Source organism: Chryseobacterium sp. WLY505 (assembly GCF_030846215.1).
Taxonomy (GTDB): domain Bacteria; phylum Bacteroidota; class Bacteroidia; order Flavobacteriales; family Weeksellaceae; genus Chryseobacterium.
Window position 1 is genome coordinate 1 of sequence record NZ_JAVCWI010000017.1, and the last position, 57,671, is coordinate 57,671.

The window sequence follows — 57,671 nt, forward strand, 5'->3', positions numbered from 1 at the left end:
CTGTAGTTTTATCTGCAACAGATCAGAATTTAGTTACCAATGCCCCGCTGGGAAGCGCATTAACCCTAAACCTGGACTACACTATTCCAGCTGCAAAATCTTCATCTTCTGATATTTTAGGGAAGCCAGCCGGAACTTATACGCAAACAGTAACTTATACAGCGACTGCTTTATAATAAAATTTTTAGTTTGTAAAGGCTTATTTTGCTACGTTTTCAGTAGTTTTGAGAATCTTTATTATTAAACTATTTACACCATGCACAAGTTTATTCACCTTTTCATTTTCTTTATCCTTACAGGATCTTCTTCACTTCTGGCACAAAGCATCTCTATGTCGCCTACACGCTTGTTTTTCACAGGTAATCCAGGAGAAAAAGTAACAAAAACAGTCACGCTTCAAAACAGCTCGGATAAGGATTATGTTTTTAACCTCAACTATAAAGATTGGGTTAGAGAGGAAGACGGAAACAAGGTTTATCTTGAAGCAGGCAGTTCAAAAACTTCCAATGCCTCCTGGGTATCCACCTTAGAAAACGCCGTAACAGTTCCTGCCAAAAGTACAAAGGAAATTGTGGTAACCATGCAGATTCCGGCAAACGCATCACAGTCTGCCGTGACGAACAGTATGTTGTTTTTCACACAGCTTCCTCAGCAGGCAGATAAGGCACGTGTTCAGAATGGTATTGGTATTATCACCTTATTTGAGGTGGGACTTCATATCTTTTACACTCCACCGGGAAACCATGTGAAAAGTCTGGATATCACCAATATTTCAGAAGTGAAAAATGAGAATGCTGCAAATAGAAAGGTTGCTGTAAGCATTCATAATGATGGAAACACCATCAATGATGCCACCGTTGAGTTTGAACTCACCAATACAGACAGTGGTAAGGAAATAAAATTACCTCCCATTTCCATCTCTATGCTTCCGGATACCAATCAGGTTGTTCAGTTTTCTTTACCAGAGAACATTTCAGGGAACTTTCTTGGCGTGGTTATCGTCAAAATGGCAGAATCCAATGATTTACGTGTAGGAGAAAAAAACTTTAAATTTTAAAATTAAGCTTTGAAACCACAGAATGGAATATCAATCTCAGTACTAAGAAGAACAATCTTATTTTTCGTATTTGTTCTTCTGCACTTTTCGTGGGCCTTTGCACAGGAAAAGAAGGATATACAAATCCATTTTGAAAATGACAGTGTAACTGTTGAGAAGGGTTCTACTTTTACTAATTTCCTGGTCATTGAGAATAAAAGTTCTGAAGAGATAATAATTCAGAATATCATCCCTCAGGAAAACTATCCGGGATTGCTTTTCTATCCCAAAAATGACTTTACCTTAGGCGCGGGTCAGTCTAAAAATCTTCCTGTGAAACTGATCGCCAACCTGGATTTTATGAAACTGAGATCCAATAAGATCCAATTCCAGGTTTCGTATGCCACTCCAACGGTCACCAGAACTGAAAGCACCTCGTTCGTCGTTGCTAAGGGTGAAAACAAAAACATCGCAATTTATACGGCCACCTACGAAAATTTCATTAACCCGGCTTTGCCCCAATCTTCAATCCTGCTGACTGTAGAAAACCAGGGGTACAGTAAACGAACCGTTAAGATTGATTTGCAGTCAATTCCTGATGGTCTGGAAATTTTGCCAAAACAACAAACCGTATCTCTGGAAGGTTTAGAAAAACAAACGCTTGAAATTAAAATTGCCGTTCGAAAACAGAATACACTTTATCCGGAATTTAATATTAATGCAATCGTCACAGATCTGCTTGATAATAAAATTGTGGGAAGCAATACGCTCTATTTAGTCATTTTATCGCACAACAGACAAATTGCCCGTGGAAACGAAGCGGTGAGTGGAAGTAATTTTGCGGAAATGAGCTATAATGAAAACAGTTCAGGTTTCAATTTTCTTCAATTGAGGGGAAACACAGCATTCCGGGTGACTGAGAATTTAAAATCACGCTTCAATATCGGTGCAGATTACTATTTTGAAGACGGCCTTTATAACGTGTATGATACCTGGCTGGAGCTGGAAAGAAAAAATACGGTATTGCGCTTGGGAAATGTTAACAGCAGTGATTACGATTACCCGGTTTTCGGAAGAGGTGGGAAAATTTCTACCAGATTTGGTAACAATAATCAGGTTGAAGTTCTTGCGCTGGAAAATAATTATAATCTGTACGGTACCTATTTCCAGCAAACAGAAGGGGCTACCATGGCAGGTGGAAAATATGCTTTTGGAAATGCTAAATCTTTCAATGGAAAAGTATCCTATATATTTGACCATGATCCGCGATTTAACGTAGATACTCAGGTAGCGAACGCTGTCACATCATTGTTAATTAACGAAAAACACATCATCCGCACGGAGTTGGGTCTGAGCAACGAAAAAGGCCTTTCGAATAAAGACGAAAACACAGGAGCTTCAATGGGAGCCAATTATGAAGGAAAAATAGGCAAATGGGATATACAATCTTTCAATTCCTTTGCCACCAAAAGTTATGCAGGGATCAAACGGGGATCTTTTTTCTCAAATCAGCGCATCGGCCGCCAATTTTCTGGTGCTCAGCGTGCATTTATACAATACCAGAATTCACAGGTAGAACCCGAGTTCCTGAGTTTCCAGAGTGAACCCATCCAACCTGGGAATACCTCTAATTTGCGTTATTATTTCAACAGTACAGAAGCTTTGGGACTAGGATATCAGTTTTCTTTAAAGAAGTGGAATTTCCTACTTTCTCCAAAAGTTGAAAAACAAAAAACAGCGAATTTTTATACATCACAGGAACTTTTTTCTTACCGTTTGGAAGCCAACATCAGTACCACATTAGGTGCCCACGGATTGAACCTGACGGCTGAATATTCTTATTCAAAAGAGAATGATAATCCAGACTGGTTCAACAGTTTGAAAACAACTTTATCTTACAGATATAAGTCATTCTCCCTCAACGGAACAGCCCAATGGAATGCCATCAGTGTCTTTGATTTAAATTCTTATTATGATGTAAACCGTAAATTTGCCAACTATAATGTGTATGCCTCCTATAATTTTCAGATGTTTAATCATAATCTGACCGGATCTTTTTCAGCGGGGGCTTTCTATTCGGAACTTTATAAAAATTTAAACAGCAATATCACCGGTAATCTGGAATATAAGATTTCACCTTCCTGGTCTACCACAGGGTATTTTAATCTTTCCGGTTATAAATCAACAGCTGAATATGCAACCAGTGGAAGTTATTACCAGTTCAGAGCAGGAATTAAAAAATATTTTACCACGGCAACAGCGCTCGGAAATTATAAAGTGGCTTTCCAGTTCTTTGAAGATAAAAATTTTAATGGACTTCTGGAATCCGGCGAATCGGTACTTGCTAATGAAATTGTAAAACTGGACAATTATGTAGCGATAACAGATAAGAATGGAAAAGTAGTTTTTCAGAATGTGCCCGAAGGGACTTATACACTGAAAATGAACGAAAGTGCAGGTGCCCGGTTGATGATGGATCCTGTCATCATGGTACATGCCAATATTAACCGTAAAGTAGGCTTGGTAAAAAATATCAGGGTAAGTGGGAAATTGACAGAGATCAGGCAAGCATACGATGTTTTGGAAACGGATGTAACAGGAATTGTAGTGTATGCAAAAAGTGAAGAGGGTATGATCTATACTGCCGTGGTTAATCAAAAAAATGAATTTGAATTTTTCCTGAAAGATGGAAAATACACCCTTTATATTGAAAATGACAAATACAGCTATGTGCAACCTACCCAAACTATTCAGGTGACAAAAGAAGGGTATTCAAAAATTGTGGTTTTTGAATACAAAAAGAAAGACACTACCATTAAGGTGAAAAAGTTTTAAATTTAAAAGTATGAAAAAGATGAGGCCTTTTCTAATAGGAGTTTTTACCGTGTTGTGCGGTTCTGCAGCTACGAAAGCTCAGGATGTGTATCTGTCCGTTCCTGAAAGTAATATTTTTAACAGGAGCGAATTTACTTCAGTACCTACAAGGGTAATGACGAACGCCAACAGAACCAACTGGGATTATGCCTTTTTGGGATTGCTCCCAACAGCTCCTACATTTACCTCTGTTTCCGGGCCCAATTTTACGCACTCTTCTTCCTCACTTACTTTACCCGGTTCCGCGCTTCTGTGGCAGTTGGAAAGTATGGGCGGGCAGATGCCGTCTACCGGATTTTCAGGTTATCTTCCAGGTTTTCAGTCGTTCAGTACAAGCGCTGTAAAATGGTTTGAACCGCCATCCATCAGTCTCGGTGGAGGATTCAACCGGGGGAATATCAATTTTATATTTAAAATTCCTGCCTCTCAATTTAGTGCCAATGCCTTCCGGGCAGGAAATTACTCCATGGATATAACTCAGAATTATAATGACTTCACACCACGTAACTTTAAAACAGTTTTAGTTATTCCTTCGGCTATAAAATGGGTGGCAAACTCTTTAACAAAATACATAGAAATATCGTCTTTGAACGACTACCGCAGTACAAGCACGCGGGTGTGGGATTTGGGAAGTACAGAAATAGCCAATACGGTTGATTTTAATTTTTGGGCGAAAGCTGCCACAAATGTTCAGTTTACCTCATCTAAAGGTGTTCCGGGAACCAGAAATATAGCAAGCATTAAATTGGGCAGTAACGGATCTTCACTCACAACCAAAGCCTTATCTTCCGATTTTCAGAATTTTTCTCCTGCTAATTTCAGTGTTGCAGCAGGAAACAGAAACAGCTTTATTCCTCAGCTTTATGTGTCTGCGGAAGATTTTAAAAACTTTTTTTTTGAAGCCGGAACCTATACATTTGAATTGAACTTCAATGCCAGCAGTACAGATAACTCCATTAACAGCTTGCAAAATACGGCTGTTCAGTTGAAGGTGCTTCCTCTGTCGGAGATCACCATTCCCAGTTCCGGACGCAACGTCAACTTCAATTTTAATACCGCTGCCCACTACACCGATGGTCAGTCACAAATGATTCCGAACCAAATCACGTTATCCAATAACGAAAATTTTGAGCTCTATGTAAAATCGGACGAAAATTATTTTAAGAAAGGCGGTCTGCAGACCAGCATCAATTCAAATATTTTACAAATTGGTATGGATGGGAGCTCTGTCAATGTTCCCTTATCCAAAACTCCTCAAAAAATACTCTTTAACGGAACACCGGTTCTGGACCGTGCACTGAACGTAAGATACACTATATCTCCTGCGGGTGCCCAAAGTTTGGTAGGGCAGGAAAATACCACTTACTCTGTCAATGTTTATTATAGCTTTACGGCCATTTAACCATACTTTCTGAAATGACTCCTCGTCATGGACAATATTCAGTGGCCGGAGAAACACAATATTAACAAAGTAACTGCATCCAAAAAAATAGGGTGATTGGCTGCGAAGACGACCAATTTTACTTTTATATGCTGAGGAAAAATTCCTGCATCGGCATATAATCATATAATAGGGTGTATACCTTCCAGACATTCGTTTTTTGAGTGTATGTTGTGACAGCATTTTATGGCTGTGGTCTCCCCATACAATTGGCGGAAAATACAAACTGTCCAAAAAAAATTCTGAAGTATCTCTATCGGTACATTCTCTTCCTTTGATGATTTTTCCTTCATCAATCCCTTATATTTTCAGTGCCTGTAGACGTATTTTGGTAGTATGGCTATCAATGATTGCTACTTCACGCTGCCATTTTTATCTTGCATTATTCAGCTGTTTGTGATGAGTAATCTATTGATACAGTTCTATATTTCACCCTTTCTATATTTTCGATAATACCTGTAAACAGTCTGCCAGAGACAAAAATTCCCTGAAGTCTGACACAGCCGTTTTTGTGAGATAAAACAGAACCTGTATTATTTCAGGTAAATCCCATTTGTTTTTTTTTAAACTAATATGATATTTTTTTTAACTTGCTACCTTCTGGAAGAAAGGTCTGAACGATATGTTTTTAGTTGTATTTAAACAATATAACCCTTTCTGCCTTCTTTCAAAAAAATCAAACAGCTTCTAAAACCGTGATACTTAATTTATGAATGATTTTATCAACGAACTCCAATTAAAAATCGAAAGACTGGAAAACGAAATCAATTTCAAGAACGGATTGATCTCAATATTGTCTCATGACTCAAAAGAATTGTTTGGAACCTTTCTGTGGATTACAGAAGAACTTGAGCAAAAGACTTTAAGTGAGGAAGATTTTTTTAAGTTGTTACCACAGATAAAACGGGATGCCCAAAAGAATCTTCAAACTATTCAGGATAGTAGTACGTGGCTAAAAACACAATACGGGGAATTTAAGATTAAACCTGAGAAAATCATGGTGATGGATCTATTTCACTATTTGGAAGAAAAATATGCTGCTCAGTTAAAAGAAAAAAATATCAATTTTCATTTCAAAGGTGATGAAAATGTATTTCTTACAAGTGATCGCCTGTTGCTCGAATATGTTTTAGACAAAATTTTCAACAATGCGGTAAAATATTCCTTTCCGGGGCAAGATGTTTATTTACAGGAAATTACAGAAGGTGACCAGGTGGTACTTTCTATAATTGATTCCGGAACGGGAATCAATGAAAAGTATTTACCTGAGATCTACACTTATGGTAATCCCATATTTCTGGGAACTGCAGGCGAGAAAGGAGTGGGATTAAGTTTGAAAATTGTAAAAAATTTTATATCCTTGCTTAAGGGAAACATCCAAATCATTTCCACTGAAAATAAAGGTACGACAGTTTCTCTTTTTTTACGTAAATTTATAGAATGATGGGTTTAAAAGTAAACATTCGCATTGTTGTAGCAGACGATCATGGTATCGTCCGGATGGGTTTGATACAGACGATTAAACGACTCAGACCTGATGCCATAATTTCAGAAGTAGAGGATTATAAATCGCTGTACAAATTAATACTGAAAGAAGAATTTGATCTGGCCATTATGGACGTTAACATGCCTAATGGTACAGTTCAGGAAGCAATAGATTACATAAAAATTCATCAACCTGCGTTAAAAGTGCTCATATTTTCTTCACAGGATGAAGAGTTGTATGGAATGCGTTATCTGAAAATGGGTGCTGGCGGCTATCTAAGCAAGCTAAGCTCTACGGAAGTAATTGAGACTGCTTTAACGGCAATGCTCAGTAAGGGCCGATATGTAAGTGAGAATATAAAAGAAGCGATTTTTTTAGAATCATTAAATGGTACACCCAAAAGTTCTCCCTTTGAAGCGCTGTCAGATCGTGAATTGCAAATTGCCAATAAGCTTGCAGAAGGTCTTCCCCTCAAAGAAATTTCTAATCAGCTGAATCTTCATTCATCAACGATCAGTACATATAAAATCAGGTTGTTTGAGAAGCTGAAAATACGATCCATACCCGAATTGGTAGAGATCCTCAGGCTGTATAATCAGTAGATATTTTATCATAAAAATGGGTCCTTTGTACAGAGCTGTAGTCAGTTATTAGTCCCTAAATATCCGGTTAATGGGAACCAAGAATAAAAAAATGGCGCCACTGATCTTAAAGTGGTGCCATTTTGTTGTTTGTAACCAAGACGAGCGTATACTCAAACACTTTTCTCGATGATTTAGTTCCTTTGAATCCAATTAAACAAGCTTTTTACAATATAATTTTAAACACCCGAAATACTAGACGTTGACATATTGTTAAAATGCCATTATTGAGTCTAATCCTCTTCGTAAACCTTTGAAAGTATCAATATTTTTGATGGCAAGTAATACTCCTTTTACATAGGGCTCCGCACTTTCTCCGGAATCATGTCTTAGTATTAATTTTTCTCCTTTGAGTCCAAAGATCGTTTCAACGGCGAGCGTGTGGCCGGGCAGGCGAACAGCATGAACCTGTATGCCGTTTATTGTTGCACCTCTTGTTTCTTTATTTCCGATAGTATCATCTATTGCTACAGATAGTTCAGGCTTTTGAACTTTAGAAAGACGATAAGCCAATTCTGCCACTGTTCCGCTTGGTGCATCAATTTTGTTAGCATCCGCATAGTCAATGATCTCATAATGGGGGATATATTGTGCTGCCATTTCAGCAAACTTTTGCAATAAAACAACAGTTAGCGCAAAGTTCCCGGCAGCAAGAACAGAAGTATTATTTTCATTGGCTATACGTTCGATTTCTTCATAATCTTTATCAGTTAGTCCTGAAGTTCCAATGATGACTTTTTTGCCTTTTTGTAAAGCAGTATGGATATTATGCTTCGCTATCTCCGGTTTGGTAAAATCTACAAGAATATCAAACTCTACATTTTCTATTGCATCTTCGATAGATTGAAACAATGGTATATTTTTATCCGATTTTAATGACAGAATTTCTGACAGATTTTTTCCGTCTTGAGATAACGAAAGTCCGCCTGTTAATATCATTTCGTCATTATTTACTATTGCTCTGCTAATTTCAGAACCCGCCCATCCGGTGGCTCCCGCAACAAAAACTTTTTTCATAATATTATTTTTATTTATTGAATGTTATTTTTACTATTAATCTATCTCAAAGATAGCCTGAATTTCAACACATGGGTTTCCAGATAATGAATATGTTTACTGTGGCTCTCCCTTTGAGAAATTCTTATTTTTTCTGCTGAATGAAACAGTAAATGTGTACTATAAATTTATCTCATTATAGAAAGATAAGACGTGCATCTATTGTATGATACAAATTTACAATTGGTATTTTTATTAAATTTGCCAGAATTATTATATAAAACGCCAAAATGAAATGTGGGTTATTCGAAAGAAGAAAAGGGGAGTTTGATGATGAAATTACTATCGATGCTTATGTGTGGTATGAGAAAGACTGGACACATGATGACTATGATCATACTCATCAAAGATATCAGCTGACTTATGTTGAAGAAGGGTATCAGTATTTTCACATTGAAAATAAAATCTATCTGGTTCCACAAAATCACTTAATTTGGATTCCTACAGGCAAAAAACATCATACCCAGTCGGAAGCCAGTACAGTTAATCTCATGGTTATCTTATTCAAAACCGTTTTTGATAATGATTTTTATAATAAAGCGCATGTTTTTGCAGCGCCTCCGGTTTTGAGAGAAATGTTGCAATATGCTTCAAAATGGAATAAATTATTGGAAGAAGATGAAGAGCAGGGATATTTCCTGACAGCTTTATTGAATAGCCTTCCTCATTTCTGTACAGAGAAAGTAGGTTTACAGATCCCGATTCCTGCTGATCCAAGATTACTGCCTGTATGTAATTATATTAATAAGAATTATACAGATCAGGTAAGTATAGATGATTTAGCTGATATATCCTTAATGTCTGTAAGAAGCCTTCAGCGTATATTTAAGCGGGAAACAGGTATTACTATCCAAAAATATGTCCAGCTGATTCGTATTTTAAAAAGTATTGAACTTATTAATACAGGACAATACACTTTAAGTCAGATCGCTTTTATGATTGGTTATAAAAGTCTATCGGCTTTTACCAACTCTTACTTTGGGATTATGAAAGAAAAGGCAAAAATTATTGGGAAATCTTAAAATTCTGTTTTTAAGATGGATTATGAAAAAAATCTTAGACACATAGAAGAAAGGCAGATACAATTTTCTGTCTTTTTCTAACAGTTGAATCAAATAATCAATTCAAAAATAGAAAGAAACGAGTATTGCTTATCATTACATTAGGCTCTAAATGCATAAGTTATAAGAAAACTAAAGTGAAAAAAAAGGCGCCAACTAAAGAAAGTTGGCGCCTTTTGGTGACCTCGACAGGATTCAAACCTGTAACCTTCTGAGCCGTAATCAGATGCGCTATTCAGTTGCGCCACGAGGCCGTTTGTTATCTTGTTGTTTAACGGTTGCAAATATACCACTTTTTTCCGTTCTTTGAAACATGAAAAAGAAAATTTTACTTTTATTTACGGTATTTTCGCTAATTGCCTGTAAAAGAGAATCAAAAATTTCGTCCTCAGATTGGACAAATATCTCAAATCGTACCCAATACAAGGAACAGGACGGAAACCTGGAGTTGAAATCGGGGAATTTCACTTATAATTTTAAGCAGAATCAAACTCCTTTCAAGAAAATAATCCTGCTGAATGCAAGTATGGCAGGGTATATTTCAGAGCTTGGGGCAGAAAATGTAATCATAGGAGTTTCCAGTCCGGAATATATTTTTTCAGATAAAATTCAGAATCTGATCAAGGAAGGAAAGATCCAGAATGTAGGAAGCGAACAGAAATATGATGTGGAAAAGATCATCTCTATGAAACCGGATGCTATTTTTACCAATCATATTGCCAGTTTTGACAATACTTATGAGCTTTTAAAGAACAATGGCATTCAGGTAATATTTTTGGATGAATACATGGAGCAGAAACCTTTGGAAAAAACGGCTTATATTAAACTTTTCGGAGAGTTTTTAGGAAAAGAAAAAGAAGCTGAAGCCAAATATCAGGAAGTGGAGAAAAATTACAGTGATCTGAAACAGCTTGCATCAAAAGCAAAAGGAAAACCTGTGGTACTTGCTAATGAAATGTATGGAGACGTCTGGTATCTTCCAGGGGGAAATACTTCTGTGGCTCATTATATTTCGGATGCCAACGCCAATTATATCATGAAGGACAATAAAGATGAAAAAGCTTTAACAATGAGCTTTGAGGAAGTATACGCCAAAGCAGGAGGAGTACAGTATTGGGTAAATGCAGGAAGCCATACTTCGAAAAAAGAAATGCTGGGCATGAATCCTTTCTATGGAAAGCTGGATGTATTCAATAAAGGAAAAATCTATACCATTGCCGGAAAAGAAAAACTGAAAGCGAATGATTTCTTTGAAAGCGGTGTGGTGAGAGCTGATTTGATCCTTAAAGATTATATAAAAATCTTTCATCCTGAACTTTTACCCGATTATCAGCTTACTTACATGAAAGAATTGCAGTAACTCATACTATTTGCTTATTTTTGCCTTTCCTTTTTATCAAGTTATGTGGAAAAAAATTAAACAGCTTATCTTCATCATTCTTGTTTTGAATGTCGTTTTTATCATCTGGGGTAGATTCTTTAATCCACCCATCACTCTTACCCAGATAGGAGGACTTTTTGAATATGGAAAACTGCATAGGGATTATATTTCCTATGATGAAATGGGAAGCAATGTGAAAAAAGCCGTAATTGCTTCGGAAGACCAGAAGTTTTTTGTTCACGACGGTTTTGATTATACGGCTATTGAAAAAGCGATGAAGTACAATGAGAAAGGCAAAAAAATAAGGGGAGGAAGTACCATTTCCCAGCAAACAGCGAAGAATGTGTTTCTTTGGCAGGGCAGAAGCTGGGTGAGAAAAGGACTGGAAGCAGTGTATACTTTCATCATCGAAAAAGTATGGACTAAAGATATTATCCTTGAAAGATACCTGAATTCCATAGAAATGGGACAAGGTGTATTTGGCGTAGAAGCAGCTGCACAATATTATTTTGGTAAATCATCCAAAGATTTAAGTGTCTCCGATGCAGCCTGGATTGCCGCTGTATTACCTAATCCAAAAAAGTATGATCCTAAAAATCCATCTCCTTATCTGAGAAAGAAACATAATTGGATTATGAGACAGATGAGGAATGTGAGTTTGAAATAGTATCTTTGTACTAATGAAATTCTTTAATTCCAGCACAAATTTTGAGTCAGTTCTTAAAAAATACTTTTCTTTTAAGAACGAAACGCATTCTTTAGAACCTTTTGCAGAGTTTTTAGAGACGATAAAAGAGGCCGACTTTACAGATGTGCTCAATTTTTTCAGAAGCAATCCTAATTTTGCTGAAAACTTTAAATATTATATTCACAATATTTTTAGAGGAAGACCTTTCAACCTTTCCCTGACTGAAGCGAATATTCTTTCAGAAAATGCCTTCTTCCCGGAGCTTAAAAAAAGAATACTGAACAAGGTTCTGCCGCCCGTTGAAAACGAGAATACGGTATGGTACATGATTGATAATGTCAGTATGAGGCCGAAAAAGGATTTGAAATATCTGCATAACCTTCCTGAAAATGAGATCAATGAATTTTTGAATATGTTGGGAGCTTCGGATTTTATTATCCGCCCTAATGTTAAAAAGGAACTTATTTTCTCTATGAACATCCTTTCCTGGAGGGTAACGGGAATGGCGATGGAAGTGGAAGTAGTTAGAATGGCCCCTCAATACAGAAATTTGGACAATCCGTTTCTTGCCCTTCAGAATGAGCTGGAAACATTGGCTGATGATCTGGTTAAAGATCCGGAATTACAGCTGCATTCAAAAGACAGCAGATATAAGCAGATCAAAATCTACGCAGAACAATGCCAGGAGTTCGTGAATATTGCTTTTAAAAATTCTGCCAAATATGGTATCTCTGGGAAGATTAATCAATCTCTGTTAAAAATCCGTCAGCAGACTGAAAGAATATATGAAATTGCCCAGTTATTGGTTATTGATACAGATGAAGATGTTCAGATAAAATCCAAACAGTTGATTTTTAATATTCTGAATTATAAATCTCACAAAAATAATATCTCAGATCTTATCAACGACAGTACGAGGTTGATCTCACACCTTATTACCAATCACACGGCAGAAACCGGAACCCATTATATTACTTCTACCCGAAAAGAATATATGACCATGTTCTACAAAGCGAGTGGTGGTGGTATTATCGTAGGAGCCCTTTGTGTTCTTAAAATGCTCTATGGATACATTCCGGGAAGTGATTTTTCACATGCCTTTCTGTATTCAATGAATTATGCGATGGGATTTGTGATGATTTATCTGATGGGTTTTACACTTGCCACAAAACAGCCGGCTATGACTGCTGCCACGATGACAAAAGTATTATCAGAAGAAGGAAATGCCCAAAGAAATAATACAGAGTTTGCCCATTTGGTATCCAAGTTGTTCAGAAGCCAGTTCATTGCCTTTGTAGGAAATGTATTGCTTGCCTTTCCGATAGCTCTCGCTATTATTTACGGATTGGATGTGTTTTTCTCCCAAAACCTTGCTGTAGAGCGTTCAGATAAACTGCTGAAAGACCTTGATCCTTTTAAATCAAAAGCTATTCTGCATGCCAGTATTGCCGGATTCTACCTTTTTATTTCCGGAATTATTTCGGGAAATATCGGGAACAATTCTGTGTTTTATCAGATTCCTGAAAGAATTGCCAAAAACCTTTCCATCAGAAGTTTTTTTGGAAAGAAATTCGCAAAAGGACTTTCAAAATATTATGCTAAAAACTGGCCGGGAATCATTTCCAATTTCTGGTTTGGGGTTTTCCTTGGGGCAACGGCTCCGGTCGGAATGTTTTTCGGGCTGGATCTGGATATCAGACACATCACCTTTGCAGCCGGAAACTTTGCTTTAGGGTTATATGGAAAAGACTTCTCTGTAGATTCCTATACATTCTGGATGTCTTTTGTAACGGTATTCCTGATTGGTTTCTTCAACTTCCTGGTAAGTTTCAGTTTGTCGATGTTCCTGGCATTCAGGTCAAGAAAAATGAATTTCGGACAGGTAAGTGAGATCTATAAAGAGATTTTCAGCTACTTTACGAAACATCCGCTGAAATTCTTCCTACCGCTTAGCTCTGGTCTGGACAAAAAAGCAGACGATCTGATGAGCAGTACCATTTCTAATAAATCAGAAGAACATTAATATCATAAAAAATGCTACCCGAGGGTAGCATTTTTCTATTGTTATAGCAATTAAAGACAAATAGGAAGTAATGGGCATTTTGTAGGCAGTGTTGTCCAATAAGCACATTCGTTTTCATTGGCGCAGCTTACGGCACAGCAGATTTCTCCGGTACCACCTCCCTGTATTGTTTTTAAAGTTTTTCTTGTCAGTTTTTTTGATGCAATTGATTTTTTCATGGTAAAAATAGATTAATGTGCATTAAAAATACATATTAATCTGCATAAAATAAAATAATTTCAACGTTAGTGAATTATTTAAATGAATTTGCGTTCTACTCCTATAATATCTGTAGATCGTTAAATTTCTCAACACCGAATTTATCCTGGAATTTTTTGAGATAAAAACTTTTCCGCATTTTAAAATCGTGTTTCAATAAAGGAGAATCAATTTTAATAATAATACATTCATTTTCAATATTCACACTTCTGATTTCATTGAAAAGACTTTCATCAAGATATTCTTCAAGGAAATCTTTAATGTCAAAAGCAACTAGTTTATGTTCAAAACCATAAATTCTGGCAAAAGATTTTACCAGTTCAGAGGATTGATATTCACGTTTTTTCTTCTTCATAGTTGGGGTTCGGGGTTCGGGATGCGTGATTCGGGTTTCGAGTTTTTATTTGGTTTGTGATTGTTGATTATTGTTGCGACTTTTTATTCCAATTTTCTATGACCCATTTTTTATAAATATTGATCTTTCCCCCCAATGTGTTGTATTCATTTTTTAATGTCTCAAATTCTGAGGAAAAATTAGGGTATAATATAATGATTTTCTCCAGATGGTTAATTGTTTCATTACTTGCATGGCTGTAAATCAGGAAGCGAATGTAATCATTTTTATAAGTTGATCTTCCATAGCCTTCAACAATATTTGTAATGACCGAGTCCGAAGACCTTCTTAATTGACTGCCTAGTTCGAAAAGTTCGTATTTAGGAAGAAGATGAGACGCTTTATGGGTTTTTAAAAATAAATCAAAAGCTTTTTTATAAATATCCAGATTTCTATAACTCATATCATTGGTGTTTTAGGATCTTAAGTTAAGACAAAAAACAATTCGATGATAAAGAATATTAGTTTTTTCTTTGTATCGACACCTACACTTATTTGCCCGCATTTAATACCTCGTAACTCGCATCCCGAACCTCTTATTAAACTTCAAAAATGATACTTTCTTCGTTAATTTTCTTTACCACACTTTCCGTACGCTCTCTGTGAGTATCTGTGATAAAAATCTGTCCGAAACTTTCTTTATTTACCAATTCAATCAATTGAGAAACTCTGGTATCATCAAGCTTATCAAAAATATCATCGAGCAGTAGAATAGGCGTCTTTTTGGTGAGTTCTTTTACAAGACTCATCTGAGCCAGCTTTAAAGAGATCAGGAAAGATTTTTGCTGTCCCTGTGATCCGATTTTCTTGATTAATACATCATCCATTTCAAAAAGAAGATCATCCTTATGAATTCCTTTTGACGTGTAAGTAAGCATTCGGTCTCTTTCAAGGCTATCTTTTAAAAGGCTTTCAAAAGAATCTTCCAGTAAATGAGATTCATAAATTACCGATACAGTTTCTTTTCCACCGGAAATAATCTGATAGAAATTCTGAACAATTGGGTTGAGCTGTTCTACAAACTCTTTTCTTTTCTTAAATATTTTCGTTCCAAATCTGGTGATAGGGTCATCATAAATTTCCAGAGAATCTTTGTCCCAGGTTCTGTTTTTGGCAAAATATTTCAGTAAAGCATTTCGCTGCTGAATGGTTTTCTGATATTGGATGAGATCAAAAAGATATTCTGAATCTGTCTGAGAGATCATCGCATCCAGAAACTTGCGTCTGCTTTCTCCGGAATCCGAAATTAGATTAGAATCGTAAGGTGAGATCATAACACTTGGCAGGTATCCGATATGATCTGCAAGCCTGTCGTAGCTTTTATCATTCTTCTTGATCACTTTTTTAGCTTCCTTAGGCTGGGTGATTCTGATGATATCCTCGCTGTCTTCATTCTGAATTTCAGCATCAATGGTAAAAAAGTCTTCCTCTTGTTTAATATTGTTGAGATCCGTATTTCCCAGAAAGCTTTTTCCTACTGATAAATAATGCAAAGCATCCAGAATATTGGTCTTTCCCACGCCGTTATTACCCACGAAACAGTTGATCTGCGGGGAAAACTCAAATTTTTTCTCAGAATGGTTTTTGAAATTGTAGAGGGAAAGCTTCTTGATAATCATTCGTCAAAAATACTCCATTATTACTAAAAATAAAAAAGGAAGTGCCGAACAAGTTTCCACTCCGAATGAGAAATAAGCATCATCTCTTTTATTATCAGAGAAGTAGATGAGAATATAAGTTACAATGCTGGCCATAAAAAATGCCAGGGCATAATGGAAGTCGAGATAGAAGATCCCGATGATGTTGCTGATAAAAACAAGTCCATAGGCAATGTATTTAGTGTTTTCCACCCCTATAAGCATAGGGAAAGTCTTTACGGTATCACTGTTCATATCACGGATATCAAAAGGTAGAACCAGTGCAGTAATAAAGAAAAAACTGATCAGAAAAATAGGCATGCTAAATTCCGGAAGCGTAAGCCAGCAGTTGACCAATGCCCATACTAATCCTACGTAGAACACTTTCAGTAAAGGAATTTTACGAATATATACATCGAGAAAAAAACTGTTGTAAAGCAGCCCCAGGACTACAATAATAAACCATTTCAGAAGTCTTATTTCATTATGATTATGAATGATTAGAAAAGCACAGACAATTCCTGCTGTTGCATTAAGAACAAGTATTTTCAAAAAGTGCCTGGTATATTGGTATTTAGTATACAGATAACCACTGAAATAAGTGATGAAAATAAGTGCAAAAGTAGGGAAACGGAATGTGTTTTGCTCTTTCATGAAAAATACTGCAAAAAGAGTTCCCATAAGAGAGACATAAAGCTGGCTGTCTATGACGGTTTTTTTCAGTATTTTTAAGATGTTCATTTATCAAAATTAATATATATGAAAAGATTTTCCAAGATTTTTCTGCTTTTGCTTGTAATGCTAAGCTTTTCAACGGTATCCGCACAGAAATATTACGATACCCAATGGAAAAAAGTGGCTGATAACAGTGTAAAAGGAGCTTATAAATCTAATCTTCCCATTATTTTAGACATACAAAAACAAGCCATGAAAGAAAATAATGCCTTCGAGCTGATCCGTTCTCTGAAAGCGGAATTCAGTATTGTAAACCAAACCGTTGACGATGATCAGAATGATGCTGCTTCTCAGTTTTTCAAAAAAATTAAGGATGCAGAAGGTAAAATAAGCGGAGACGGAAAGCTGGTATACAAAGTCTTAATGAATGGCTTTTTCATGGATTATTACAACCAGAACTCCTGGAAAATAAACGGAAGAACCAATATCAATTCGCAGGATGTTTCACAGATTGAAACCTGGAGTAAACTTGATTTCAAAAATTATCTGACGAAAAACTTTCAGGAACTTGATAAAGAAAAACCTGAAATGAAAAAGATCTCGCTGGAAAAGTATAAAGATATCTTTTCAGAAGCAGGAGACCTTGTTTATTTTCCGACATTATCGGATTGGTATGCCGTGAAGAAAATAGCGTTTTTATCTGAAAACAATATTTTCACCAAAAATGAACTGACAGAAAACCGTACAACAATCAATGCAATTTATGATGAACTGATCGAACAGAATACAGGAAATTCCAAGCTGTATTTCATGAAAGAAAAGCTTACGGAAAATTGTAACTTCAATCATTGTAAGGATAAACTTCAGCAGCTTCAGAATCTTTTGAACTCTAATATAGAAGGAGATTATAAAGTAATGATCATGGGAGATGTCATGGATGAGCTTACTAATCAGAAGAAGCCTAAAGAAGCTCTTGCATTAGCAGCACAAGCTAAAAGTAAATACCCGAAATCTCTTTTCCTGGAGAATATTAAAAGCAAGGAAGCACAGATTGTCAATCCGTATCTGACTTTAAAATATGAAGCACAGACGCAGAATAATCTTCCGATTCACTTGGTTGCACAGTATCAGAATGTTTCAGAATTTACCCTGAATATTTATGAAGTGAAAGACGATTTTACTTCGTTAATTCGGTATGTTCAGGATTCCTATTCCGATACTTTCAGCAAACTAAAGAAGAATCTGGTAAGGAAAGAAATATTCCAGCTGCCGGATCCTAAAGATTATCAGAGTCACAAAACTTCTTTGGAAGTGAAACCGCTTCCTTCAGGAGTGTATGTGGCGGAATTTACGGTTGCAGGAGCAGACATGAAAGATACAGACTCGAGGCAGAATTTATATTTTCTGGTTTCCGGAAACCAGATTATTTATCAATCCAAAACGGACAGAAACCCTCTTTCCGATGAGTTGAAATTGGTAAATAGTGATAATGGTAAGCCTTTAGCCAATGAAGGTCTTCGATTTTATGAGTTTGTTTCCAATAAAACATTAACTAAAATTGAGGGAACAACCAATGCCAGCGGAGTATTTAAGCTTCCTGCTACAGATAGTAAAGAATATTACAGAACTTTCCTGATCCAGCAGCCTAAAACCAATGATTTCCAGATCATGCAGGTCTATGGAAACAGAGGCTATGCTGAAGATTATAATCCTAATAAACAAACCCGTTCAACAGCACAGATTTTTATCGACAGAGGAATTTACCGTCCCGGACAGACTGTTTATTTCAAGGTGGTGAATACCAGAATGAGTAAGGAGGTTGAATCTGTTCTTTCAGGATTGAAGCAAAAAATCACGCTGTTGAACACCAATAATGAAGAGGTTTATTCACAGGATTTTACCACCAATGAATTCGGTTCTTACCATGGAAGTTTCATTCTTCCAAAAGGAAAACTGAACGGTAATTTTTACCTGAGAATAGAAGGGGAAAGTGCTGGATACAAAAATTTCAGGGTAGAAGAATACAAAAGACCGAAATTTGAAGTCACCTTTGATCCCGTAAAAGAAGAGTATAAGTATGGCCAAACAATTGATTTGAAAGGAAAAGCTGTGATGTTCTCGGGAGTTCCTTTGAGCAATACTACAGTGAATTATGAAATCAAAAAGCAAAATATCAGATGGAGATATTTCAGCTGGTATCCGCAGAATGATGACAATGAAAATTCAATTTTAGGCGAAGCAAAAACCAATGAAAAAGGAGAGTTTACCATTCACCTGGAACTTAAAAAAGATGAAAAGCTGGAAGGGATACAGATTGACAATTATGCCATCAATGCATCCGTTACAGACATCAACGGAGAAACGCAGACTGCCGATACTCAATTAAAAGTGGCTTCGGTTTCTCATTACATTCAGGCAGAAAATATCAGCAATACTTTTACAGACGAAAATGTAAAAGTAAAGGTCGAAACCAAAAATTATAATGATCAGAATCTTAAAAAAAACTATCAGGTTAAGCTATCAAAATTAACTGCTCCGGACAGGATTTTCAGAGATAATTTCAAATCTGATGTTCAGAATCTTCCGAAATATTCAAAAGAAGAATTCATCAGCAAATTCCCACATGATCTTTTTGATAAAAATGATGAGATCAAAAACTGGAAAACAGAAAAAGTTGTAATTGAAAGACAGCAGCAGCCATCCGCTGACAATGCTCAGCTTTTAACCAACCTCGATTTAGGAAAACTGGAAACAGGAGATTATGAACTTGAACTTTTCAATATAGAAGGAAAAGATACGATCAAAACTTCACAGTATTTCAGTGTTTGGGATAAAACAGCTTTAAAACCTACTCAGAAAACATTCCTTACGGTTATTGCTCCGAAAGAAGAATTGTCAAGAGGGGAAAAAGTAAAAGTGTATGTTTACTCAGCAGTTCCGGATGCTTTAATCAATGTTTTTGTGCAGGACGGATCCGGAAAAACGGTTTCAGAAGTTCATCAGATGAAAAACGGAGTATTAGAATATACGGCTGAAATTCCTAAAGATAAAAGTGTCTCAGATCTGAATCTTCAGTTTCAGTTGGTGGCATTTAATGATGTGAATACAGAATCTGTTTCTTTAAAAATAAAGGATACAGAAAAGCCTTTAAAAATTGAAACCGTAACCTTCAGAGATAAGCTTGAACCTAATGCTAAAGAAAAGTGGACGGTAAAAGTTACTGGAAATGATAAGGAAAAGATCAATGCTGAGGTATTGGCGAATATGTATGATATGTCTCTGGATCAGTTTGCTGCAAACACCTATAGCTGGAGAAAACTATATACGCCATTTGTAATTGTTACTTCTTATGGAATCAGAAATTATCTGCAGCAGCAAAACTATCAGAAGAGATTAAAGTACTTCGAAGACAGATATATAACTGTTCCTCAGTTTAACTGGTTTGATGGAAATTATTATTCAATTTCAAGGGAAACTATAGTAGGATTTAGCAATCAGGAAGGAGTGAAAGCTCCGGCTTATGCACCACCTCCGTCACCAATTGCTGGGGCGAAATTTAAAACAGCAAGAGCTGCCGTTGCAAAAGAAGCTGTGGTATTGAATGATAGTGCGATTGATCTCCTTGACTCAGGAAGACAGTTGACAGAAGAAGAAAAAAAGAAATATGCAGATGGTTCTGGTAATGTAGAGGAGAAATTAGATAAAGTAGCAGTCCGTCAAAATCTCAACGAAACCGCATTCTTCTATCCGGATCTGAAAACCGATGCCGAAGGAAATGTAAGCTTCGAGTTCACTTCTCCGGAAGCACTGACAAAATGGAAACTGATGTTCCTTGCCCACACTAAAGATGCAAGGGCTGCTACCTTGGAAAAAGAAATGGTAACACAGAAAGAATTCTCTGTAACGCCAAACTATCCTAGATTCCTGAGAGAAGGTGACGAACTGAATCTACAGTCGAAACTATCCAATCTTACCGATAAAAAACTAAGTGGTTCTGCGGAATTACAGATTCTGGATGCCTTCACCAATGAAAATATATCTTCGAAATTCGGAATCACCTCAGGAGCACTAAACTTCAACTTAAATGAAAACGGAAGCAGTGCATTAACATGGAAATTGAAAGTTCCGGACAATGTTTCCTCAATTATTTTCAAAGTGATTGCGAAAGCAGGAGCTTATTCTGACGGTGAACAACAGGCTGTGGCTGTATTACCTAACAGAATGCTGGTAACAGATGCTGTTCCGGTTTTTGTAAAAGAAGGAGAAACCAAAACATTTGTACTGGATAATCTTAAAAACAATACATCTACGACAGCTTCTAATGTTTCCAATACGTTAGAACTCACAACCAATCCGATCTGGGAGATTATGTTTGCGCTTCCAAGTCTGAAAAACGATCAGAACAATTCTGCAGATGTGATCTTTAATAAATGGTTTGCAGACGTGCTGGCTTCGGAAATATTCAAAGCCAACCCGAAAATGAAAACAGTTTTTGAAGAATATCAGAACAAAGGATTATTGAATTCAAATCTTGAAAAAAATCAGGAGTTGAAACAGTTGTTGCTTGAAGAAACACCTTGGGTATTGGAAAGCAAAAATGAAGGCGAGCAGATGCAGAAATTAGCATTGTTATTTGATGTCAATACAATGAAAAATTCTATCAATCAGGATTGGGATGATTTCAAAAAACTACAGAATCCTGACGGTGGATTCTCATGGTATCCTGGCTATCCAAGTTCTTATGGAACGTCATTGTATATCCTTAAAAACTTAGGAAAAATTAATTCCTGGTTAAAAGATAATGTGAAAGATTATCAAAACGCAGATCAGAAAGTACTTGTAGCTAAATTGATCCAGTATGTGGATAATGAAGTGAATAAATATTTTGATGCGAAAAAAGGAAATGTCTGGAACAACTGGACGATGGATTATCTTGATACCAGAAACTACTGGGAAAAACAATATCCTTTGAAAGGAAAGGGAGTTACCCTGAAAACATTGGTGAAACAAAAAGCAAAAACAGCGAAAATCACCGATTTTACATTCTTTGGACTTCACCGTGCGGCATTATTGATGAACGATTATGGTCTGAAAGATGTGTCTGCAAAGTTGATGACATATCTTAAGGAAACTTCTACAGATACCAAAACACAAGGGGTTTACTGGAAACAAAACCTGAATGATTGGGGATGGTTCGGCTCAAAAGTAGTTAACCATGCCGGAGCATTGGAAGCTTTCAATACGTTGCAATCTAACGAGCAAAACTTTATTGAAGACATGAAAATCTGGCTGGTAACCCAAAAAGAAGTGAACTCATGGGGAAGTTCAAGAGGAACAGCTGAGGTGATCTTTACCATTTTGAATTCAGGAAAATCATGGACGGGAGCAGAAAGTGATAAAGCAACGATTGTTTGGGGTGGAAAAGAATTAACTCCTCAGACACAGGCAACAGGCTACGTTAAATCGACATTGAAGCCAGAAGCTATAGATAAAAACTTAGCATCTGTAACCGTTACCAAACCTGGTCCCGGAATTGTTCAAGGTGGATTGTTCTGGCAGTATTATGAGGATCTTGATAAAATAAAATCTTCAGAAAACTACATCTCTGTAACGAAAGAGCTTTATAAAAAAGTGAAAACGGTAAACGGAGAAGAACTTCAGAAAATCTCTTCTGAAACACCGTTGAAAGTAGGAGATAAGGTAACTGTAAGGATGATTCTGAATACAGACAGAGCGATGGAGTTTATTCATATTAAAGATATGCGCGCAGCAGGATTTGAGCCGGTAGACGTACTGTCTGGATACCAATGGAAAAATAATCTGGGATATTATCAGTCTACCAAAGATGCCTCTACCAATTTCTATATTCAATATATGCCGAAAGGAAAATATGTGTTTGAATATGATGTAGTCGCTAATGCGTCCGGAAAATTCTCCAACGGAATTACAACGATGCAGAATTATTACGCACCGCAGATGAATGCCCATACAAAAGGAAGTAATGTCGCAATTTCAGAGTAACTGATCAACATAGAAAACTGCAGTAAATTTTTTTACTGCAGTTTTTTTATTGCTGGATTTTTAATAAAAATAGAATTAAATCGAAAAACCAAACAATTGTTTAATTTTGGAATGGTTTTTGGAATTAAGATAGTATCAATTAAAAAAATTATTAAAAGATGAAATTTTCTAAAACTTTAATCACAGGATTAGTATTAATGGCTGGAGTAAATGCTTTCGCACAAAAGAAAGCAGAGAAGTTTGAAAAACTACAGATTGAAATGTTCCCGAAAGCAAAAGAAGGCTATAAACAAGTATATATTCAGCTTCCCGTAGCAAAAAACGAAAACGACTTAAAAGTTGAGCTTTTTGTAGGTGCTGAAAAGATGTTAGACTGTAATAACTATTTCTTAATGGGAGAAATGAAAACCCAGGATCTTCAGGGATGGGGATACAACTATTATGAAGTAGAATCTAAAGGGGAAACCGCAGGAACACTGATGGGTTGTCTGGATAAAAAACAGACTAAAAAGTTTGTGACCTTAAAACCTGAAATTGTAAGATATAACAGTAAACTTCCATTGGTATTTTACGTACCGAAAGACATTGAAGTCCGTTACAGAATTTTACGTCCCGATGCTGCGATGAAAAAAGCAGTTCAAAGATAAATCAGCTTATTATAATGATAAAGAAAACTCCTCACAGCAATGTGGGGAGTTTTCGTTTTTTTCAGGATAAAATAATTCGTCATGTCTTTGCTAAGTGAAACGCCTTTACGAACGAATTTAAAGCTATCAACAATGCTTTTGCGAACACTGCGTTGTACTTTAGGCTTCGGCTCAAGCCAATTGACGTTTCACCTTTTCCAAACGGACTAAAGTCCGTTCCTATTGAATATGATCTCTCGCAGATTTTGCTGATTGAGCAGATTATTCATTCCCCAAGCCTATCCAGAACGTTTGTCATTCCGTAGGAATCCAGCCTCCAAAATTTACAATATAAAGAGAATAAGTCCAATTGTATTCAATAGAAATGGGCTTTAGCCCATTTAATTAAAATATTTAAATTCCTTATGGCTTTAGCCTAAACTTACACTCAGTTTGACAAAGAGCAGATTATATATTATCAAAATTTTTCCACTCCGTTTGTCGCTCCACGGGAATCATCTTCCAATATTCAAACTTAGTTTTTCAAATAAAACATAGCTTTATCCTCTTTATTTTCTAAGAAATATGCGGTGGAAAATTGTATGAAAAAAGTAGAGTTAATTATTTTTTTAAACTTTTTTAAGTTTTAATTAACATTTAAACACTTCGGGCAAAACTTTATTTTGCAGGGCTTTAAACTTAAACGTATTTTAAACTTACTTTAAATTCACTACCTTGTTGAATTATCTTTAAGGATTTTAACAATTTTTGCATTATATTTGTTATAAACATAAACCATGAAAAACAATTTATTGATTTTTACGTTTAGTTTTTTTGCTTTCCCCGCTTTTGGCTGGGCACAGTCTGCACCGGATTTTAAAGAACTTCTGGATAGTGCTATGGTTCGGGATTCGAACCTCAAAATGCAGATTACCCAAAACAAACTTACTGATCTTGACGAACACAAACTGAAGGATATCTTTCTTCCAACTCTGGAACTAAGTGGTAAAGCCGGCTATCTCAACGGAACAGCAAGACTGACGTCACCAGAATTCAATCTCGCTCCCTTTATCAATATTCCTGAAGGGACTTTCAACAATAATTTCAATGTATCCGGATTTTCAGGTATTGCCAAAGCAGATGCCAAAATGCTTCTGTATTCAGGAGGAAAGGTGAAGTACATGAAAAAGGCGGTGGAAGAAAAGAAAAAGTCTGAAGATATCCTTCTGGAAAAATCAAAAGATGAGGTGATTGCCACTATTTCTAAAGCGTATGATCAATTAGCCTTAATTCATCAGTCTAAAAAAGTACTGGATGAAAGTAAAAAAAGACTGGATATCAACAGAAAAACTGCGGACAAAGCGCTTGGTTATGGTTTGATAACGCCTTATGATCATAAGAAAATTGAGCTGGCGCAGGCTACTTTGGATGCTAAAATGGTAGAATATGAAGGGAAAAAAGAACTGCTTCTTACCCAGCTTTATATTTTAACAGGGATTCAAAGAGAAAGGCTCAGAATGATAGATCCTGTCTTATCTCCCGTAGAGTTGCTGGCTGCAGAAAAAGGGATTGAACAGAGAGCAGAAATTCGTGCACTGGAACATGGAATCAGTGCGGCAGACTATAAAATAAAAGCAGAAAGAACGTGGATGATTCCTAAAGTACAGCTGATGGCTTCTGCCTATTATATCGGATTGTACGGAAACAGGATAAAGTCCTCAGAAAATATTATTCCCGCAGTTCCAATCCTTGGATATGAAGGGAAAAAGCTGGACTGGAGACCCAATAATATCAACGTATTTCCATTGATTACAGCTGGTGTAGGCTTTAAATGGGAAATTTTCGACGGTAAAGAAGGAAAACACGCAGAAGAAACTGCCAAAGTTGGGAAAGAAGTTCTACAGAACCAGAAAGAAGATGCTCTGAAAAAACTGACCTTGAATCTGGCCAATAATCAAACCAATTATGATATTGCTTCCGCGCAGATCACCTTGAAAGCCAAAGAAAAAGAGCTGGCAAAAAATGCACTCGTACAGGCAGAAAAAGAATTCAGGTACGGAATGAGCAAATCTTCACAGCTTATTGATGCCGAAAATGATCTTGAAGTTGCGGAACTCGAATATCAGAATGCCATTTTCAACCAGAGAAGAGCGGGAATAGAACTGATGAGATCTACCCAGGAGCTGGATATCACCAAATTTTATTTAATCCCTTAAAAATTTACATGATGCATAAAAATATATCTATACTCTTCGCTGCTCTGTTTTTCTTAGGGAGCTGTGACAAAAAAAATGAAAAAATCAAAGAACCTGAAGGGAAAACCAAAAAGGATGTCATCTCTTTTGCACCTAAAGTTACCGGAAGGATTCTTAAAATATATGTTTCTGAAGGTCAGACGGTGAAAAAAGGAGATACGCTGGCCCAGCTTGATGTCCCAGAAGTTTCAGCGAAAATAGCACAGGCACAAGGTGCAGTAAGCGCTGCTTCAGCTCAGGAGCAAATGGCCAAAAACGGAGCAACACCCGATCAGTTGAAACAGCTTCAGGCCAAATATAAAGGATTGAAAGAACAATATGAATTTGCCCAGAAATCTTACAAAAGAGCGAATAATATGTTCCGCGACAGTTTAATGTCCCCACAGGCGCATGACGAAATCTATGCAAAATTACAAGGCGCAAAAGCTCAGTATGATGCTGTAGTGGCGGAATTGGATGATGTAAATAGAGGAACCCGTTTCGAAAAAATAGAAATGGCGGCAGGGCAGGCTTCACAAGCCAAAGGAGCTTTGCAGGAAGCTAACGTAGCCTACTCCGAAAGATATATCATTGCTACCAACGATATGGAAATTGAAACCATCAGCTTAAATACGGGAGAATTGGCAACTGCTGGCTTTGCATTGTTTAACGGGTATATCCCGGAAAGTACGTATTTCAGATTTACCATTCCGGAAAGTGCCATTTCAAAATATAAAAAAGGGCAGGAGGTCACTATGCAGGTAGTCTATAACAAAGAAAATCTGACAGGAAATATCGTATACATTAAGCAGTTGACAAAGTATGCTGATATCACCACTGCTTATCCTGATTACCAGTTACAGGATGCGATCTATGAGATCAAAGTAAAACCCAAAGACATGAATAAGGCTAAAAGTATTTTAGTCAATGCCAATGTAATCCTGAAATAAATTGAAAAGAACTGATGAAGTTTCCTGAATTTCATTTCGTTCTCCACTTATAAAAATATACAGATGAAAGAATTTTTCCGTCTTTTAAAACGAGAGTTCAAACTTTTTATCGGCAATTCTACCTTAAGGACGGTGTTCTTTTTGGCACCGGTTTTCTATGCCACCTTGCTTGGGTTTGTCTACAAAAGCGGAAAAGTTGAAAATACTCCTGTTTTGGTTGTAGATAGAGACAATACACCTTTATCCAACCAACTGACGGAAATGCTGGATGATAATAAAAGCATCAAAATTATCAGATATCTGCAGGAACCTCTCAGTATTAAAGATGAGGTGATCAGGCATGAGGCAGCTGCTGTCGTTATTATTCCCTCAAGATTTGAAGGAGATATGCTGCAGAAAAAATATCCTGAACTGAATGTGTATATCAATACGGGGAACGTTTTAACAGCAAACTTCGCCTCGAAAGCGCTTCAGCTGACCATAGGAACATTTTCTGCGGGAGCTTCCATCAAAGCTCTTCAGAAAGCAGGAATGCCCGCTGTAAAAGCTGCAACACAATACGAACCTTTCAAAGCCAATTATATAACCCTTTTCAATACTACCGGAAACTATCTGATCTTTATGTGGCCTGCAATGCTGGCAGTAGTGTTACAGCAGGTTATTTTATTAGCAATGGCAGTGAGTTTTGCCGCTGAATTCGAAAGAGGATCTTTTGTGAAAGAATATCTTAAAATGAAAAGATGGGCTTTCCCAACCATGTTGATAAAAGTCATTCCAATCTGGGTGTTTTCTGTTCTCATTGTAGGTATTTACTACTTTATGCATATGATTTTTCATGTTCCGATGCCGGAAGGAATATTCAATTTTATATTGCTGACAGCCGTATTTGTTGGATCGGTTTCATTTTTAGGCGTATTCATCAGTATTCTGATTCCGGATGCTTTGAAAGCTACGCAAATCCTGATGGTTATTGCTTCGCCGGCTTTCATTATCAGTGGTTTTACATGGCCTTTGAATGCAATGCCCGCTTTCGTACAGTTTATCGCGAATATTATTCCGTTAACTCCCTTTTTACAGGCTTTTAAAATCTTATTGATTCAAAAAGGTTCGGTAGAACTTACCTTCCCATATCTGAAACATTTAAGCATTCTTTTAGTAATATATGCTATTATTGGCTGGATTGCTTTAAAGATCAAACTATGGTTTATTTTCAAAAAATCTGCACCACAGGAAATTACAATTGAGGACACTTCTCGGGAAGAGATAGAGTAGTTTTTGGTTAATTTGTTGTTGGTTTTTAAGTTAGATGTTGATAGGATGCTGGTTTGCTGGTTGCTTTTGGTAGTATATGGCCTGACTGATGATAAGTTTCTATGCCCGACGAATTAAAACAAGAGCAGGAAAAAAATACATAAAAAATAACCCGAAAAATAGCCAAAAAAATTTCGAACTCTAATCCCGTACCCCGTAACTCGTATCTCATAACAAGCACTTCTCAATTTTTTCAACCGACTATAAAATCAAACAAAAAAACTGATATATTTGTTTATAGTAAAATAGAAATTATATGGAAAATGTATTTGATGCAAAAGATGCTCAAAACTATATAGATAGGATCAACAGATTGGTAGAAGATACTCACGGTTTGTGGGGGAAAATGACCGTAGACCAGATGCTGGCACACTGCTGTATTACCTATGAAATGATCTATGAACCGGAAAAACACAAAAAACCGGGAGCCATTGCAAAATTTATATTAAAAACTTTCGTAAAACCTAAAGTAGTGGGAGAAAAAGCATATCCAAGAGATTCTCCTACCGCTCCGCAGTTTTTGATTACCACGAGAAAGAATTTTCACGAAGAAAAAACAAGACTGATCGGGTTTATTCAAAAGACACAGCAGTTGGGGGCAGATGCGTTCGATGGTAAAGAATCTTTTTCTTTCGGAAAACTGAATTCCCAGGAGTGGAATAATATGTTTGCCAAACATCTGAACCATCATCTTGCACAATTTGGTGTTTAAACAATCACACAATATGAAAAAACTTTTATTACTTTTTACGCTGGCCGCCAATTTTGTATTGGGCCAGATGCCGGATATTTCAAATACATGGCTGAATAACAGTAAACCTTATATAGGAACCATTGGAAACAAAGGCCAGGAACTGAAACTGAAGATCAATATTTCTGAACAGAATAAAAAGAATGATCAGGAATATTTCGTTTCAGGATATTCTCTGGTGGATACCAATTACACGAAATTTGAAGGTAAAATTACCATTTCAAAATATAAAGATTCCAAAAAACAGGGAACAGTATACGGAGAATATGAGCTGGCAGAAGAGAATAAAGGAAAACATTCCGGACTTTTTAAAGGGAAGTTTATCTATCACTTTAAATGGAACAGAAAAACAGAGAATATTGAAGAGCAGCATATTGAACTTACTGGTGATTGGAAGAGCTATGATGGAAGTATAGCACTTAAAACCGAATTAAAAAACCAATAGTCATGCTCAGAAGAATATTGGCGGTATTGGCCGGTCTTATTGCCGGATCCATTTGTATTACCGCAGTAGAAAAAATAGGGCATACGCTGTATCCGCCTCCGGCAGAAGCTGCAGCAGGAGATATGGAGGCTTTGAAAACGTATGTGGAGCAAGCCCCTTTTATGGCTCTGTTTTTTATCATTCTGGCTTACGCGCTGGCAGCGGTTGTCTCAGGATTTACCGCTTCAAAAATTTCCAATAACGGAAAAAATTCAGCTGCAGTGATTTGTGGAATTATTTTCCTGTTAATGACCATTTACATGATGGCGTCTTTACCTTCTCCAATCTGGTTCTGGATTTTAGGAATTCTCGTTTGGGGGCTGGTTTTCTTGGGACATAAACTCGCATTAAAAAAATAAATAACTATGAAATTAGGAGCTTTTTCAATTAGCTTAAGCGTAAAAGATCTTCAGAAATCCAAAGACTTTTACGAGAAACTTGGGTTCACCACTATGGCGGGAACGGAAGCACAAAATTATCTGATCATGAAAAACGGTTCTACTTTGATAGGCCTTTTTCAAGCAATGTTTGATGGAAATATGCTTACCTTCAATCCTGGATGGGATGAAAATGCACAGAACCTTGATTCTTTTGATGATGTGCGTGAAATTCAGAAGAGATTAAAAGAAAATGGAGTGGAAATCGGAAAAGAAGCTGATGAAACCACCTCCGGTCCTGAGCATATCTATCTGAAAGACCCCGATGGAAATATGATACTTATAGATCAACACAGATAATAATTAAAAACACATTGATGATGAGAACATTGAAAAGAATTATTTTACTTTTAGCCCCACTACTAATCATTTTGTTGGTTTGGGCTGCTTTTATTCCGGGTGACTGTCAATATGAAAAGTCGATTTCGATTAATGTACCGGCAGAAAGAGTATGGCAGAATACCAATACCCTCAAAGCAATGGATCAATGGAGTCCATGGAATGATCTTGATCCGGGTATGAAAAAAGAATGGACGGGAACTACCGGCCAGCACGGAGAAAAAGTTTGCTGGGACAGTAATAATAAACAGGTAGGAAAAGGCTGTCAGGAATTGGAAAAAGTGGATGAAGCAGGTAAAAGAATAGACACGGCAATCAGATTTCTTACGCCTTATGAAAGTGAGGCAAATGCTTATGTAATAGTAGTTCCTGAAGGAAATGGAAGCAAGGCAACGTGGGGATTCACCTCACAGATTCCTTATCCGTTTACTTTGATGAAGTTGTTTGTGAATATGGAGAAAGCTATTGGAACAGATTATCAGAAAGGGCTTTCAAGATTAAAAGTATTATCTGAAAAACCTCAATAAAAAACAAACTCAACTTAAAAAAACAAAACAATTATGGCAACAGTAAACGTTTACCTTACGTTCAACGGAAACTGCAGAGAAGCATTCGATTTTTATAAATCTGTTTTCGGAGGAGAATATCCTTATGTCGGCACATTTGGAGAAATGCCTCCAATGGAAGGAAAAGAAATGCCTGAAGAAGACAAAAACAAAATCATGCATGTTGCACTTCCAATTTCTAAAGAAACGATTTTGATGGGAAGCGATACAGGAGGAGAGTGGTCTTCCAACTTCAAAGCAGGAAACAACTTCTCTATTTCTGTGAACGCTGAATCTAAAGAAGAAGCAGACAAATTATTTAGTGGTCTTTCTGCGGGCGGGCAAGTAACAATGCCTATGGCAGATACTTTCTGGGGAGCCTATTTCGGAATGTTTAGTGATAAATTCGGAATCAACTGGATGGTAAATTATGATGATCCTGCTAAAATGCAGCAACACCCATAAGATTTATATCTGAATTCAAAATACTCAAAAAACCGACAGTTACCTGTCGGTTTTTTGAGTATTTATAGAATTTTTATTTCTTCTTAATGATTTTGTAGCTTCCTGACTCTGTTGTGATGAGGTAGATACCATCAGGAAACTCACTTATATCAAACTTACTTTTATCTTTTTCAGCTGCTGCAGATTTCATAATTTTTCCAGATTGGTCATATAACAAAACTTTTTCATTTTTCTTCAGGTCATCCATATAGAAGATGCCGGTAGTTGGATTCGGATAAATATTCGCTTTGCCTTTGAGGTCATTTTCTGAAGTTCCCAATGTAGAAATTTTTGTCCATGTAAATGCATCCAGGCACATATAGACATAGCCACCGGTGGATTGCAGCTGAAGCTCATCAATGGTAGTATTGCTGTTATTCTGATTATTTAAAGTAGCCAGATCAATCAGGGTGAACCCGTTGTTGATACCTGTTGTTCCCATTGTTGCATTGAATGTCGTATTAAAACCTGATGTTTTTGTGGTGGTAAACTTTGTGACTCCTGCTAATTTTCCTGTAATGATCAGTGTTCCTGATGAGGTAGACTGATTGAGAGCAGTATTACTCAGGAAGACCCAAAACTTGGATACAGTGAACATAGAACTGCTTTTAACACTAAAAGACGGAGAATTGATATTGGTTGTTCCTGTGTTGTCAATATAGACGTTATCATTAGCTGTTCCGTTCCAGCCGGTGTTTGGATAATTGCCCTGAATTCTGAAAGTTCCGGCCTGTGATACGATATTGAAGGTATATCCATTGCTGGTAAAGCTTGTGCTTCCGCCTGATGAAGTTTCAAAAGTTACAGTGGTTGTCTGTGCATTAAATGCTGCAATATTGCTTAATAAAGCAATGACTACAAAAAAGGTAATTTTTTTCATGATACAGATTTTTTTATGATTACAGAAGATCATAAGCTTCCCGTACTGTTGATATGCTCATGAGGTTTTCCTGTAAAGGATACCACAAAGTAACCGAGAAATACAAAGTGACAACAGCGTATTAAAAACCGAATTGAAAAACAGGTAGAAATACGCAATTTTGGTGGTTTTTATTATTATAATTTTGAAAAATGAATATTATGTTAATTAAAATGGAATTATTTCACAGTATGGTTAGTTTTTTTTCATAACTTGTAATGTGTAGCTGAAGTAACTTATTCTAAACCTATTATATAATTTAAAACGAGAAAAACTATGGAATTACCTAAACATGCAGTCTTATTAGATGATGCTAAAAAATGGATCAGCAATTGGCAGAATACAAAAATTATCGATGGAACATCTATCCGGGCTCACCTTATCCCGGCAAAGGATGTTCATGATATTTTTATTGACGACAAAGGATTTGCGAGATATCGGGGTTATAATGCCATTACCGATGAAGGCGAATTTAAATTTCTTCTGGTAGGAGTAGATGCAGATAACAATGATATTGTAAACTATGATAATGGAGATTACGTCTATGATATGACCACCCCTTGTCCAAGCGTATGTTCTGCTGCAAAATGGTGGAATCTGTAAACTAGAGATCATTGGATCACTGGATTGAAATATTGTCGTTAATAGGAAAAGGCATTCTGCTGATTAATCTGGCAGTATACTGTATAGGCTTTTCCGGAGGAGGAAAAGCCTATACATTCTTCATCAGCTACCTGGCCTGGATATTACTATGTGAAATTGTTTTCTATGTATTGAATTCACAGAAGATTAATAATCTGTTTTTCTCACATTATTATCTGATAGGCCAGTTTTTGTTACTGGGGTTATTCTTCCATGAAATTGTAACGGAACAATACCAGAAAAAAACAGCACGTACACTTTTAATTATCATTCCTGTAGTTCTTGTTATACAGTATATCATATACCCCGAAAAGTATTATGTTTTTAATCTTTTTGAAATTTTTGTCACATCTTATTCAATCATAATTCTGGCATTATTTCATTTATATAATATACTGGATACCCAAAAGAAATACAATTATATAAGCCTGGGACTTTTACTTTATCTGATAAGCAGTACTGTAATATTTTTGTCCGGAAACCTCTATACGGTGATGAACAGAAAACTGCATAAAGAGATATGGGTTTTCAATGTTGTTATGTTTATTGTGTATCAGATTTTTATTCTGATAGACTATCTGTCTTCCCGCAAAAAAAATGTGTAATTACTGTTATGATATTACAAAATGAATGAGAATACAATTATTTCCACTATCGTTTATACCTTTCTGGCATTTACCTTACTGGCCGTCACCCTGATTATATTTTATTATTTTTCCAATAAGAAAATAACTAGAAATATTATTCAGAAAAAAGAGCTCGAGGTCAGATACGAGAAAGATCTTACCCATGCCATTATCAGTGCTCAGGAAAAAGAAAGGCTGAGAATTGCCCAGGATCTGCATGACGATATCAGCTCAAAACTCAGTGTGGTTTCTTTAAATATCCATCTCCTGGATTTTGATAATCTGACAAGAGAAGAATACAACGATCTGAAAAATAAAATCATACATCTGGTTAATAAAACAGCAGAAAGTGCCAGACAGATCTCGCATGATCTCCTTCCTCCGATTTTAGAAAAATTTGGACTTCATGCTGCCATAGATGCATTGTGCTCAGAAATAAACCTGTCCAAAACTCTGCAGGTTACTTATTCCAACAGTTTATACTTTGCAAAAGCAGAAGAAGAAAAAAATTTGCATATCTTTAGAATACTTCAGGAGCTCATTAACAATTCCATAAAACACGGGGAAAGTACGCATATTGATATAGAATTTTTGGGAAAAGACGGAAAAAATACCTGTCTCTACAAAGATGATGGTAAGGGATTTAATCTTAATGAAAATACGTTGAAAGAGGGATTGGGCTTAAGAAATATCAGAAGCCGGGTCGAACTGATCAATGGAACACTGAAAATTGAAAGTGAAAACAATAAAGGAATCGCTGTAGAATTTACATTTTAAATCATGATAAGATGGAAAAGGACATAATTCGTGTAATAACCGTAGACGATGAAGCACTCTTTCGTCAGGGAATTTCATTGTTGATACAGAGAGAAAAAGATATTGAACTGGTAAGTGATTTCAGCAACGGGAAAGAGCTTCTGGATGAGCTTGTAACCCTTGAAGAACTGCCTGATATAATCCTGATGGATCTTAATATGCCTGAAATTAACGGAGTAGAGGCAACCAAACAAATCCACATCAAATATCCTCAGATCAGGATTATTGCATTAACGAGTTATAATACAAAAGCATTCATTGTCAATATGATACAGTCAGGAGCCTGTTCCTTTCTTAAAAAAAACTCAAGTCCTGCTGAATTGCTCACGGCAATCCGTGAAGTACACAGTAAAGGTTTCTTTTATAATAACGAAGTAATGGAAGCTTTACATCAAAACCTTACAGAACCTAAGAAAAAGATTTCCAGTATTTTTGATGCCAATCATATTTCCAAAAGAGAAAAAGAAGTATTGGAACTCATCTGCAAACAATACAACACTTCTGAGATTGCAGATCAGCTTTTTATAAGCTCCAGAACCGTTGAAGGTCACCGCAACAGCCTTCTGCTGAAAACAGGAGCCAAAAATACTGCCGGTTTAGTGGTATATGCCATAGAAAGTAAAATTGCAGATATGAATTATTTAAAAGACAGGTTCGAATAATTCATCCAGCTGTTTTCATTAAAAATTTTCTGATTAAATTAGCCTTTGTTTTGATAAGCAGAACCCAATGGTTGGTTTATGAAAAACAATAATTTATAGTTAAAAACAGAAAATACAAAAGAATGAAATTTACAATTGAAAACATCAAAGCAGAGCACCAGAAAGTAAAAAGCGGAGCCGATTTCCCTCAATATATCCAGGCTATAAAAGCATTAGGTGTCTCTCACTACAAAGCATACGTTTCAGACGGAAATACAGAATACTTTAATAATGAAAATCAATCTGTGCAGACCGGAACAAAATATGATCCTCTTGTTGTTTCCGATACTTTAAATCTTGAAAATTTTAAAATAAGACTGAAGCTTCATCAACAGGGAGGAACAGATTACATGACTTTCTGTAAAGACTGTGCCGAAAACGGAATCAATGGCTGGACAATGGATCTTCATGCAATGACCTGTACTTATTTTGACCAGAATGAAACAGATGTTCTTACCGAACAGGTTCCAGGATAATCTTTTACAGAAAAACGGATGCAGACCATTGCATCCGTACTTCTTTACAGTAACTTACAAAATATTTTTTGCTATTATTGATTTAAAATATTAATTTTGTTTAAAACGATAGATAATAGTAATTGATAAACATGAGAAAGGTTTTTACGAAGTTGGCGTTCACAGTATTAGGTTTGGGATCCATTTTGACATTTGCTCAAAAAAACGATCTGGGAGCATGGTACATGTATTTTGGAAATAATAAGATCAGCAAGAAACTGAACTGGCACAATGAAATTCAGTACCGTAATTTTGATGCGGTTGGAGACCTGGAACAGTTACTGATCCGTACGGGGATCGGATATGATCTTACAGAGAACAATAACAATGTTTTATTGGGCTACGGTTTCATTCTCAGCCAACCTTACGTAAACGGTGAAAAAAAAGAAAATATTGAGCACCGGATTTTCCAGCAGTATATTACCAAACAGAAATTCGGACGTTTCTATCTTCAGCACCGTTACCGTCTGGAAGAGCGTTTCCTTCAGGATGATTTCAGAATGAGATTCCGCTACATGCTCGGACTGAATATTCCGATTACCCAAAAAGAAATGCTGCCGAAAACCCTTTACGCATCTGTTTACAATGAAATTTTTCTGCATTTTGACAATCCGGTTTTCGACAGAAACAGAGTGTATGGGGCCTTAGGATATGTCATCAACAAAAACATGAGGATTGAAGCTGGTTATATGAATCAGATTCAGGAGAACAGAAACCGCGGACAGATTCAGATTGGTTTTTATAATAATATCCCATTCACTAAAAACTAATAAAACGGTTACTGAATGCTGTGAGGAAAACCATTATTTGAAAATAGATTATATTAAACACTATAAAATAAACACTTATGCATTCAGGAAAAAGATTCGGAGCCCGGGAGTTCATTATCTGGACCAGAAGAAGTATTTACGCTCTGGTCGTACTATCAGCCATTCCTACAGTCCTCTACTTTTTAGGCTGGAAGTTTCTTTCTGTTCCTTGGCAGCCGATTGCCATCATGGGAACAGCAGTTGCCTTTATCGTTGGATTTAAAAACAATGCCAGCTATAGCAGACTCTGGGAAGCAAGACAGATCTACGGAGCAATTATCAATGACAGCCGCAGCTTTGGGTATATTCTGAGAGATGCACTGCTTTCCAAAGATCCGGGTAAAGTAAAAGAAATGTTTCTTCGTCATTATGCATGGCTTACTGCATTGAGATTTCAGCTTCGTGAACCGCGAGCATGGGAAAACATGGGAACAGATCAGTTTGATGAATATGCTAAAAAATATGATATTCCGGAGAGACAGTCCAAACTGGATGAAGAATTAAAACAATACCTTTCCGAATCTGAACTTCAGTATATTCTAAGCAAAAAGAACAGAGCAACACAATTGATGGCCAGCCAGAGTAAAGCCTTATCGGAAGCGTATGAAAAAGGAGAAATTAATGATTTTCAATGGACACAAATCAATCAGCAGCTGATAAAGTTTACTGACGATCAGGGAAAAGCCGAAAGAATTAAAAACTTTCCCTATCCAAGAAACTTCTCTTCCATCACCACATATCTTTTGCTGCTCTTTATTGTTTTTGTGCCTTTCGGATTATTGAAAGAGTTCGACAAATTAGGGGAAGGAACAATGGTGGAAGGCTGGACATTATGGTTTAATATTCCGTTTTCTTTACTGGTTACGTGGTGCTTTCATACATTGGACAGCGTAGGGGAAGCTTCGGTAAACCCTTTTGAAGGAAGTCCCAATGATGTTCCTATCACTCAGATCAGCCGTACCATTGAAATTGATATGAGAGATATGCTGGATGAATCTGATCTTCCCCCAGCAATTACTCCAAAGAATAATATTGTGCTTTAGATTGGCCTTTTATGATTTTAGATATTGATTAATGACAGACTTCGAATATATCTAAACCTGATAGGTTTCTGAAAACCTATCAGGTTTGGGAAATTAGCTTTGGACATCAAATCCAAATAAAAATATTTAACACTTAAAAAAACTTATTTAAAAATGATTCACAGCTATGTTATAATATCCATTGCAGTACTGCTGTCTGTGATGATATTGGTAATGATCGGCCAGAAATTAAAAGTTGCTTATCCTATTTTCCTTGTTATTGCAGGGTTACTGATAAGCTTCGTGCCGGGAATGCCGCGTATTGAAATAGAACCTGACCTTGTCTTTCTTATTTTCCTTCCGCCTATTTTGTTTGAGGCCGCATGGTTTACTTCATGGCAGGATTTTCATAAATGGAGAAAACAGATTTTTTCAATGGCCTTCGGATTGGTGTTTTTAACATCCATAGTCGTTGCTTATCTTTCATCTTCCATTATTCCGGGGCTTACTGTAGCTATGGGCTTCTTGCTGGGAGGAGTGAATTCTCCGCCGGATGCAGTAGCTGCGACTTCGGTACTCAAACATATGAAAATCCCTAAAAAGATCACCAATATTCTGGAAGGCGAGAGTTTGATCAACGATGCATCCAGTTTAATTGTCTTTAAATTTGCTTTGGCAGCTGTTATTTCAGGGCAGTTTATCTGGAGAGATGCCGTTCAGGATTTCTTTACCATGGCCATCGGTGGAATTGCCGTAGGAGTAGCGGTTGGGTTTCTGTTTGGAGCTTTATTAAAGGTTATTCCAACCAATTCCAATATCGATACCATCATTACCCTTATCGTTCCTTACATTATGTATGTGGGAGCAGAACATTTTCATTTTTCCGGAGTATTGGCAGTGGTTGCCGGAGGTTTGCTGATGTCTTATAACTCACATTGTTATTTAAGTCATACCTCCAGAATTCAGTCCGGGAATGTGTGGAGTGTTTTGATATTCCTGATGAATACCATCATCTTTATCCTGATTGGTCTTGAGCTTCCGATTGTAGTGGAAGGAATGAAAGAATATACCATTTCAGAAGGCATTTTTTACAGTGTGGTGATTGGCGGAGCGATTATCGGAACAAGAATTTTGTATAGTTATGCATTAATGTATTTCCCAAGAGTCTGTTCTAAAGAATTAAGGCTAAAAGTTCCCAAACCTGATTGGAGAGAGCCTTTTATCATCAGTTTTGCAGCAATGAGAGGAGTGGTTTCACTGGCTGCCGCCTTGTCAATTCCTGCTTTTTTACCTAATGGAGAGGCATTTCCGCATAGGAATATTATTTTATTTGTCACATTCGTTATCATATTGATTACCCTGGTAGGGCAAGGCTTATTGTTGAGCCCAATCTTGAAATTATTGAATATTCAGGATGCCGGAAGTGAATTGCCGGAAGAAAAACAGGAGGTAATCCTTATGCGCAAACTGAAGGAAACAGCTTTACACAAACTCGATAATGACTTTTCGGAATTAGCCGTAACCAACAGTCTGGTACGTCATCAAAAGCACAAATTAGAAAATGAAATGATGCTGATGGCAGACAAAGCCCAATGTATGGCTTCCACAGGGGATTATGTAACCGCTATCAATGAAAATAAAGATGTCTTGCGGCAGATCATTCAGGCACAGAGAAACGAATTGCACAGAATGAAAAGAGAAAAGATATTTGATGATCACGTGATGAGAACCATTGAAATGCAGCTGGATTTTGATGAAGCCAAGATCACAGGTTTTTCACATGGGTAATTAAAAAATAAACCACAAAAGTCACAAAAGGATAAAAGTTAAAATAAACTTGCAGAAATAAAAAGTTCACAAAAGGAAAATTCTGAAATTGTAAAGGCTTATGTGTACTTCTCATGAGTAGAAATTTAAACTTAAATAATTTAGTAGATAAAAACTTTTGTGACTTTTGTGGTTAAATATTATGGATAAAATTGTGTACATTTAGACATATTAAATCCATAATATGAGTACACCCATCACAGTTCAGTACACCATCAATGCTCCGGTTGAAAAAGTCTGGAAAGCATTAACCGATAAAAATGAAATGAAATCCTGGTATTTTGATATCCAGGATTTTGTATTGGAAGAAGGGCAGGTATTTAATTTCTTTGAACCCGGAGGAGCCAACAAATACCATCATCATGGTGAGATTTTAGAAATAATCCCGAATGAGAAATTAAAGCACACATGGTCTTATCCTGATTTTTCAACACTGAAAACCATTGTAACCTGGGAACTGCTTCCGGAAGACGGTCAAACTTTAGTAAAGCTGATCCATGAAGATATTGAAAACTTTAAAGACTTAGGAGAAGGCTTTTCAAGAGAGAGTTTTGTAAAGGGCTGGAATACGATTTTGGGACAAAGCTTAAAAGAATTTCTAGAAAAATAAATCATGATCACATTACACTCTTTTACGATAGAAGATGCTCCACAACTGATTTCAAAGATAAAAGACGAAAGAATGCTTCTTCAGTTTGCCGGCCCGGCATATCGTTTTCCTCTCACGGAAGAACAGCTGGAAAAGGATTTATCAGATGAAAACCGAACTCTTTTTAAAATTACAGATGAGACAGGAAGTACAATCGGGCATGCCCAGATATTTCTGAAAGAAAAAACATTCCTGTTGGGAAGAATTTTGATCTGGGATGAAAATAACAGAGGAAAAGGTTATGGAAAGAAGGTGATGCAGGAGCTTTTGAAATATGGCTTCAGTCATTTTGATAAAGAAACAGCAGAGCTGAACGTGTACGACTGGAATACCGGAGCAATTGAATGTTACAAAAAAGTAGGTTTTGTTTTTGATCCATACGTTAAAAGCGAAGCCAGGATTGATCAGGAAACATGGGTTTCTCTGAATATGAAAATCCGTAAAAATACTTTCGAATTACAGGAATCATGACAAATTTTACCGCACTTCGGCCTGTTTTATGGACAGAAAACCTCGATGAAACCATTGCATTTTATATGAATATTCTCGGATTTACCCTGATGGGAAGAAATGATGACTGGCAATGGGCTTCTCTTCGAAAAGATGACATATACATTATGCTTTCCCAGCCTAATGAACATGAAAACAATACGTCCATCGGGTTTTCAGGATCATTTTATTTCAATGTAAATCAGGTGGATGATCTTTGGGAAGATCTTAAAACAAAAGCCAAAGTCTGCTATGAAATTGAAACTTTTGAATGGGGAATGAGAGAATTTGCAATATATGACAACAACGGATATATATTACAATTTGGTGAACCCGTAGATAATATTGGCAATACGGAATAAAATTTGCTATTTTTGGAGAAATATTTAGAAATTCAATGAAAAAAAGTATAATAGCGGGTTTCGCAGCGATTTTATTATTGGCGTCTTGTAATAAGGATAAAGAGATTCTTAATACATTAAACACTTATAATACTTCAATGGAGGCGAAGGGATACCATTTCGGAGATAAGCTTGAGCTTCCGAAAGAGGTAACGGAAAATGCAGAAAGCGTAACGATCAGCTTTGGAGATAAAGAAACAACAGATTTAACCATTGATCCTAAATTTTTCACATTAGGAGACAATGCTGTTACCTTCAATATTAAAACAAAAGGAGGTGAAGTCCTTAATCAGGATGCAACCATCAATGTATTTGCAAAAAATCCTGAAAAAAATATTCCTTATCAGATTGTAGCGGAATATCCTCACGATCCTAAAAACTTTGTACAGGGTTTTCAGATTGAAGGAAATACAATTTATGAAAGTGACGGGCAGAACGGATCTTCACAAATTCTAAAATACACGTTGGGAACAACCACTCCGCTGGCTTCTACAAAACAGGCTCAGGAAGACTTTTCTGAAGGAAGTACCATCGTAGGAGATAAAGTGTACCAGCTGACATGGCAGAGTAAAAAAGGATATGTTTATGATAAAAGTTCATTAAAGCTGCTTTCAGAATTTGCTTATCCAAATGTATTGGGTGAAGGTTGGGGATTAACGTACGACGGAAAAAGCCTGATTGCTTCTGATGGAAGTAAGCTTTTATATTTCCTTGATGTCAACGATCCTTCAAAACTGATTAAATATATCGCTGTAGCAGGAAGTTCTCAGGCATATGATCAGTTGAACGAACTGGAATACCACAACGGGTTTATCTATGCCAACGTATGGCAGAAGCCGATCATTTTAAAGATCAATCCAGCCAATGGAGAAGTCGTGGGAACTTTTGACTTTACTGAAATCGCAAAACAGAATACCAAGGGAAGTGATGATGTACTGAACGGAATTGCTTTCAAAGGAGATAATATGCTGGTAACCGGAAAGAACTGGCCGAAGATTTACGAAGTTCAGATCAAATAATCTGATTTTATTGATAAAAAAAATAGCGTTCCCTTGGGAGCGTTATTTTCGTTTTAAGGATTAAATTTTAGTACTTTTGGAAAATGATTAAAAAGTTCATGAAGCAAAATATTATGGCTGGTCTGGCAGCCATATTCTTGTTGGCTTCCTGCAATAATAATGAGAAAATGCTGGATTCTCTGGCGGATTACAATAACTCAAAAGAAGAAAAAGGCTATCATTTTGGGGATAAGCTTGATCTTCCAAAAGAAGTAACGGAAAATGCAGAAAGCATAACCATCAGTTTCGGAGATAAAGAAACAACGGATTTAACTGTTAGTCCGGAGTTTTTTACATTGGGAGATAACGATGTAGTCTTCAGGATTAAAACAAAAAATGGAGAAATATTAAATCAGGATGCTACCATTAATGTATTTACAAAAACTCCTGAGCAGAATATTTCCTATAAAATAGTTGCAGATTATCCTCACGATCCCAGAAACTTTATTGAAGGCTTTTTGGTAGAAGGAAATACAGTGTATGAAAGTGATGGCATGGAGAATGCTTCCCAGCTTATAAAATATACTTTAGGATCATCTACTCCGACAGTTGTAAAAAAGCAGCCTGCTGAAATTTTCTCCGAGGGCTGTGCGATCGTTGGAAATAAGATCTATCAATTAACCTATAAAAATAAAATAGGTTTTATTTACGATAAAAATACGTTTGAAGAACTTTCAAAATTTCCTTTGCCTAATATAATTGGAGAGGGATGGGGACTGACGTACGACGGAAAAAACCTGGTGGCTACAGACGGCTCTAAAAACCTTTATTTTCTGGATATCAATGATCCTTCTAAAGTAGTGAAAACTATAGCTGTTGGCGGGAATTCTGAAATTTATAATCAGCTCAATGAGCTTGAATATCACGATGGCTTTATATATGCCAATGTGTGGCACAACCCTGTAGTTTTAAAGATCAATCCTGCTACAGGAGATGTTGCAGGTAAATTTGATTTTACCAAATTAACCAAAGAAAACGATCAGGGAAACAGCGAACATGTGCTGAACGGAATTGCCTTTAGAGGTGAAAATATGCTGGTGACAGGGAAAAACTGGGAGAAAATTTATGAAGTTACTTTTCAATAAAATCATTGTATTCATTGAACAGAGACTTCTTTTTTTTCAGCAACAGTCTGTTTTCAATTTTGATTAACAGCAAAGAAAATTCTATTGGGTGTAATCATCTTTTGAGTAAAGTAATTTTTCAGTAAATTGACCCCATTAAAAAAGCAGAGTGAAGTTTTTAAACATACTATTTTTTTTCCTTTTCTGTACGGCTTCAGCGCAGAATATTCTTCCTTTGGATACATTGAAACTAAAGGAAGCCAAAGATATGCTTGCTGACGACTATGGAAATCTGTATATCTATAAAAACAAAGATTTCAGTTTTACCAAATACGATTCTTTAGGAAAGCAGATCGGGAAAATGATGCTTACTGTTCCTTACAAAGTTCAGTCAGTACAAAATCCTCTGAATGTACCTTTATTTTCTGAAAATGCTCAGGAAATGAAATTTGTAGACCAGAATATGAATGAGATTCAAAGATTGGATTTTAAACAGAAATTTGGCTTTATCAGAATGGCTTATGCCGAAGATCTGCAGCAACTATGGCTTCTGGATGACAGTACAAAACGTCTGATACAGTATAATTTCAGAAATGATACCACCATCAACTCATATCCTTTTGATATCAGTTTTGAAGATTTAATGGATATGCTGGTCTATGAAAACAAGGTCTATATTTTAACCAGAAAACATATCAGGATTTATAGCCTGAAATTTGAAAAACTTTTCGAAGCCCCTTTGGAAAACGGAAAACGTTTTCGAAGAGAAAACGATATGATCCTGGTAGTTGCCGGTAATTTCATTTCACAATACGTCCCTGAAAAAGGGATGACAACCATTTTCGAAGACCAGGAAGCGCAAATTGTGGATAAAAACATCCTCTCTTATTTTGCAATCAAAGGGAACAAACTCTATCTTTACAGCCTTGAAAAAGTAAAGAAAGCCAAACAGCAAAAACAGCTCGAAGCTCAGCCGGAATCTCTGCAGCCATCTACAGAAAAACCAGTAGAAAAAACGGAAGAGAAACCTGATGAGAATACAGCAGAGAAACCTTCAGACAATACTTTACAGAAATTGATTGAAGACATTTCTCAGGTTGAGACCGGGGCCATCGAACAACTTATCAACTAATCAGTAATACAAGGAAAAGAATATTATGCATATTGCAGTTACAGGAAACATCGGAGCCGGAAAAACAACTTTGACAACGATGCTTTCCAAGCATTACGGATGGGATGCACAATTTGAAGACGTAGATCATAACCCGTATCTGGAGGATTTTTATTCTGATATGAGCAAATGGAGTTTTGCATTACAGGTCTATTTCCTGGGAAGCAGATTCCGTCAGGTGAAGGAAATCAGAGAAAGTGGGAAAAACATTATTCAGGATCGTACCATCTATGAAGATGCCCATATTTTTGCAGAAAACCTGAATGATATGAATCTTCTTTCAGACAGAGATTTCAATAACTATTCATCAGTTTTTGATTTGATGAAGTCCTTTGTATCCGCTCCGGATCTTTTAATCTATTTAAAATCAGATGTTCCTAATCTGGTTAAAAAAATCTACAAAAGAGGCCGTGAATATGAAGCATCCATCAGCATTGAATATCTTTCAAAACTGAATCAGAAATATGAAAAATGGATTTCCAACTATACAGAAGGAAAACTTCTGATTGTAGAAGTGGATGATCTTGATTTCGTTGAAAAACCTGAAGATTTCGGATTTATTCTGGAAAAAATTGAAGCAGAACTACACGGATTGTTTTAACATATTTTTATCAGAACATTAAGACATACTCAGGGTAATTCTTTTTAAATTTGTTGAGATCAAGTTTAATTTTTTGAATAATTATATCATGGTAGTTAAAGTTTTACATAACGGAAACTGTTCAAAGTCAAATGCTGTACTGGAGTATCTTGACGAAAACGGAGTGCCTTTTGAGATCATTAATATTGTTGATGATCCGTTAAGTCCTCTTGAAATAAGAACGGTGCTGAAAAAACTGAACCAAAGTGTTTTTCATATCATTCGTAAGACAGATAAACTGTATATTGAAAATTATGCAGATAAAAATTATTCTGAAGAAGAGTGGATTAAAATTCTTTCTGAGAATCCCTCTCTGATACAAAGACCGATTCTTGTAAAAGGCTCAGTAGCCATGCTGGGAAGGCCTATTGAAAACGTAAAGTTCTTTATTGAAAAGTAGATCAATCAACTTAATACATAAAAAACCGTTCTTTTTAGAGCGGATTTTTTTATGTTATGGGGTTGCAGTTTTGCTGGTTCCATTGATAATCTTATATAAAGCTTCCAGTTCTTTTGGTGGGCGTCCGGAATCAAAATCTGAAGAAGTATATTCCCTTCCGTTAGAGGTAATGATAATGGATGCAATCATTGCCCGGTCAGAATGCCTGCCCTCTGTAGGAGCTTTAAGATCTGATATCTTGGATAAGTCAATAGTTTGAGCCAGTCTGGAAACCGTCTGCCATTCCGCAGGAGATATTTTAGTAGTAGTAATTTCTTCGTTAATATTGGATTCTTTTGAAGAAGGGGTGAAGACTATGTTTCTGCTGAATCCTCTCGTCCTTTCTGTTAATTGAATCCGTTCAATCTTTTGTTGCTGAACTGCAGAGGATATAGCAGTCGTGTTATTTTGACTGTTATCTTTGTGCATACAACTTGTAGAAGAGGTGACCAAAATAATACTAAATAGGATCAGTTGGATGTTCATCATATTCTGTTTTAAGTTTTAAATAATAAAAAACCGCTTCATGATGATGAAACGGCCTTTGTTTTTACAATAGAATAACGCCTTCTATTTTTGCTACTTCTTTATAAATATTCACTACCTGATTGGCATCCAAAACAAATGCATTAATGTTGCAGGCAGTGTATTTTCCATTTTTGCTTTCTCGGTTTCCCAGTGTAAATTTAATACCATCAAAAACTCTGTAAATTTCAGTAAGTTTTGCCTGGTCTGTAGGGATAATAAATTTAAATAAATAATCCTCCGGAAAATCATGATGATCCTCCAGTTTCTCCTTCAAAGACTGATAAAAATCTTCGGGGCTTGCGTGTTGATTTCCTTGTAATATATCCATCTGCAATTGTTAATATAATATAAATATAACGAAATTTTTCCTATTTTCCAAATGGTCCCAGCAGAGACTTGGAGTTCTGGTGCTCATAATCTTCGATGATGTTGAATAATCCATTGACCAGCTGTTCAGAAGCAAGTTTACTCAATCCTCCTGAATTGACAGTGTTGTTATTCCCGCCCAGAAGGCTGCCTAAAAAATTACTTCCTGATAACGCCGTATTGATGGTTTTTACAATTCCATATTCATTCAGTTTTTCATCTACTTTAGGAGCGATGGCTGCAATCAGCTGTTGGGATGTTTTTTCCTTCAGAATCTGTGTCGCCGTTGTTCCCTGCATAATTCTCGTTACATCCTGGGCATTCAGACTGTTGACCGCATCCTGCAAAATAGGTTTTGAAGTATTCACGGTATAAGCTGCTGCCTGAGCAATATAATCCCTTTCTTTAGCTACGAGTGAAGGGGCAATTTTCTCCAGCGTAGAATTAATATCTCTCAACTCTTTAGGAAGCGCTTTATCTACCATATTGTTCTGCAGAAACGCTTCTTTGTTTCCATAGATACCCATTCCTTTATCAATACCATTGAGCAGGATTCTTTTAATAATAGAAAGCCCCATGTCTGATGTAGCCAGTGATGTGCAAGATTGTACACTGGTGGTAATAACAGCACCGGTCCCGATCAGAAGAGCGGCTGCAATGATATATTTTTTCATTGATCTTTTTATTATGTATTTCTAAGATGCTTTTGTCAAAAACTGCACCAAAGGTAATTACTATTCTCTATTTAACAAAATATTAAATTGAGTGCTGAATTTGGTGAATTTTTAAGGTCAAAATATTAATTTAACATTCATGAAATAACGGTAAATTGATAATAATTTTGAATATAAAATTATAAAACGTGAATATTTATCATTTTTGATGTAACAAAAAAGGGCGATGTTTAAATATTTAAGATAATTTAACATTGTTCGATATTTTTTATATTTTTGGCTAATGTCTTTTTTTGAGATTTTAAATAACTCCACTATTTAAAGACAGAAATGAATTTGATTTATTTGAATAAAATTGAAACTATATGAAACAAAGTAATTTAAAGTATCCATGTCTCATTGCCGTGTTGTATTTCGGGATGAACGTGAATGCACAGGTTACGCAGGATTCTGCTAAAGTCCAGAAGATTGACGAAGTCGTGATGATTGGATATGGTAGCCGTAAAAAAGTGGATAATACCACAGCTATCAGTTCTATCAGCGCTGAGGAAGTAACCAGAACCAAAGTATTGAATGCATCACAGGCTATTCAGGGAAAAGCTGCTGGAGTACAGGTTATTGCTTCTGATGCGCCGGGATCAACTCCGACAGTAATGATCAGAGGACTTGGTACAGTGTTAGGTGGGAGAACTCCACTATACGTAGTTGATGGAATGTATGCCGATAACATCAACAATATCAACTCTAATGATATTCTGACCTATGATGTATTGAAAGATGCTGCAGCATTGGCAATCTATGGTAACAGGGCTGCAAATGGGGTAATCATCATTACGACAAAATCAGGTAGAGGAAAGTTAAGTGTTTCCTATGATGGATTGGTTGGATTCAGAAGTCCTTTAAAAACGATCAAAATGGCCAATGGGTCTGAATTTGCAACCTATAACAATGCAGGTAAAACAAGTACTTATCTGAATCCTAATCAGCCGTACAACACAGATTGGTTCAAAGAAATTACAAGAACCGGTATCTATAACCAGCATAACTTATCAATTTCCGGATCTTCTGAAGCTGCAAAATACTTTTTAAGTTTAAGTAATTATGATGAGCAGTCCATCCTTAAAGGAACAAATTATAACAGGACTACAGTAAGAACCAATAACGAATTCAGGATTACCAAAGGTATCAGATTAGCGCAGACTTTAAGTGCTACCTTTACCAATGATACTCCTAAATCGTATGGTGCTTTTACAAATGCATATAAACAATCGCCATTAGTCCCTGTATATTATCCGAATGGAAAATATGGTCAGCCTATCTATAACAAGACTAACGGAAATATCGATTACGAAGGAGGGCGATTTAATAATGTTGGAAACCCTGTGATGCAGCTTGCTTATGATAATCAAAGGGGAAAAAATTTCTTATTGCAGGGTGGTTTAAAACTGGATATTGATATTTATAAAGATTTGAAGTTTACTTCTCAGTTTAGTGGTGAGTACAATAATTATAAATATTACAATTTTGTAAATTCAAAAGCATTCTGGTTAGATAGCGATCCAATGAGGGTTGACAGTGGATATGATACTTCTTTGCCTCTGACAAGATTAACCAATAAAAATCAAAACTATTATAATTGGGTACTTAATAACTATTTAACCTATACCAAGAAAGTAGGAAATCATGATATTGAAATTGTAGCAGGTACGGAAGCTTCAGTTGCCAACGGTCTTGAAACCTTAACGATCAACAGAAAGAATGTACCCGTTTCACAAGACTACTGGAATCTGGATGGTGTAGATTATTATGGTAATTTATTTAGTGATAATACGACCAAAGCCATTGAATCTATAAAAGGGAACAGAAACACCACAATTTCTTATTTCGGAAGACTTCAGTATAAATTTATGAACCGTTATTTATTAAGTGGAACGATCAGAAGAGACGGATCATCTCAGTTTGCTGAAGGACACAGATGGGGGACATTTCCATCATTTGGTGCCGGATGGATCATCTCTGAAGAAAGCTTTATGCAGGATGGGTTCTTTGATCTTTTAAAATTAAGAGGAGGCTGGGGTAAATTGGGTAACCAGAAAGTTCCATTAAACTATTTACCACTTTCATCCGGAGCTACTTACAATTACGGATTTGGGACATCGCCTGTAAGCAATGGCGTAACTGTTAATCAAGGATATGACCCGGAATTAGGATGGGAAGTTACAGAAGAAACCTCTTTGGGATTAGATTTTGCGATCTTGGATAAGAGGTTGTCTGGAAGTTTTGACGTTTATAACAGAAAAACTAATAACCTTATTTTAGGAGTGGTACCTTATCTTGCAACAGGTATTTCGGATGTAAATTATTCACATATGGGAAGCGTTGTTAATAGAGGTGCTGAGGTGAGTTTAAACTGGTCAGATAAAGTGGGAGAAGATTTCAGTTATTCTGTTGGAGCTAATTATTCTTACAATAAAAATAAACTTGCTAGAATTGATACTTCAAAACCTGTTTCTCAGATTATAGGAGGAAACCTGGGCAACGGAGTCGATACAAAACTATTTAATGCTTCAGCAATAGGTTACGCATTGGGAAGTTTTTATTTATATGAAACTGATGGTTATGATGCCAATGGTAACCTGAAATTTAAAGATTTGAACGGTAATGGTACTATGGATGGAGGAGACAGACGTTTCTTCGATTCTTATATACCAAAATCAACATTAGGTGTTAATTTTTCAATGTCTTATAAAAATTGGGACTTTGCCTTGAGCGGTTATGGAGCTTTTGGATTTAAAGTATACAACGGTAAGAAAGCACAAAGAAATGGCGGAGAAAATGTTGAAGCATCTGTAGCGAATGATTTCTGGACTCCTACAAACACTAATGCAGCAAACCCTGTAAATCCTTCAAATATTCCTGTAGCTTCTAATTTCTATTTGGAAAGTGGAGATTATTTTAGAATTAATAATATTTCCGTAGGGTATACATTTAAAAATGTAACGGATTATATGAGATCTATTAAGCTTTATGTGAGTGCAATTAATCCAATTGTATTCCAGAAGTATTCAGGGTATTCTTCAGAATTATCAGGATATAATCCTGCAGATACTACAGCAGAAGGTGATCCTTACAAACGTGCGGGAATAGAGCTGGATGCTTATCCTACATTGAGGTCTTTTGTATTTGGTGTTAACCTAAATTTTTAAAAAAATGAATAAGAAATATATCATAGCAGCTGCATTTTTAATTTTAGGAGCTGTTAACCAGAGTTGCAGCAATGACTTTATTGATGTGTCTCCTACAGAAAAAATTCCCGAAGCTGCTTTGGGTGAAATCTATAATAATAATGAAGGAGCCAATAGCTTGGTAACTGCTATTTATGCTAAATTCTTAGATTGGAACATGAGTACTTTCGCTTGGATTGGCGTTACATCCATCGTTTCAGATGATGCGGATAAAGGATCCAGCCCAAGTGATTCAGGTTCTGATAAGGATGTTCTGGATGCGCTGAATTTTAATGCAGCAACTCCATCATTCAAAGAACTGTTTGCCTCCAATTATCAAGGGATAAACAGATGCAACCAGGCATTGAAATATCTTCCTCAGTTAGATAAAGCTGATCCGCAATTGCGTGCAAGACTAGCTGGAGAAGCTAAGTTTTTAAGAGCGTTTATGTATTTTACTTTAGTGAAATCTTTTGGAGGTGTCCCGTTAGTAGACCACGTTCCTGTAACAGGAGTTGAAGCAGATAAACAAATGACACTTACCAGAAAAAGTAAGGAGGAAATTTATGCATTCATTGAACAGGACCTTAAGGATGCCATAGCCGTTCTTCCTAATAAATCAGCCTATGGGGCAGGTAATATAGGGAGAGCATCTGTTGGTGCTGCCCATGCGCTTTTAGCTAAAGTGTATTTATATCAGAAGAAATGGCAGCTGGCTGTAGATGAGACTAATTTGGTTACTGGGTATTCATTAACACCTAATTTCCAGGATATTTACAAAGTTTCCGGAGAAAATAATGCTGAATCTGTTTTTGAAATCAATGGGACTGGGGGAACAGCAGGAAGAGCAATTCAGCAGTATAGCCAGGTTCAGGGAGCCAGAGGTACTACAGGCTGGGGCTGGGGATTCTCTACTCCTACCCAAGGTTTGTATGATGCATACTCTGCAACAGATTCAAGAAGAGATGCTACGATTATCCACAGAGATATGACTTTATATGATGGATATTATGTAGGTCCAAATACAGAAAATAAATTTTATAATTATAAAGCTTATTCTTCAAATTATAGAGATCAGGCTTCAACAGACGTAAATATTCGTTATCTGAGATATGCTGAAGTGCTATTAATCAGAGCCGAAGCAATGAATGAACTAGGACAAACATCTGCGGCTATTCCTTTCCTGAATCAGGTAAGAAACAGAGCTAACATCGGAAGTACCCCTGCTACTTCTCAGGCAGATGTAAGATTAGATATCTGGAAACAGAGAAGATTGGAGCTTGCTTTTGAGCATGACAGATGGTTTGATCTTGTAAGAACAGGACAAGCACAAGCAGCGATGGCTGCTGATGGTGGAAAAAAATTCATCGTTGGAAAACATGAATTATTCCCACTTCCGCAGGACTTCATAATGGAAGCCGGTGGATTGTCTGCTCAAAACCCGGGCTATTAAAATAAACCATAAACATTAGAGGAGAATGAAAGTTCTCCTCTTCTTTTAGTAATAAACCCAATAAAAAGAGATCCCATGAAAAGGAACGTATTATCAATAGCTATCACCTCTTTATTCTTTGTGTATTCCTGTAAAAATGCTCCCGTTGCAAAACAGGAGGCAGGAAAAACTGAAGCCATAAAAAGCAATATCACGGATGAACAACTGATGGACAGAGTACAGAAAGATGCTTTAAAGTACTTTTGGGATTACGCAGAACCCAACTCGATGCTGGGAAGAGAGCGTTACCATGAAGACAATGTCTATCCTGATAATGATAAACACGTGATCACTACAGGAGGCTCTGGATTCGGGTTGGCAACTATTCTGGTAGGCGTAGAAAGAGGATTTGTTCCAAGAAAAGAAGCCGTGAAAAGACTTGCTCATATCATGGATTTTCTGGCAAAAGCAGACCGTCACAAAGGAGCATGGTCACATTGGATTAATGGAGAAACCGGGAAAACGGTTCCTTTCGGAAAAAAAGATAATGGCGGAGATCTTGTAGAAACAGCATTTCTTACCTCAGGAATACTGATGGTCCGTGAATATTTTAAAAACGGAAATGCAGAAGAAAAAGCTCTGGCTGCAAAATGTGATGAGCTATGGAAAGGAATCCAATGGAACTGGTATACAAAAGGAGGTCAGAAAGTACTTTACTGGCACTGGTCACCGGATTACCAATGGGAAATGAACTTTCCTCTGGAAGGATATAACGAATGTCTGATCACTTATATTTTAGCCGCATCTTCCCCTACTTATTCCATTGATGCAGAAACCTACTATAAAGGCTGGACCAGAAACGGAACTTACCTTACAGACAAAACAAAATACGGATTACCTCTGTATGTAAAACATAACTATGCCGAAGAATATGGCGGACCGCTTTTCTGGGCACAATATTCATATATCGGGCTTGATCCGACTGGATTATCCGATAAACTTGTTAAAAATTACTTTGACATCAATAAAAATCAAACCCTCATCGATTACAAATACTGTGTTGAAAATCCAAAACAATGGAAAGGTTACGGGCCAAACTATTGGGGACTTACAGCCGGTTATACAAGAAATGAAGACGGAACTACTGGTTACACAGCGCATATGCCAGGCAATGATAATGGAGTAATCACTCCCACAGCTGCATTGAGCAGTTTCCCGTACACTCCTAAAGAATCAATGGCTTTCCTGAGATTCATGTATACTCAAAAACCTGAATTTATAGGATCTGCAGGACCTTATGATGCTACTTCTATTAATTATAACAATTGGTTTACGCCAAGATATCTGGCCATAGATCAGGGAACCATAGCTCCCATGATTGAAAACTACAGATCAGGATTCCTTTGGAAACTGTTTATGAATGCTCCTGAAATTCAGCAGGGATTAAAAAAACTAAGTTTCCAGTCAGCCAAATATGGAATAAAATAATTCAATAGGAACGGGATACTATCCTGAGCATAGTCGAAGGGAGCCCGTTTAAATAAAAAATCAATCCGCTGGCTTTAGCCAAAACCTAAATAACAATATGAACCTAAAACTGAAACATCTCCCTCTTTTATTACTGCCGTTTTCATTACCAATGAATGCGCAGGAAATAAAAGGGGAACTCAATAAAGAAATTAAAAGACAGGAGAAAATGTCTTACATTCTGGATTACCCTAAAAATACGAAAGGGAATGTTCCTTTGATTGTTTTTTTACATGGCTCCGGAGAGCGTGGAACCAATCTTGATTTGGTAAAAGCACACAGCCCATTTACCTATAAAAATCTAATTAAAGAACCTGTAGCTATTCTGGCACCTCAATGTCCGGAAGGAAGATGGTGGGATACCGTTACCGTATATAATCTGATCAAAGAAATTCAGAAGAAATATAAAATTGATGCCTCCCGCATTTATCTTACAGGACTTTCAATGGGAGGGTGGGGAACTTTGAAACTAGCTATGGAACATCCGGAAATGTTTGCTGCGGTGGCTTCAGTCTGCGCCCCTACAGATCAGGTAATGACCGCCAATATTCATCAGTTTAAAGATCTGAATATGAAAATTTTTCATGGCGGGATGGATGATATTGTATTGCCAGCCAATGCTTTTAATTTTTATCAAAAGCTGCATCCTGTAAATCCTACAGCTGAATTGGTTATCTTTCCGAATGACAATCATAATTCATGGGATTCTGCCTATTCAAACCCTGCTTTGTATGAATGGATGCTATCTAAAAAGAAAGAAAAATAACCCCAAAATACACAATGATTGAAAGATAAACTCATCGAATTAAAGCAAAAAAATATAAACAATAATTTAAGAAGATAGATTTATGAAAAAGTTAATTGTAATCGCCACCTTAGCATTGGCTCCTGTATTTTCCGCTCAGGAAATGGTAACCAGGCCCGTTCAGTCTTATCAGACGGCTCAGTATCAGGCTAAAAAGAAAGCTTTTGTAGATAATCTTTTGTCTAAAATGACATTGGATGAAAAAATTGGTCAGATGAACCTTCCCACTTCCGGAGATTTCACTACCGGACAGGCACAGAGCTCTGATATCGGAAAGAAAGTAGAACAGGGATTAGTCGGCGGATTATTCAATATAAAAGGAGCAGATAAGATCAAAGCTGTTCAGAAAGTAGCTGTAGAAAAAAGCCGTCTGAAAATTCCTATGATTTTCGGTATGGATGTGATCCACGGGTATGAAACAACTTTCCCGATTCCTCTAGGGTTGGCTGCTTCATGGGATATGAACCTTATCCAGCAGTCAGCAAAAGTAGCTGCCAGAGAAGCGGCTTCTGACGGAATCAACTGGACATTCTCTCCAATGGTAGATATTTCCCGTGAGCCAAGATGGGGTAGAGTATCAGAAGGCTCTGGTGAAGACCCATATTTAGGAAGTGAAATTTCTAAAAATATGGTGTATGGCTATCAGGGGAAAGACCTTGCGAATGGAACCAATATTTTAGCTTGCGTGAAACACTTTGCCTTATATGGAGCAGGGGAATCCGGAAGAGATTACAATACCGTTGACATGAGCCATGTAAGAATGTTTAATGAATATTTTCCACCTTACAAAGCCGCAGTAGATGCTGGGGTAGCTTCGGTAATGGCTTCTTTCAATGAAGTGGATGGAGTGCCTGCGACAGGTAACAGATGGCTTCAGACTGAAGTATTGAGAAATCAATGGAAGTTTAAAGGATTTGTAGTAACAGACTATACCGGGATCAATGAAATGGTAGACCACGGTATGGGAGACCTTCAGCAGGTGTCTGCTTTGGCTTTAAAAGCTGGAGTTGATATGGATATGGTGGGAGAAGGTTTTTTAACAACTTTAAAAAAATCACTGGCAGAAGGAAAAGTGACACAAGCCGAAATTGATATGGCAGCAAGAAGAATTCTTGAAGCAAAATATGATCTTGGCTTATTTGATAATCCATACAAGCACGGAGATGCAAAATTGGCTGCAAAAGAAGTCTATAATATGGAAAACCGTAATATAGCAAGAAACACGGCTGCTCAATCCATGGTGTTATTGAAAAATGACAATCAGGTATTGCCTTTAAAAAAATCAGGAACAGTGGCTGTAATCGGACCATTGGTGAATAACTCAATGAATATGGCCGGAACATGGAGTGTTGCTACAAAACACGCAGCTTCAGTTTCTTTGATGCAGGGATTACAGTCGAACTACGGAAAAGAAGTTAAGTTTTTATCAGCAAAAGGTGCCAATATAGATTATGATGCTAAATTAGAAGAAATCTATGCTGCTCACGGTAAAAAAACAGACAGAGACAACCGTTCCAAAGAAGAGTTGTTAAAAGAAGCGGTAGAGGTTGCCAGCAAATCAGATGTGATTGTTTTGGCTATCGGAGAATCTGCTGAAATGAGTGGAGAATCTTCTTCAAGAACAGAAATTACCATTCCTCAGTCACAGGTTGACTTACTAAACGAGTTAAAAAAAACCGGAAAACCAATCGCGATGGTTCTTTTCACAGGTCGCCCATTGGCTTTAACCAATATAAAAGATACTCCGGATTCTATCTTGAATGCATGGTTTGCCGGATCTGAAGCAGGAAATGCTATTGCAGATGTTCTGTTCGGAAAAGTAAACCCATCCGGAAAACTTCCGATGACTTTCCCAAGAAGCCTTGGACAGGTGCCAATCTACTATAATGCTAAAAATACAGGTCGCCCGCTAAGCCAGGATAAAGTAGATAAATGTACTTATGAAAGATTCCGTTCAAACTATATGGACGAGTGTAATACTCCTTTATATGCTTTCGGATACGGATTAAGCTACACGAAATTCAATTACTCAGGTATGACTGTTTCCAATACTACAGCGAAAGGAAATCAGACTGTTCAGGCAACTGTTACAGTAACCAATACAGGAAACTATGACGGAGCTGAAGTGGTTCAGTTGTATATTAGAGATATGGTGGGAAGTATTACAAGGCCGGTAAAAGAATTAAAAGGCTTCCAGAAAATATTTTTGAAAAAAGGAGAATCTAAAAAAGTAACTTTCGATATTACTCCTGAAAGCCTGAAATTCTATAACGGAGATTTGAAATATGACTGGGAATCAGGTGAATTTGATATTATGATCGGAACCAGCTCTGACAATGTTCAGCATTCAAAGATTAACTGGACTAAGTAATATCTGGAAAGTAATTCACCGGATTGTGTTATGATAGTTTTTTTGGCACGATTTTTAATAATACCTCGGATAATTATTATATACAAATCGACATGAAAAAAACAATTTTATTAAGCACAATGTTCCTGGGTTCTTTAGTATTTGCACAAAAAGGAACAATAAAAGGTGGAGACAAAGATGCACACGGATGTATTGGTTCTGCAGGATATACTTATTCTCAAATTAAGAAAGACTGTATAAGAACTTTTGAACAGAAAATCAAGTTGACAGAAGTAGCTCCGAAAGACAGCTATACTTCAATAGCTGCAGTTATTTTCAGTAAAGACATGAAACAAGCTGAGGTTTTTGTAAAAGATGCCGGTGAAAGAAGCATCATCCTTACCAGAGCAGGAGGTAAAGCTAAAGCATGGAAAAAGGATGGCTATGTATTGATTCCTTACAAAAAGCACGGATATCAGCTTAAAAAGGATAATATCGTGATCTATCAGTAAGATTCGGTTTCAAAAAGAAAAACCGCTCGCAAGAGTGGTTTTTTTTTGTACCTTAGAAAAATTAATTAATATCACATTTTTGGGATATTTTTAATCCATCAGAAAACAAAAATTTTACCTATGAAAAAAATAATTTTACTCAGTACCATGTTCCTTGGTTCATTCGTTTTTGCACAAAAAAGTACTCCTGTTCTCGGAGGCGACAGAGATGTTCACGGTTGTATCGGCTCCGCAGGATATACCTATTCCCAATTAAGAAATAATTGTATACAAACTTTCAATCAGAAGATAAAACTCAAAGAAGTAAACTCAGACAAAAGCTATACTACAATGACGGCAGTTATTTTCAATAAAAGTATGACTAAAGCTGAAGTTTTTATTCCGGACGGAGCTGCAAAAAGCATTATTTTGGATAAGCAGGGAAAAGCAAAGATATGGAAAAGCGGAGCTCATGTGAAAGACAGCTATGTCTTAACTCCACATAAAAAAAGCTACCAGATCAAGAAGAATGATGAAGTCATTTATCAGTAAAATAAAAACAAAAATAACAGACCACTCGCAAGAGTGGTTTTTTTGTGGCTTGAAATCAATGAATTCAATTGGATTTTAATGCGACAAGTTTTGTCGTAGTGGATAGATATTTTTACACCATAATAGAATGACAACAGATATAAATAGAGAGAATTTAATTAAAAATAGTATGATTTACAGGATACCACAGAAAAATGATTTTCGTGTCTTAAAAAGTGTTAAATTCGTTTCGTTTTAATAAACTAATTACTAACTCAAAAAAACATAGAATGAAAAAATTCTATTTCGGTGCATTCACTTTATGCACAATCTTGGGAGTATCTGCCCAGGAAGTGGTGTGGCAGAAAGATATACAATCCTCTACCCAGGATTTTCTAAGTCAGATTACCACAACCATTGATCAGCAGTATTTGATCACAGGAAGCAGCATTCAGGGCAAAAGCCAACCGCAAGCAGCCAGCAGCCAAAAGCAAAACAACGGTTACGATTTTCACCTGGTAAAACTGAACCAGCAGGGTCAAGAAGTCTGGGAGAAATACTTCGTAGGACAAAACCATGATTACCTGTCTGCTACTGTTACCACGCAGGATGGTGGATTTCTCTTGGCCGGAACATCTTATTCAGGAAAAGGATTAGACAAAAAAGACGATTCCAAAGGAGGCTCAGATATTTGGCTGATCAGAATCAATGAATTCGGTGATGAATTGTGGCAGAAAACTCTTGGAAGTTCTTCTGATGAAGAAGCAAGAGCTGCCATTCAAACTACAGATTTAGGATTCTTTGTTGCAGGTAATGTACAAAATTCATCAAAAGGCTATGGTTCCAAAGATGTTTTAATTACAAAATTGGATAAAGACGGAAAAGAACTCTCCCAATTAATTTTAGGTGGAAAAGGCTTAGATGAAGTGGAGAAAATGATTCCAACAAAAGATGGCGGAGCATTATTGGGAATGTATTCAAGAAGTTCTGAAGTCAGTGCTTCGGGATCTGAAAAAGGTTCCGAGATGCGAGATGCGGGTTCTGCGTCAAACGTTCAAAACTCGAATCCCGTATCCCGAAACTCGAAACAAACTGAAAATTT

Annotated in this window: 54 protein-coding genes, 1 tRNA gene and 1 pseudogene (1 of these 56 running past the window's edge); 45 read left to right on the top strand and 11 right to left on the bottom strand. The window is 36.6% G+C overall.

Going from position 1 to position 57,671, the window contains the following annotated elements; all coding sequences use genetic code 11:
* The 6 genes and pseudogenes from RAH34_RS21505 to RAH34_RS21530 all read left to right on the top strand — a co-directional run.
* A pseudogene (locus RAH34_RS21505) lies at positions 1-176 on the top strand (peptidoglycan-binding protein LysM); the annotation flags it as partial.
* 80 nt (positions 177-256) lie between these two features.
* Positions 257-1,057, top strand: coding sequence for an Fn3-like domain-containing protein (locus tag RAH34_RS21510; RefSeq protein ID WP_228412065.1), 801 nt, complete (start codon positions 257-259; stop codon positions 1,055-1,057).
* 9 nt (positions 1,058-1,066) lie between these two features.
* Positions 1,067-3,871, top strand: coding sequence for a hypothetical protein (locus RAH34_RS21515; RefSeq protein ID WP_306597488.1), 2,805 nt, complete (start codon positions 1,067-1,069; stop codon positions 3,869-3,871).
* Positions 3,872-3,881: 10 nt separating this feature from the next.
* Complete coding sequence (locus tag RAH34_RS21520; RefSeq protein ID WP_114822445.1) at positions 3,882-5,312, top strand: hypothetical protein; 1,431 nt, start codon at positions 3,882-3,884, stop codon at positions 5,310-5,312.
* Positions 5,313-6,060: 748 nt separating this feature from the next.
* Entirely contained in the window at positions 6,061-6,795 is a 735-nt protein-coding gene (locus tag RAH34_RS21525; protein ID WP_306597489.1) for a sensor histidine kinase KdpD, read from the top strand.
* A complete protein-coding gene (locus RAH34_RS21530) occupies positions 6,792-7,439 on the top strand; it encodes a response regulator transcription factor (RefSeq protein WP_306597490.1) in 648 nt (215 codons plus the stop codon). The genes RAH34_RS21525 and RAH34_RS21530 overlap by 4 nt, the downstream gene beginning before the upstream one ends.
* Before the next feature lie 252 nt (positions 7,440-7,691).
* On the opposite strand, the gene dapB is transcribed toward RAH34_RS21530, so the two are convergent.
* Positions 7,692-8,495, bottom strand: a complete 804-nt coding sequence (dapB, locus tag RAH34_RS21535) for a 4-hydroxy-tetrahydrodipicolinate reductase (protein ID WP_114822448.1) — start codon at positions 8,493-8,495, stop codon at positions 7,692-7,694.
* A gap of 269 nt (positions 8,496-8,764) precedes the next feature.
* Between dapB and RAH34_RS21540 the strand changes: the two genes are divergently transcribed.
* Positions 8,765-9,556: an AraC family transcriptional regulator gene (locus RAH34_RS21540; RefSeq protein WP_306597491.1), complete on the top strand. Its 792-nt coding sequence runs from the start codon at positions 8,765-8,767 to the stop codon at positions 9,554-9,556.
* Between the two features lie 216 nt (positions 9,557-9,772).
* Here RAH34_RS21540 and RAH34_RS21545 read toward each other — a convergent pair.
* A tRNA-Arg gene (locus RAH34_RS21545) sits at positions 9,773-9,849 on the bottom strand.
* 59 nt (positions 9,850-9,908) lie between these two features.
* On the opposite strand from RAH34_RS21545, the gene RAH34_RS21550 reads away from it, so the two are divergent.
* Genes RAH34_RS21550 through RAH34_RS21560 form a run of 3 tightly spaced genes read left to right on the top strand, consistent with a single transcriptional unit; the run spans position 9,909 to position 13,687 of the window.
* Positions 9,909-10,955, top strand: a complete 1,047-nt coding sequence (locus tag RAH34_RS21550) for an ABC transporter substrate-binding protein (protein ID WP_306597492.1) — start codon at positions 9,909-9,911, stop codon at positions 10,953-10,955.
* Positions 10,956-10,998: 43 nt separating this feature from the next.
* Entirely contained in the window at positions 10,999-11,643 is a 645-nt protein-coding gene (gene mtgA, locus RAH34_RS21555) for a monofunctional biosynthetic peptidoglycan transglycosylase (protein WP_306597493.1), read from the top strand.
* 13 nt (positions 11,644-11,656) lie between these two features.
* Positions 11,657-13,687 (top strand): recombinase, encoded by a 2,031-nt coding sequence (locus RAH34_RS21560; protein ID WP_306597494.1) that lies wholly within the window; start codon positions 11,657-11,659, stop codon positions 13,685-13,687.
* Positions 13,688-13,737: 50 nt separating this feature from the next.
* On the opposite strand, the gene RAH34_RS21565 is transcribed toward RAH34_RS21560, so the two are convergent.
* From RAH34_RS21565 to RAH34_RS21585, 5 genes are all read right to left on the bottom strand, one after another.
* Positions 13,738-13,905, bottom strand: a complete 168-nt coding sequence (locus RAH34_RS21565; protein ID WP_162800978.1) for a hypothetical protein — start codon at positions 13,903-13,905, stop codon at positions 13,738-13,740.
* Positions 13,906-14,006: 101 nt separating this feature from the next.
* Positions 14,007-14,300 (bottom strand): hypothetical protein, encoded by a 294-nt coding sequence (locus RAH34_RS21570; protein ID WP_306597495.1) that lies wholly within the window; start codon positions 14,298-14,300, stop codon positions 14,007-14,009.
* 67 nt (positions 14,301-14,367) lie between these two features.
* The gene (locus RAH34_RS21575) at positions 14,368-14,742 is read right to left on the bottom strand and encodes a four helix bundle protein (RefSeq protein WP_306597496.1); all 375 of its coding nucleotides are present in this window, start codon (positions 14,740-14,742) and stop codon (positions 14,368-14,370) included.
* Positions 14,743-14,878: 136 nt separating this feature from the next.
* Entirely contained in the window at positions 14,879-15,958 is a 1,080-nt protein-coding gene (locus tag RAH34_RS21580; RefSeq protein WP_306597497.1) for a DNA replication/repair protein RecF, read from the bottom strand.
* Between the two features lie 3 nt (positions 15,959-15,961).
* The gene (locus RAH34_RS21585) at positions 15,962-16,717 is read right to left on the bottom strand and encodes a hypothetical protein (RefSeq protein ID WP_306597498.1); all 756 of its coding nucleotides are present in this window, start codon (positions 16,715-16,717) and stop codon (positions 15,962-15,964) included.
* Between the two features lie 18 nt (positions 16,718-16,735).
* Between RAH34_RS21585 and RAH34_RS21590 the strand changes: the two genes are divergently transcribed.
* From RAH34_RS21590 to RAH34_RS21640, 11 genes are all read left to right on the top strand, one after another.
* Entirely contained in the window at positions 16,736-22,672 is a 5,937-nt protein-coding gene (locus RAH34_RS21590; protein ID WP_306597499.1) for an alpha-2-macroglobulin, read from the top strand.
* Between the two features lie 158 nt (positions 22,673-22,830).
* Positions 22,831-23,319 (top strand): serine protease inhibitor ecotin, encoded by a 489-nt coding sequence (gene eco, locus RAH34_RS21595; protein ID WP_306597500.1) that lies wholly within the window; start codon positions 22,831-22,833, stop codon positions 23,317-23,319.
* 776 nt (positions 23,320-24,095) lie between these two features.
* The gene (locus RAH34_RS21600) at positions 24,096-25,514 is read left to right on the top strand and encodes a TolC family protein (RefSeq protein ID WP_306597501.1); all 1,419 of its coding nucleotides are present in this window, start codon (positions 24,096-24,098) and stop codon (positions 25,512-25,514) included.
* Positions 25,515-25,525: 11 nt separating this feature from the next.
* The gene (locus RAH34_RS21605; protein ID WP_034699607.1) at positions 25,526-26,482 is read left to right on the top strand and encodes an HlyD family secretion protein; all 957 of its coding nucleotides are present in this window, start codon (positions 25,526-25,528) and stop codon (positions 26,480-26,482) included.
* A 63-nt stretch (positions 26,483-26,545) separates the two neighbouring features.
* Positions 26,546-27,754: an ABC transporter permease gene (locus RAH34_RS21610; RefSeq protein ID WP_306597502.1), complete on the top strand. Its 1,209-nt coding sequence runs from the start codon at positions 26,546-26,548 to the stop codon at positions 27,752-27,754.
* Between the two features lie 295 nt (positions 27,755-28,049).
* The gene (locus RAH34_RS21615) at positions 28,050-28,505 is read left to right on the top strand and encodes a DUF1569 domain-containing protein (protein ID WP_034699611.1); all 456 of its coding nucleotides are present in this window, start codon (positions 28,050-28,052) and stop codon (positions 28,503-28,505) included.
* 13 nt (positions 28,506-28,518) lie between these two features.
* Positions 28,519-28,989, top strand: a complete 471-nt coding sequence (locus tag RAH34_RS21620; protein ID WP_306597503.1) for a hypothetical protein — start codon at positions 28,519-28,521, stop codon at positions 28,987-28,989.
* A gap of 2 nt (positions 28,990-28,991) precedes the next feature.
* Positions 28,992-29,387, top strand: a complete 396-nt coding sequence (locus RAH34_RS21625) for a hypothetical protein (RefSeq protein WP_306597504.1) — start codon at positions 28,992-28,994, stop codon at positions 29,385-29,387.
* Positions 29,388-29,393: 6 nt separating this feature from the next.
* The gene (locus tag RAH34_RS21630; protein ID WP_114822461.1) at positions 29,394-29,765 is read left to right on the top strand and encodes a VOC family protein; all 372 of its coding nucleotides are present in this window, start codon (positions 29,394-29,396) and stop codon (positions 29,763-29,765) included.
* 17 nt (positions 29,766-29,782) lie between these two features.
* Positions 29,783-30,331 (top strand): SRPBCC family protein, encoded by a 549-nt coding sequence (locus tag RAH34_RS21635; protein WP_306597505.1) that lies wholly within the window; start codon positions 29,783-29,785, stop codon positions 30,329-30,331.
* A gap of 33 nt (positions 30,332-30,364) precedes the next feature.
* A complete protein-coding gene (locus tag RAH34_RS21640; RefSeq protein ID WP_114822462.1) occupies positions 30,365-30,814 on the top strand; it encodes a VOC family protein in 450 nt (149 codons plus the stop codon).
* A 73-nt stretch (positions 30,815-30,887) separates the two neighbouring features.
* Here RAH34_RS21640 and RAH34_RS21645 read toward each other — a convergent pair whose 3' ends face one another.
* Positions 30,888-31,733 carry a T9SS type A sorting domain-containing protein gene (locus RAH34_RS21645; protein ID WP_306597506.1) on the bottom strand — a complete coding sequence of 282 codons (846 nt, stop codon included), beginning with the start codon at positions 31,731-31,733 and terminating at the stop codon, positions 30,888-30,890.
* Between the two features lie 315 nt (positions 31,734-32,048).
* Between RAH34_RS21645 and RAH34_RS21650 the strand changes: the two genes are divergently transcribed.
* The 16 genes from RAH34_RS21650 (at position 32,049) to RAH34_RS21725 (ending at position 44,602) form a co-directional block, all read left to right on the top strand.
* Positions 32,049-32,375 carry a hypothetical protein gene (locus RAH34_RS21650; protein ID WP_306597507.1) on the top strand — a complete coding sequence of 109 codons (327 nt, stop codon included), beginning with the start codon at positions 32,049-32,051 and terminating at the stop codon, positions 32,373-32,375.
* Between the two features lie 11 nt (positions 32,376-32,386).
* On the top strand, positions 32,387-33,019 hold the full coding sequence (locus tag RAH34_RS21655; RefSeq protein WP_114822465.1) for a hypothetical protein: 633 nt from the start codon (positions 32,387-32,389) through the stop codon (positions 33,017-33,019).
* Between the two features lie 21 nt (positions 33,020-33,040).
* Positions 33,041-33,817: a sensor histidine kinase gene (locus RAH34_RS21660; protein WP_114822466.1), complete on the top strand. Its 777-nt coding sequence runs from the start codon at positions 33,041-33,043 to the stop codon at positions 33,815-33,817.
* An 11-nt stretch (positions 33,818-33,828) separates the two neighbouring features.
* Entirely contained in the window at positions 33,829-34,518 is a 690-nt protein-coding gene (locus RAH34_RS21665) for a response regulator transcription factor (protein WP_114822467.1), read from the top strand.
* A gap of 122 nt (positions 34,519-34,640) precedes the next feature.
* A complete protein-coding gene (locus RAH34_RS21670) occupies positions 34,641-35,033 on the top strand; it encodes a DUF1398 domain-containing protein (protein WP_114822468.1) in 393 nt (130 codons plus the stop codon).
* Between the two features lie 131 nt (positions 35,034-35,164).
* The gene (locus tag RAH34_RS21675; RefSeq protein WP_114822469.1) at positions 35,165-35,842 is read left to right on the top strand and encodes a DUF2490 domain-containing protein; all 678 of its coding nucleotides are present in this window, start codon (positions 35,165-35,167) and stop codon (positions 35,840-35,842) included.
* A gap of 77 nt (positions 35,843-35,919) precedes the next feature.
* Positions 35,920-36,924 carry a bestrophin family protein gene (locus RAH34_RS21680; protein WP_306597508.1) on the top strand — a complete coding sequence of 335 codons (1,005 nt, stop codon included), beginning with the start codon at positions 35,920-35,922 and terminating at the stop codon, positions 36,922-36,924.
* A 153-nt stretch (positions 36,925-37,077) separates the two neighbouring features.
* The gene (locus tag RAH34_RS21685; protein WP_114822471.1) at positions 37,078-38,691 is read left to right on the top strand and encodes a Na+/H+ antiporter; all 1,614 of its coding nucleotides are present in this window, start codon (positions 37,078-37,080) and stop codon (positions 38,689-38,691) included.
* Positions 38,692-38,914: 223 nt separating this feature from the next.
* Positions 38,915-39,340, top strand: a complete 426-nt coding sequence (locus tag RAH34_RS21690; RefSeq protein ID WP_114822472.1) for an SRPBCC domain-containing protein — start codon at positions 38,915-38,917, stop codon at positions 39,338-39,340.
* Positions 39,341-39,343: 3 nt separating this feature from the next.
* On the top strand, positions 39,344-39,850 hold the full coding sequence (locus RAH34_RS21695) for a GNAT family N-acetyltransferase (protein WP_114822473.1): 507 nt from the start codon (positions 39,344-39,346) through the stop codon (positions 39,848-39,850).
* Positions 39,847-40,230, top strand: a complete 384-nt coding sequence (locus tag RAH34_RS21700) for a VOC family protein (protein ID WP_306597509.1) — start codon at positions 39,847-39,849, stop codon at positions 40,228-40,230. Before RAH34_RS21695 ends, RAH34_RS21700 begins: the two co-directional genes overlap by 4 nt.
* 35 nt (positions 40,231-40,265) lie before the next feature.
* Entirely contained in the window at positions 40,266-41,288 is a 1,023-nt protein-coding gene (locus RAH34_RS21705; protein WP_114822475.1) for a glutaminyl-peptide cyclotransferase, read from the top strand.
* Positions 41,289-41,386: 98 nt separating this feature from the next.
* Positions 41,387-42,412, top strand: coding sequence for a glutaminyl-peptide cyclotransferase (locus RAH34_RS21710; RefSeq protein ID WP_306597510.1), 1,026 nt, complete (start codon positions 41,387-41,389; stop codon positions 42,410-42,412).
* A gap of 148 nt (positions 42,413-42,560) precedes the next feature.
* Positions 42,561-43,523 carry a hypothetical protein gene (locus tag RAH34_RS21715; RefSeq protein ID WP_114822476.1) on the top strand — a complete coding sequence of 321 codons (963 nt, stop codon included), beginning with the start codon at positions 42,561-42,563 and terminating at the stop codon, positions 43,521-43,523.
* Between the two features lie 25 nt (positions 43,524-43,548).
* Complete coding sequence (locus RAH34_RS21720) at positions 43,549-44,163, top strand: deoxynucleoside kinase (RefSeq protein WP_002977952.1); 615 nt, start codon at positions 43,549-43,551, stop codon at positions 44,161-44,163.
* Positions 44,164-44,251: 88 nt separating this feature from the next.
* Positions 44,252-44,602 (top strand): ArsC/Spx/MgsR family protein, encoded by a 351-nt coding sequence (locus tag RAH34_RS21725; RefSeq protein ID WP_114822477.1) that lies wholly within the window; start codon positions 44,252-44,254, stop codon positions 44,600-44,602.
* 54 nt (positions 44,603-44,656) lie between these two features.
* On the opposite strand, the gene RAH34_RS21730 is transcribed toward RAH34_RS21725, so the two are convergent.
* The 3 genes from RAH34_RS21730 to RAH34_RS21740 all read right to left on the bottom strand — a co-directional run bounded on the left by RAH34_RS21730 (position 44,657) and on the right by RAH34_RS21740 (position 46,209).
* Positions 44,657-45,130, bottom strand: coding sequence for a hypothetical protein (locus tag RAH34_RS21730; protein ID WP_306597511.1), 474 nt, complete (start codon positions 45,128-45,130; stop codon positions 44,657-44,659).
* Between the two features lie 61 nt (positions 45,131-45,191).
* Positions 45,192-45,497 carry a DUF493 family protein gene (locus RAH34_RS21735; RefSeq protein ID WP_034699649.1) on the bottom strand — a complete coding sequence of 102 codons (306 nt, stop codon included), beginning with the start codon at positions 45,495-45,497 and terminating at the stop codon, positions 45,192-45,194.
* A 40-nt stretch (positions 45,498-45,537) separates the two neighbouring features.
* A complete protein-coding gene (locus tag RAH34_RS21740) occupies positions 45,538-46,209 on the bottom strand; it encodes a DUF4197 family protein (RefSeq protein ID WP_047433611.1) in 672 nt (223 codons plus the stop codon).
* A gap of 365 nt (positions 46,210-46,574) precedes the next feature.
* Between RAH34_RS21740 and RAH34_RS21745 the strand changes: the two genes are divergently transcribed.
* The 8 genes from RAH34_RS21745 to RAH34_RS21780 form a co-directional block, all read left to right on the top strand.
* Positions 46,575-49,415 (top strand): SusC/RagA family TonB-linked outer membrane protein, encoded by a 2,841-nt coding sequence (locus RAH34_RS21745; protein ID WP_114822479.1) that lies wholly within the window; start codon positions 46,575-46,577, stop codon positions 49,413-49,415.
* 4 nt (positions 49,416-49,419) lie between these two features.
* A complete protein-coding gene (locus RAH34_RS21750) occupies positions 49,420-50,886 on the top strand; it encodes a RagB/SusD family nutrient uptake outer membrane protein (RefSeq protein WP_306597512.1) in 1,467 nt (488 codons plus the stop codon).
* Positions 50,887-50,961: 75 nt separating this feature from the next.
* The gene (locus RAH34_RS21755) at positions 50,962-52,353 is read left to right on the top strand and encodes a glucoamylase family protein (RefSeq protein WP_306597513.1); all 1,392 of its coding nucleotides are present in this window, start codon (positions 50,962-50,964) and stop codon (positions 52,351-52,353) included.
* 97 nt (positions 52,354-52,450) lie between these two features.
* Complete coding sequence (locus RAH34_RS21760; RefSeq protein WP_306597514.1) at positions 52,451-53,158, top strand: prolyl oligopeptidase family serine peptidase; 708 nt, start codon at positions 52,451-52,453, stop codon at positions 53,156-53,158.
* Positions 53,159-53,240: 82 nt separating this feature from the next.
* Positions 53,241-55,568: a beta-glucosidase BglX gene (bglX, locus tag RAH34_RS21765; protein ID WP_306597515.1), complete on the top strand. Its 2,328-nt coding sequence runs from the start codon at positions 53,241-53,243 to the stop codon at positions 55,566-55,568.
* Between the two features lie 92 nt (positions 55,569-55,660).
* Positions 55,661-56,059 carry a hypothetical protein gene (locus RAH34_RS21770; protein WP_306597516.1) on the top strand — a complete coding sequence of 133 codons (399 nt, stop codon included), beginning with the start codon at positions 55,661-55,663 and terminating at the stop codon, positions 56,057-56,059.
* 120 nt (positions 56,060-56,179) lie between these two features.
* Positions 56,180-56,590 (top strand): hypothetical protein, encoded by a 411-nt coding sequence (locus RAH34_RS21775; protein ID WP_306597517.1) that lies wholly within the window; start codon positions 56,180-56,182, stop codon positions 56,588-56,590.
* Between the two features lie 269 nt (positions 56,591-56,859).
* Positions 56,860-57,671 carry the start of a T9SS type A sorting domain-containing protein gene (locus tag RAH34_RS21780; protein WP_306597518.1) on the top strand. 823 nt of this gene lie beyond the right edge of the window, so 812 of the gene's 1,635 nt are visible here — the first part of the coding sequence; the start codon lies at positions 56,860-56,862; the stop codon falls past the right edge of the window.

Excerpts from the sequence above, each read along its gene's own strand:
- RAH34_RS21685 (WP_114822471.1), top strand. The coding sequence starts at position 37,078 with ATGATTCACAGCTATGTTATAATATCCATTGCAGTACTGCTGTCTGTG.
- RAH34_RS21755 (WP_306597513.1), top strand. The coding sequence starts at position 50,962 with ATGAAAAGGAACGTATTATCAATAGCTATCACCTCTTTATTCTTTGTG.
- RAH34_RS21745 (WP_114822479.1), top strand. The coding sequence starts at position 46,575 with ATGAAACAAAGTAATTTAAAGTATCCATGTCTCATTGCCGTGTTGTAT.
- RAH34_RS21740 (WP_047433611.1), bottom strand. The coding sequence starts at position 46,209 with ATGAAAAAATATATCATTGCAGCCGCTCTTCTGATCGGGACCGGTGCT.
- RAH34_RS21605 (WP_034699607.1), top strand. The coding sequence starts at position 25,526 with ATGCATAAAAATATATCTATACTCTTCGCTGCTCTGTTTTTCTTAGGG.
- RAH34_RS21670 (WP_114822468.1), top strand. The coding sequence starts at position 34,641 with ATGAAATTTACAATTGAAAACATCAAAGCAGAGCACCAGAAAGTAAAA.
- RAH34_RS21615 (WP_034699611.1), top strand. The coding sequence starts at position 28,050 with ATGGAAAATGTATTTGATGCAAAAGATGCTCAAAACTATATAGATAGG.
- RAH34_RS21705 (WP_114822475.1), top strand. The coding sequence starts at position 40,266 with ATGAAAAAAAGTATAATAGCGGGTTTCGCAGCGATTTTATTATTGGCG.
- RAH34_RS21650 (WP_306597507.1), top strand. The coding sequence starts at position 32,049 with ATGGAATTACCTAAACATGCAGTCTTATTAGATGATGCTAAAAAATGG.
- RAH34_RS21550 (WP_306597492.1), top strand. The coding sequence starts at position 9,909 with ATGAAAAAGAAAATTTTACTTTTATTTACGGTATTTTCGCTAATTGCC.
- RAH34_RS21720 (WP_002977952.1), top strand. The coding sequence starts at position 43,549 with ATGCATATTGCAGTTACAGGAAACATCGGAGCCGGAAAAACAACTTTG.
- RAH34_RS21770 (WP_306597516.1), top strand. The coding sequence starts at position 55,661 with ATGAAAAAAACAATTTTATTAAGCACAATGTTCCTGGGTTCTTTAGTA.
- RAH34_RS21570 (WP_306597495.1), bottom strand. The coding sequence starts at position 14,300 with ATGAAGAAGAAAAAACGTGAATATCAATCCTCTGAACTGGTAAAATCT.
- RAH34_RS21725 (WP_114822477.1), top strand. The coding sequence starts at position 44,252 with ATGGTAGTTAAAGTTTTACATAACGGAAACTGTTCAAAGTCAAATGCT.
- RAH34_RS21510 (WP_228412065.1), top strand. The coding sequence starts at position 257 with ATGCACAAGTTTATTCACCTTTTCATTTTCTTTATCCTTACAGGATCT.
- RAH34_RS21700 (WP_306597509.1), top strand. The coding sequence starts at position 39,847 with ATGACAAATTTTACCGCACTTCGGCCTGTTTTATGGACAGAAAACCTC.
- RAH34_RS21760 (WP_306597514.1), top strand. The coding sequence starts at position 52,451 with ATGAACCTAAAACTGAAACATCTCCCTCTTTTATTACTGCCGTTTTCA.
- RAH34_RS21750 (WP_306597512.1), top strand. The coding sequence starts at position 49,420 with ATGAATAAGAAATATATCATAGCAGCTGCATTTTTAATTTTAGGAGCT.
- RAH34_RS21525 (WP_306597489.1), top strand. The coding sequence starts at position 6,061 with ATGAATGATTTTATCAACGAACTCCAATTAAAAATCGAAAGACTGGAA.
- RAH34_RS21690 (WP_114822472.1), top strand. The coding sequence starts at position 38,915 with ATGAGTACACCCATCACAGTTCAGTACACCATCAATGCTCCGGTTGAA.
- RAH34_RS21540 (WP_306597491.1), top strand. The coding sequence starts at position 8,765 with ATGAAATGTGGGTTATTCGAAAGAAGAAAAGGGGAGTTTGATGATGAA.
- bglX (WP_306597515.1), top strand. The coding sequence starts at position 53,241 with ATGAAAAAGTTAATTGTAATCGCCACCTTAGCATTGGCTCCTGTATTT.
- RAH34_RS21610 (WP_306597502.1), top strand. The coding sequence starts at position 26,546 with ATGAAAGAATTTTTCCGTCTTTTAAAACGAGAGTTCAAACTTTTTATC.
- RAH34_RS21640 (WP_114822462.1), top strand. The coding sequence starts at position 30,365 with ATGGCAACAGTAAACGTTTACCTTACGTTCAACGGAAACTGCAGAGAA.
- RAH34_RS21575 (WP_306597496.1), bottom strand. The coding sequence starts at position 14,742 with ATGAGTTATAGAAATCTGGATATTTATAAAAAAGCTTTTGATTTATTT.
- RAH34_RS21665 (WP_114822467.1), top strand. The coding sequence starts at position 33,829 with ATGGAAAAGGACATAATTCGTGTAATAACCGTAGACGATGAAGCACTC.
- RAH34_RS21580 (WP_306597497.1), bottom strand. The coding sequence starts at position 15,958 with ATGATTATCAAGAAGCTTTCCCTCTACAATTTCAAAAACCATTCTGAG.
- RAH34_RS21560 (WP_306597494.1), top strand. The coding sequence starts at position 11,657 with ATGAAATTCTTTAATTCCAGCACAAATTTTGAGTCAGTTCTTAAAAAA.
- RAH34_RS21635 (WP_306597505.1), top strand. The coding sequence starts at position 29,783 with ATGATGAGAACATTGAAAAGAATTATTTTACTTTTAGCCCCACTACTA.
- RAH34_RS21710 (WP_306597510.1), top strand. The coding sequence starts at position 41,387 with ATGAAGCAAAATATTATGGCTGGTCTGGCAGCCATATTCTTGTTGGCT.
- eco (WP_306597500.1), top strand. The coding sequence starts at position 22,831 with ATGAAATTTTCTAAAACTTTAATCACAGGATTAGTATTAATGGCTGGA.
- RAH34_RS21660 (WP_114822466.1), top strand. The coding sequence starts at position 33,041 with ATGAATGAGAATACAATTATTTCCACTATCGTTTATACCTTTCTGGCA.
- RAH34_RS21620 (WP_306597503.1), top strand. The coding sequence starts at position 28,519 with ATGAAAAAACTTTTATTACTTTTTACGCTGGCCGCCAATTTTGTATTG.
- RAH34_RS21730 (WP_306597511.1), bottom strand. The coding sequence starts at position 45,130 with ATGATGAACATCCAACTGATCCTATTTAGTATTATTTTGGTCACCTCT.
- RAH34_RS21775 (WP_306597517.1), top strand. The coding sequence starts at position 56,180 with ATGAAAAAAATAATTTTACTCAGTACCATGTTCCTTGGTTCATTCGTT.
- mtgA (WP_306597493.1), top strand. The coding sequence starts at position 10,999 with ATGTGGAAAAAAATTAAACAGCTTATCTTCATCATTCTTGTTTTGAAT.
- RAH34_RS21695 (WP_114822473.1), top strand. The coding sequence starts at position 39,344 with ATGATCACATTACACTCTTTTACGATAGAAGATGCTCCACAACTGATT.
- RAH34_RS21680 (WP_306597508.1), top strand. The coding sequence starts at position 35,920 with ATGCATTCAGGAAAAAGATTCGGAGCCCGGGAGTTCATTATCTGGACC.
- RAH34_RS21645 (WP_306597506.1), bottom strand. The coding sequence starts at position 31,733 with ATGAAAAAAATTACCTTTTTTGTAGTCATTGCTTTATTAAGCAATATT.
- RAH34_RS21675 (WP_114822469.1), top strand. The coding sequence starts at position 35,165 with ATGAGAAAGGTTTTTACGAAGTTGGCGTTCACAGTATTAGGTTTGGGA.
- RAH34_RS21600 (WP_306597501.1), top strand. The coding sequence starts at position 24,096 with ATGAAAAACAATTTATTGATTTTTACGTTTAGTTTTTTTGCTTTCCCC.
- RAH34_RS21565 (WP_162800978.1), bottom strand. The coding sequence starts at position 13,905 with ATGAAAAAATCAATTGCATCAAAAAAACTGACAAGAAAAACTTTAAAA.
- RAH34_RS21630 (WP_114822461.1), top strand. The coding sequence starts at position 29,394 with ATGAAATTAGGAGCTTTTTCAATTAGCTTAAGCGTAAAAGATCTTCAG.
- dapB (WP_114822448.1), bottom strand. The coding sequence starts at position 8,495 with ATGAAAAAAGTTTTTGTTGCGGGAGCCACCGGATGGGCGGGTTCTGAA.
- RAH34_RS21530 (WP_306597490.1), top strand. The coding sequence starts at position 6,792 with ATGATGGGTTTAAAAGTAAACATTCGCATTGTTGTAGCAGACGATCAT.
- RAH34_RS21590 (WP_306597499.1), top strand. The coding sequence starts at position 16,736 with ATGAAAAGATTTTCCAAGATTTTTCTGCTTTTGCTTGTAATGCTAAGC.
- RAH34_RS21585 (WP_306597498.1), bottom strand. The coding sequence starts at position 16,717 with ATGAACATCTTAAAAATACTGAAAAAAACCGTCATAGACAGCCAGCTT.
- RAH34_RS21520 (WP_114822445.1), top strand. The coding sequence starts at position 3,882 with ATGAAAAAGATGAGGCCTTTTCTAATAGGAGTTTTTACCGTGTTGTGC.
- RAH34_RS21735 (WP_034699649.1), bottom strand. The coding sequence starts at position 45,497 with ATGGATATATTACAAGGAAATCAACACGCAAGCCCCGAAGATTTTTAT.
- RAH34_RS21625 (WP_306597504.1), top strand. The coding sequence starts at position 28,992 with ATGCTCAGAAGAATATTGGCGGTATTGGCCGGTCTTATTGCCGGATCC.